This window comes from endosymbiont GvMRE of Glomus versiforme (genome assembly GCF_003546845.1).
Window position 1 is genome coordinate 519,042 of sequence record NZ_NWVA01000002.1, and the last position, 57,671, is coordinate 576,712.

At 31.7% G+C, this 57,671-nt stretch carries 71 protein-coding genes and 2 tRNA genes (2 of these 73 cut by a window edge); 27 read left to right on the plus strand and 46 right to left on the minus strand.

Annotated features, from left to right (window positions below; genetic code table 4):
* From GvMRE_RS06315 to GvMRE_RS06430, 31 genes are all read right to left on the minus strand, one after another.
* Positions 1–54, minus strand: the 5' end (the start) of a protein-coding gene (locus GvMRE_RS06315) for a hypothetical protein (protein WP_147410397.1). Its footprint begins 606 nt before the window's first position; the window shows 54 of its 660 coding nt (coding positions 1–54); it begins with the start codon at positions 52–54; the stop codon falls past the left edge of the window.
* Entirely contained in the window at positions 47–190 is a 144-nt protein-coding gene (locus GvMRE_RS13620) for a hypothetical protein (protein ID WP_172575242.1), read from the minus strand. Before GvMRE_RS13620 ends, GvMRE_RS06315 begins: the two co-directional genes overlap by 8 nt.
* 89 nt (positions 191–279) lie before the next feature.
* Positions 280–498 carry a hypothetical protein gene (locus GvMRE_RS06320; RefSeq protein ID WP_147410398.1) on the minus strand — a complete coding sequence of 73 codons (219 nt, stop codon included), beginning with the start codon at positions 496–498 and terminating at the stop codon, positions 280–282.
* A gap of 1 nt (position 499) precedes the next feature.
* Entirely contained in the window at positions 500–664 is a 165-nt protein-coding gene (locus GvMRE_RS13625) for a hypothetical protein (protein ID WP_172575294.1), read from the minus strand.
* Between the two features lies 1 nt (position 665).
* Positions 666–989, minus strand: coding sequence for a hypothetical protein (locus tag GvMRE_RS06325; protein WP_147410399.1), 324 nt, complete (start codon positions 987–989; stop codon positions 666–668).
* 1 nt (position 990) lies between these two features.
* Positions 991–1,413: a hypothetical protein gene (locus GvMRE_RS06330; RefSeq protein WP_147410400.1), complete on the minus strand. Its 423-nt coding sequence runs from the start codon at positions 1,411–1,413 to the stop codon at positions 991–993.
* Between the two features lie 132 nt (positions 1,414–1,545).
* A complete protein-coding gene (locus tag GvMRE_RS06335) occupies positions 1,546–2,094 on the minus strand; it encodes a tyrosine-type recombinase/integrase (RefSeq protein ID WP_147410274.1) in 549 nt (182 codons plus the stop codon).
* Positions 2,095–2,483: 389 nt separating this feature from the next.
* The gene (locus GvMRE_RS14355) at positions 2,484–2,606 is read right to left on the minus strand and encodes a hypothetical protein (RefSeq protein WP_281267944.1); all 123 of its coding nucleotides are present in this window, start codon (positions 2,604–2,606) and stop codon (positions 2,484–2,486) included.
* Positions 2,606–2,749: a hypothetical protein gene (locus tag GvMRE_RS13630; protein ID WP_172575238.1), complete on the minus strand. Its 144-nt coding sequence runs from the start codon at positions 2,747–2,749 to the stop codon at positions 2,606–2,608. The genes GvMRE_RS14355 and GvMRE_RS13630 overlap by 1 nt, the downstream gene beginning before the upstream one ends.
* 7 nt (positions 2,750–2,756) lie before the next feature.
* A complete protein-coding gene (locus GvMRE_RS06340; RefSeq protein ID WP_147409904.1) occupies positions 2,757–2,996 on the minus strand; it encodes a hypothetical protein in 240 nt (79 codons plus the stop codon).
* A 7-nt stretch (positions 2,997–3,003) separates the two neighbouring features.
* Complete coding sequence (locus GvMRE_RS06345; RefSeq protein ID WP_147409903.1) at positions 3,004–3,222, minus strand: hypothetical protein; 219 nt, start codon at positions 3,220–3,222, stop codon at positions 3,004–3,006.
* A 1-nt stretch (position 3,223) separates the two neighbouring features.
* Entirely contained in the window at positions 3,224–3,544 is a 321-nt protein-coding gene (locus tag GvMRE_RS06350) for a hypothetical protein (RefSeq protein ID WP_147409902.1), read from the minus strand.
* Entirely contained in the window at positions 3,544–3,741 is a 198-nt protein-coding gene (locus GvMRE_RS06355) for a hypothetical protein (RefSeq protein ID WP_147409901.1), read from the minus strand. The genes GvMRE_RS06350 and GvMRE_RS06355 overlap by 1 nt, the downstream gene beginning before the upstream one ends.
* The gene (locus tag GvMRE_RS06360; protein ID WP_147409900.1) at positions 3,689–4,255 is read right to left on the minus strand and encodes a hypothetical protein; all 567 of its coding nucleotides are present in this window, start codon (positions 4,253–4,255) and stop codon (positions 3,689–3,691) included. Before GvMRE_RS06360 ends, GvMRE_RS06355 begins: the two co-directional genes overlap by 53 nt.
* A 47-nt stretch (positions 4,256–4,302) precedes the next feature.
* Positions 4,303–4,449 (minus strand): hypothetical protein, encoded by a 147-nt coding sequence (locus tag GvMRE_RS13635; protein ID WP_172575237.1) that lies wholly within the window; start codon positions 4,447–4,449, stop codon positions 4,303–4,305.
* Between the two features lie 6 nt (positions 4,450–4,455).
* The gene (locus GvMRE_RS13640) at positions 4,456–4,632 is read right to left on the minus strand and encodes a hypothetical protein (RefSeq protein WP_172575236.1); all 177 of its coding nucleotides are present in this window, start codon (positions 4,630–4,632) and stop codon (positions 4,456–4,458) included.
* A 6-nt stretch (positions 4,633–4,638) separates the two neighbouring features.
* Positions 4,639–4,776, minus strand: a complete 138-nt coding sequence (locus tag GvMRE_RS13645) for a hypothetical protein (RefSeq protein WP_172575235.1) — start codon at positions 4,774–4,776, stop codon at positions 4,639–4,641.
* A gap of 1 nt (position 4,777) precedes the next feature.
* Positions 4,778–5,287, minus strand: a complete 510-nt coding sequence (locus tag GvMRE_RS06365) for a hypothetical protein (RefSeq protein WP_147409899.1) — start codon at positions 5,285–5,287, stop codon at positions 4,778–4,780.
* Position 5,288: 1 nt separating this feature from the next.
* Positions 5,289–5,519 carry a hypothetical protein gene (locus tag GvMRE_RS06370; RefSeq protein ID WP_147409898.1) on the minus strand — a complete coding sequence of 77 codons (231 nt, stop codon included), beginning with the start codon at positions 5,517–5,519 and terminating at the stop codon, positions 5,289–5,291.
* Positions 5,520–5,521: 2 nt separating this feature from the next.
* Entirely contained in the window at positions 5,522–5,803 is a 282-nt protein-coding gene (locus tag GvMRE_RS06375) for a hypothetical protein (protein WP_147409897.1), read from the minus strand.
* A gap of 843 nt (positions 5,804–6,646) precedes the next feature.
* Entirely contained in the window at positions 6,647–6,859 is a 213-nt protein-coding gene (locus GvMRE_RS06380; RefSeq protein WP_147409896.1) for a hypothetical protein, read from the minus strand.
* The gene (locus tag GvMRE_RS06385; RefSeq protein WP_147409895.1) at positions 6,859–7,083 is read right to left on the minus strand and encodes a hypothetical protein; all 225 of its coding nucleotides are present in this window, start codon (positions 7,081–7,083) and stop codon (positions 6,859–6,861) included. Before GvMRE_RS06385 ends, GvMRE_RS06380 begins: the two co-directional genes overlap by 1 nt.
* A complete protein-coding gene (locus tag GvMRE_RS06390) occupies positions 7,076–7,432 on the minus strand; it encodes a hypothetical protein (RefSeq protein WP_147409894.1) in 357 nt (118 codons plus the stop codon). The genes GvMRE_RS06385 and GvMRE_RS06390 overlap by 8 nt, the downstream gene beginning before the upstream one ends.
* A complete protein-coding gene (locus GvMRE_RS06395) occupies positions 7,425–7,733 on the minus strand; it encodes a hypothetical protein (protein WP_147409893.1) in 309 nt (102 codons plus the stop codon). Before GvMRE_RS06395 ends, GvMRE_RS06390 begins: the two co-directional genes overlap by 8 nt.
* A complete protein-coding gene (locus GvMRE_RS06400; protein WP_147409892.1) occupies positions 7,726–8,016 on the minus strand; it encodes a hypothetical protein in 291 nt (96 codons plus the stop codon). The genes GvMRE_RS06395 and GvMRE_RS06400 overlap by 8 nt, the downstream gene beginning before the upstream one ends.
* A gap of 99 nt (positions 8,017–8,115) precedes the next feature.
* Complete coding sequence (locus tag GvMRE_RS06405) at positions 8,116–8,325, minus strand: hypothetical protein (protein ID WP_147409891.1); 210 nt, start codon at positions 8,323–8,325, stop codon at positions 8,116–8,118.
* Positions 8,325–8,591, minus strand: a complete 267-nt coding sequence (locus tag GvMRE_RS06410; protein ID WP_147409890.1) for a hypothetical protein — start codon at positions 8,589–8,591, stop codon at positions 8,325–8,327. Before GvMRE_RS06410 ends, GvMRE_RS06405 begins: the two co-directional genes overlap by 1 nt.
* Complete coding sequence (locus GvMRE_RS06415) at positions 8,584–8,865, minus strand: hypothetical protein (RefSeq protein WP_147409889.1); 282 nt, start codon at positions 8,863–8,865, stop codon at positions 8,584–8,586. The genes GvMRE_RS06410 and GvMRE_RS06415 overlap by 8 nt, the downstream gene beginning before the upstream one ends.
* The gene (locus GvMRE_RS06420) at positions 8,858–9,139 is read right to left on the minus strand and encodes a hypothetical protein (RefSeq protein WP_147410401.1); all 282 of its coding nucleotides are present in this window, start codon (positions 9,137–9,139) and stop codon (positions 8,858–8,860) included. Before GvMRE_RS06420 ends, GvMRE_RS06415 begins: the two co-directional genes overlap by 8 nt.
* Position 9,140: 1 nt before the next feature.
* Positions 9,141–9,455 carry a hypothetical protein gene (locus tag GvMRE_RS06425; RefSeq protein ID WP_172575295.1) on the minus strand — a complete coding sequence of 105 codons (315 nt, stop codon included), beginning with the start codon at positions 9,453–9,455 and terminating at the stop codon, positions 9,141–9,143.
* Between the two features lie 244 nt (positions 9,456–9,699).
* Positions 9,700–11,292 carry a rolling circle replication-associated protein gene (locus GvMRE_RS06430; RefSeq protein ID WP_147410403.1) on the minus strand — a complete coding sequence of 531 codons (1,593 nt, stop codon included), beginning with the start codon at positions 11,290–11,292 and terminating at the stop codon, positions 9,700–9,702.
* Positions 11,293–11,361: 69 nt separating this feature from the next.
* Here GvMRE_RS06430 and GvMRE_RS06435 point away from each other — a divergent pair, with 69 nt between their 5' ends.
* From GvMRE_RS06435 to GvMRE_RS06445, 3 genes are all read left to right on the plus strand, one after another.
* On the plus strand, positions 11,362–12,444 hold the full coding sequence (locus GvMRE_RS06435; RefSeq protein ID WP_147410404.1) for a hypothetical protein: 1,083 nt from the start codon (positions 11,362–11,364) through the stop codon (positions 12,442–12,444).
* Positions 12,445–12,633: 189 nt separating this feature from the next.
* Positions 12,634–13,797 (plus strand): S16 family serine protease, encoded by a 1,164-nt coding sequence (locus GvMRE_RS06440; protein ID WP_147410405.1) that lies wholly within the window; start codon positions 12,634–12,636, stop codon positions 13,795–13,797.
* Positions 13,798–13,816: 19 nt separating this feature from the next.
* Positions 13,817–14,761, plus strand: coding sequence for a DHH family phosphoesterase (locus GvMRE_RS06445; RefSeq protein ID WP_147410406.1), 945 nt, complete (start codon positions 13,817–13,819; stop codon positions 14,759–14,761).
* Positions 14,762–14,959: 198 nt separating this feature from the next.
* On the opposite strand, the gene ybeY is transcribed toward GvMRE_RS06445, so the two are convergent.
* Genes ybeY through GvMRE_RS13650 form a run of 3 tightly spaced genes read right to left on the minus strand, consistent with a single transcriptional unit; the run spans position 14,960 to position 16,356 of the window.
* Positions 14,960–15,370, minus strand: a complete 411-nt coding sequence (gene ybeY, locus GvMRE_RS06450; protein WP_172575296.1) for an rRNA maturation RNase YbeY — start codon at positions 15,368–15,370, stop codon at positions 14,960–14,962.
* A gap of 53 nt (positions 15,371–15,423) precedes the next feature.
* Positions 15,424–16,191 carry a hypothetical protein gene (locus tag GvMRE_RS06455; RefSeq protein ID WP_147410408.1) on the minus strand — a complete coding sequence of 256 codons (768 nt, stop codon included), beginning with the start codon at positions 16,189–16,191 and terminating at the stop codon, positions 15,424–15,426.
* 9 nt (positions 16,192–16,200) lie between these two features.
* On the minus strand, positions 16,201–16,356 hold the full coding sequence (locus tag GvMRE_RS13650) for a hypothetical protein (RefSeq protein WP_172575297.1): 156 nt from the start codon (positions 16,354–16,356) through the stop codon (positions 16,201–16,203).
* Between the two features lie 102 nt (positions 16,357–16,458).
* Here GvMRE_RS13650 and GvMRE_RS06460 point away from each other — a divergent pair.
* Positions 16,459–16,533, plus strand: a tRNA-Lys gene (locus tag GvMRE_RS06460).
* Here GvMRE_RS06460 and GvMRE_RS06465 read toward each other — a convergent pair.
* The 3 genes from GvMRE_RS06465 to GvMRE_RS13655 all read right to left on the minus strand — a co-directional run bounded on the left by GvMRE_RS06465 (position 16,534) and on the right by GvMRE_RS13655 (position 18,845).
* On the minus strand, positions 16,534–17,043 hold the full coding sequence (locus GvMRE_RS06465; protein ID WP_147410409.1) for a hypothetical protein: 510 nt from the start codon (positions 17,041–17,043) through the stop codon (positions 16,534–16,536).
* Between the two features lie 1,106 nt (positions 17,044–18,149).
* Positions 18,150–18,638, minus strand: a complete 489-nt coding sequence (locus GvMRE_RS06470; protein ID WP_147410410.1) for a dihydrofolate reductase — start codon at positions 18,636–18,638, stop codon at positions 18,150–18,152.
* Positions 18,639–18,671: 33 nt separating this feature from the next.
* On the minus strand, positions 18,672–18,845 hold the full coding sequence (locus GvMRE_RS13655) for a hypothetical protein (RefSeq protein ID WP_172575298.1): 174 nt from the start codon (positions 18,843–18,845) through the stop codon (positions 18,672–18,674).
* On the opposite strand from GvMRE_RS13655, the gene GvMRE_RS06475 reads away from it, so the two are divergent.
* The 9 genes from GvMRE_RS06475 (at position 18,820) to GvMRE_RS06515 (ending at position 27,612) form a co-directional block, all read left to right on the plus strand.
* On the plus strand, positions 18,820–19,179 hold the full coding sequence (locus GvMRE_RS06475) for a hypothetical protein (protein WP_147410411.1): 360 nt from the start codon (positions 18,820–18,822) through the stop codon (positions 19,177–19,179). The genes GvMRE_RS13655 and GvMRE_RS06475 overlap by 26 nt on opposite strands.
* 24 nt (positions 19,180–19,203) lie before the next feature.
* Entirely contained in the window at positions 19,204–20,988 is a 1,785-nt protein-coding gene (locus tag GvMRE_RS06480) for a DUF262 domain-containing protein (protein ID WP_147410412.1), read from the plus strand.
* A gap of 70 nt (positions 20,989–21,058) precedes the next feature.
* The gene (locus tag GvMRE_RS06485; protein ID WP_147410413.1) at positions 21,059–21,934 is read left to right on the plus strand and encodes a hypothetical protein; all 876 of its coding nucleotides are present in this window, start codon (positions 21,059–21,061) and stop codon (positions 21,932–21,934) included.
* A 435-nt stretch (positions 21,935–22,369) separates the two neighbouring features.
* Positions 22,370–23,464: a hypothetical protein gene (locus GvMRE_RS06490; RefSeq protein WP_147410414.1), complete on the plus strand. Its 1,095-nt coding sequence runs from the start codon at positions 22,370–22,372 to the stop codon at positions 23,462–23,464.
* Between the two features lie 158 nt (positions 23,465–23,622).
* Positions 23,623–24,018, plus strand: a complete 396-nt coding sequence (locus GvMRE_RS06495; RefSeq protein ID WP_147410415.1) for a hypothetical protein — start codon at positions 23,623–23,625, stop codon at positions 24,016–24,018.
* A 16-nt stretch (positions 24,019–24,034) separates the two neighbouring features.
* Positions 24,035–24,847: a coiled-coil domain-containing protein gene (locus GvMRE_RS06500; protein ID WP_147410416.1), complete on the plus strand. Its 813-nt coding sequence runs from the start codon at positions 24,035–24,037 to the stop codon at positions 24,845–24,847.
* Positions 24,848–24,872: 25 nt separating this feature from the next.
* Positions 24,873–25,169: a hypothetical protein gene (locus GvMRE_RS06505; protein WP_147410417.1), complete on the plus strand. Its 297-nt coding sequence runs from the start codon at positions 24,873–24,875 to the stop codon at positions 25,167–25,169.
* Between the two features lie 87 nt (positions 25,170–25,256).
* On the plus strand, positions 25,257–26,369 hold the full coding sequence (locus tag GvMRE_RS06510) for a coiled-coil domain-containing protein (RefSeq protein ID WP_147410418.1): 1,113 nt from the start codon (positions 25,257–25,259) through the stop codon (positions 26,367–26,369).
* A 19-nt stretch (positions 26,370–26,388) separates the two neighbouring features.
* A complete protein-coding gene (locus GvMRE_RS06515; RefSeq protein ID WP_147410419.1) occupies positions 26,389–27,612 on the plus strand; it encodes a hypothetical protein in 1,224 nt (407 codons plus the stop codon).
* A 496-nt stretch (positions 27,613–28,108) separates the two neighbouring features.
* Here the strand turns inward: GvMRE_RS06515 and argS are convergent, their stop codons facing one another.
* Positions 28,109–29,776, minus strand: a complete 1,668-nt coding sequence (argS, locus tag GvMRE_RS06520; RefSeq protein WP_147410420.1) for an arginine--tRNA ligase — start codon at positions 29,774–29,776, stop codon at positions 28,109–28,111.
* 211 nt (positions 29,777–29,987) lie between these two features.
* Entirely contained in the window at positions 29,988–32,816 is a 2,829-nt protein-coding gene (locus GvMRE_RS06525) for an HsdM family class I SAM-dependent methyltransferase (protein WP_147410421.1), read from the minus strand.
* Between the two features lie 123 nt (positions 32,817–32,939).
* Here GvMRE_RS06525 and GvMRE_RS06530 point away from each other — a divergent pair, with 123 nt between their 5' ends.
* Positions 32,940–33,221, plus strand: a complete 282-nt coding sequence (locus GvMRE_RS06530) for a hypothetical protein (RefSeq protein WP_147410422.1) — start codon at positions 32,940–32,942, stop codon at positions 33,219–33,221.
* A gap of 168 nt (positions 33,222–33,389) precedes the next feature.
* Here the strand turns inward: GvMRE_RS06530 and GvMRE_RS06535 are convergent, their stop codons facing one another.
* From GvMRE_RS06535 to GvMRE_RS06545, 3 genes are all read right to left on the minus strand, one after another.
* Positions 33,390–34,475, minus strand: coding sequence for a nucleic acid/nucleotide deaminase domain-containing protein (locus tag GvMRE_RS06535; RefSeq protein ID WP_147410423.1), 1,086 nt, complete (start codon positions 34,473–34,475; stop codon positions 33,390–33,392).
* A gap of 106 nt (positions 34,476–34,581) precedes the next feature.
* The gene (locus tag GvMRE_RS06540) at positions 34,582–34,908 is read right to left on the minus strand and encodes a HigA family addiction module antitoxin (protein ID WP_147410424.1); all 327 of its coding nucleotides are present in this window, start codon (positions 34,906–34,908) and stop codon (positions 34,582–34,584) included.
* Between the two features lie 11 nt (positions 34,909–34,919).
* On the minus strand, positions 34,920–35,270 hold the full coding sequence (locus GvMRE_RS06545) for a type II toxin-antitoxin system RelE/ParE family toxin (RefSeq protein ID WP_147410425.1): 351 nt from the start codon (positions 35,268–35,270) through the stop codon (positions 34,920–34,922).
* A gap of 435 nt (positions 35,271–35,705) precedes the next feature.
* Here GvMRE_RS06545 and GvMRE_RS06550 point away from each other — a divergent pair, with 435 nt between their 5' ends.
* The 9 genes from GvMRE_RS06550 (at position 35,706) to GvMRE_RS06590 (ending at position 52,744) form a co-directional block, all read left to right on the plus strand.
* Positions 35,706–37,700, plus strand: coding sequence for a Ulp1 family isopeptidase (locus GvMRE_RS06550; RefSeq protein ID WP_147410426.1), 1,995 nt, complete (start codon positions 35,706–35,708; stop codon positions 37,698–37,700).
* 10 nt (positions 37,701–37,710) lie between these two features.
* Entirely contained in the window at positions 37,711–38,781 is a 1,071-nt protein-coding gene (locus GvMRE_RS06555; RefSeq protein WP_147410427.1) for a hypothetical protein, read from the plus strand.
* A 54-nt stretch (positions 38,782–38,835) separates the two neighbouring features.
* Complete coding sequence (locus GvMRE_RS06560) at positions 38,836–46,683, plus strand: DnaJ domain-containing protein (protein ID WP_147410428.1); 7,848 nt, start codon at positions 38,836–38,838, stop codon at positions 46,681–46,683.
* 42 nt (positions 46,684–46,725) lie between these two features.
* Positions 46,726–48,585 carry a coiled-coil domain-containing protein gene (locus tag GvMRE_RS06565; RefSeq protein WP_147410429.1) on the plus strand — a complete coding sequence of 620 codons (1,860 nt, stop codon included), beginning with the start codon at positions 46,726–46,728 and terminating at the stop codon, positions 48,583–48,585.
* Between the two features lie 68 nt (positions 48,586–48,653).
* Positions 48,654–50,363, plus strand: a complete 1,710-nt coding sequence (locus GvMRE_RS06570) for a hypothetical protein (RefSeq protein ID WP_147410430.1) — start codon at positions 48,654–48,656, stop codon at positions 50,361–50,363.
* 31 nt (positions 50,364–50,394) lie between these two features.
* Positions 50,395–51,156, plus strand: coding sequence for a coiled-coil domain-containing protein (locus tag GvMRE_RS06575; protein WP_147410431.1), 762 nt, complete (start codon positions 50,395–50,397; stop codon positions 51,154–51,156).
* A gap of 451 nt (positions 51,157–51,607) precedes the next feature.
* Positions 51,608–52,240 carry a hypothetical protein gene (locus GvMRE_RS06580; protein ID WP_147410432.1) on the plus strand — a complete coding sequence of 211 codons (633 nt, stop codon included), beginning with the start codon at positions 51,608–51,610 and terminating at the stop codon, positions 52,238–52,240.
* 4 nt (positions 52,241–52,244) lie between these two features.
* Positions 52,245–52,550 (plus strand): type VII secretion EssA family protein, encoded by a 306-nt coding sequence (locus GvMRE_RS06585; RefSeq protein WP_172575299.1) that lies wholly within the window; start codon positions 52,245–52,247, stop codon positions 52,548–52,550.
* Between the two features lie 5 nt (positions 52,551–52,555).
* Positions 52,556–52,744, plus strand: a complete 189-nt coding sequence (locus tag GvMRE_RS06590) for a hypothetical protein (protein WP_147410434.1) — start codon at positions 52,556–52,558, stop codon at positions 52,742–52,744.
* A 133-nt stretch (positions 52,745–52,877) separates the two neighbouring features.
* On the opposite strand, the gene hisS is transcribed toward GvMRE_RS06590, so the two are convergent.
* Positions 52,878–54,134 (minus strand): histidine--tRNA ligase, encoded by a 1,257-nt coding sequence (hisS, locus tag GvMRE_RS06595; RefSeq protein ID WP_147410435.1) that lies wholly within the window; start codon positions 54,132–54,134, stop codon positions 52,878–52,880.
* 59 nt (positions 54,135–54,193) lie between these two features.
* On the opposite strand from hisS, the gene truA reads away from it, so the two are divergent.
* Positions 54,194–55,015, plus strand: coding sequence for a tRNA pseudouridine(38-40) synthase TruA (gene truA, locus GvMRE_RS06600; RefSeq protein WP_147410436.1), 822 nt, complete (start codon positions 54,194–54,196; stop codon positions 55,013–55,015).
* A complete protein-coding gene (locus GvMRE_RS06605; RefSeq protein WP_147410437.1) occupies positions 55,008–55,316 on the plus strand; it encodes a hypothetical protein in 309 nt (102 codons plus the stop codon). The genes truA and GvMRE_RS06605 overlap by 8 nt, the downstream gene beginning before the upstream one ends.
* A 25-nt stretch (positions 55,317–55,341) precedes the next feature.
* Here GvMRE_RS06605 and GvMRE_RS06610 read toward each other — a convergent pair whose 3' ends face one another.
* On the minus strand, positions 55,342–55,677 hold the full coding sequence (locus GvMRE_RS06610) for a hypothetical protein (RefSeq protein WP_147410438.1): 336 nt from the start codon (positions 55,675–55,677) through the stop codon (positions 55,342–55,344).
* Positions 55,678–55,743: 66 nt separating this feature from the next.
* On the opposite strand from GvMRE_RS06610, the gene GvMRE_RS06615 reads away from it, so the two are divergent.
* Positions 55,744–56,664 (plus strand): hypothetical protein, encoded by a 921-nt coding sequence (locus tag GvMRE_RS06615; RefSeq protein WP_147410439.1) that lies wholly within the window; start codon positions 55,744–55,746, stop codon positions 56,662–56,664.
* Between the two features lie 93 nt (positions 56,665–56,757).
* Here GvMRE_RS06615 and GvMRE_RS06620 read toward each other — a convergent pair.
* Positions 56,758–56,833: transfer RNA gene (locus GvMRE_RS06620), tRNA-Met, on the minus strand.
* 250 nt (positions 56,834–57,083) lie between these two features.
* Positions 57,084–57,410, minus strand: coding sequence for a 50S ribosomal protein L27 (locus GvMRE_RS06625; RefSeq protein WP_147410440.1), 327 nt, complete (start codon positions 57,408–57,410; stop codon positions 57,084–57,086).
* Between the two features lie 172 nt (positions 57,411–57,582).
* Here GvMRE_RS06625 and GvMRE_RS06630 point away from each other — a divergent pair, with 172 nt between their 5' ends.
* Positions 57,583–57,671: the 5' end (the start) of a serine hydroxymethyltransferase gene (locus tag GvMRE_RS06630; protein ID WP_147410441.1), read on the plus strand. It continues 1,159 nt past the right edge of the window; only the first 89 of its 1,248 coding nucleotides appear in the window; it begins with the start codon at positions 57,583–57,585; its stop codon lies off the right edge, out of view.

The following is a 57,671-nucleotide window of genomic DNA, read 5'->3' on the forward strand; positions in this document are numbered from 1 at the left end:
TCCTTGGGCAAATTCTTGCTCTATTTCTTGGTTAAGTTCTTGGTTTTTAGTCATGGTTTTTTAATTCATTTATTTGTTCTTGTAAATGGTAAAGGTCTTTTTTTCAGGGCTTAGTTTCAGGAGCATTAGTGTTTCGGTAATAAAGGTAAATTACTAGCAAAGCAAGCAAGATTATCAGGATAATAGTCATATTATTTTCGGGTTTGTTTTAAATAGCAAGTTCAACAAATATCAATTAGAGGGCTAGGAAAGATGTATTTCTTGTGGCAAAAGAGGCAATTAGGCATTAGGGTTAGCAGGCTTAGTTTTCTTGACTAGTTGTTTCTTTACTTGGCTTAGTTCCGCTTTAAGTTGGTTGATTTGTTTTTGTTCTGAACCGTTCTTTTGTTCTAATTTAAGGGTTCGATCTTTTCAATGAACTGTATACCCGGCAAAAACAGCTAAAGAGAGTAAGTTGGTAAAAGCCAAGGCAATGGCTATTTCGCAACAAGTAATCATATTAAGTATCAATTGAAGCTACTATTCCTAAGCCTAAAGAACCAGTTATAAAAGCAATTCCTCTAAACGGACAAAGTCAACAGTCCTGGTTAGCACGGTGACCATGAAAAACCACATAACCAATAGCAGCAATGGCTGAAAAGAGCATTAAAGGTTGGTAATCCATACTATTTAGACTTAATGAATTCGCTTAGTCCTTCACCTAAGGTCTTATAGCCAACTTTGATTTTCTGAGCCGCTTTTTTTTGGTTGGCGGACATTTTAGCATTAAGGGCTAGGGCATTAGTTTTACATTCATGAGCTACTTGAGTGATTTTTTTAGGCTTAATGCCTTGTTTAGTTTGGTGACGCATACATTCATAGTATTCACAGGTGGTTTGGGCAGATTTGTTTTTAATGAGGGCGGTGTTTTTCTTAGGCTTAGACTTAGCAGGAGTGCGGGAAACAGGTTTTTTAGTTTTCTTAGGTTTGGTTTTTTTTATTTGGGGCATATTATTCTTGGGTTAGGTCTTCAAAATAGCTGGGGTCATAAGAAGCAAAGTTAGATAAATCAGCAATTAAGGCTTTGATTACTAGGCGAATATATTCAACGGATATTTCTTGGGCTAAGTGCTCTTTACCATAGTCTTCTTCTTCAGTGTATCGGTTTTCAATATCGGTTAATAGGGTGCGGTAATCCACATCTTTATGTAAGAATAAACCAGTGAGTTTTTGCTGTTTATCTTCATAGCGGTAGGGCTCAGTGATAAGTTCAATGTTAGGAAGGGGAATGTTGCCGGTTAAAAGCTGATAAATCTTTTCTTGGCTTAATTGGTCCACTTCATCTCAAAATTGTTCTTGGATTTCTTCTTCAGTAAGGCGTTTAGGCTGGGAGCGAGTGTTTTTAATTGCTTTGCTTTGGTTTACTTTTGGCATTAATCTTTCTTAATTCATTTAGTGTAAGCGTAAGCAAGAGCAAGACCGGCAATTATTCCGATAGCGAGGTAAGTTATTTTTGATTCTTTAATGTTTTTTATCATAGTGTTTTAGTTTAGTGCTGTTTTGGGATTAGCACAAAAATCCTTTGCGTTGGAGACTGTTGAGCAGAAAACGAGTGTCTTTTTTTAAATAGCGTTCAGTGGTTTGAAACTGGGAGTGACCAAGGAGTTGTTGGATAGCAGGAGGCTCTAAGTGAAAATCATAATGGAGAATAGAAGCAAAAGAACGACGGAGAGTGTGGGGAGTAATCTTTCAGGACAGGTTTAATTTTTGGGACTGCTTTTGGAGATATTTTCAAATAGCTATGCGGGAGATTTTAGTTCACTGGTCAGGTTCTTTTTTTTGGCTTTTTAGGGCAATGTAAGGGTTATTCAGCAGGTTAAAAACTAAACGTTCTTTTTGGCCTTTGCCGTAGACTACAAAAGCAGGCTTATCTTCTACGAGTTTAGTTTTTCAGGTGAAGTTGATGGCTTCACTGACTCGGAGACCAAGATAGCCCATTAAAAGGATTACTTCTTTAACTTTATCGGTTCTTTTGGGGAGAGAGAGGTGAGAAGGAGTTTGGCAGAGAGTGGATAATTGGGAAAGGGTTAAAACTTGTTCGGTTTGTTTTTTCATAGTGAATTTGTTAACTAGGAAATGTTAACTTAGTGGGAAGGAGGAAAAAGGGCTTTTGTTAACTTAGAGACTGTTTTTGGTTAATTTCAGGCTAAAAAGTTAACAATATTGGCTATTGTGTTAATTTTTTTTTTGCTGGGGAGAGGGAGAATTAGGAAACCAGTATAATGAAAATAATTTTTTAGTAATCCCAAATTAGGCCTGGATTAAAACGTCGCATAAAGAAATGCTAAACTAATTTTTTACTCCCCAGCAATTCTAGCGCACAGTCTGAATCTTAAAAGGCAACAGAGTTAGAGAAGTATTGAGTAAAGTTTCTACTGTTTGTTGGATTAGGAAACCACAAGCTACGGCTAGAAGTGAGCAAAAGATTAAACTTCCGGTGGACATTATCAACCCCCTCCTAAATAATGGTTTAATTGTCTAAACTGTCCTGCTCCAGTGTGAACTCAATGGCGAAAGTAAAAACCTGCTATTAGACAGAGAGTGAATCAGATAAAGTATTTACTCATTAATACTCATTTTCCTCCTCGTTATCATCATAAGTATGGCGGAAAGTAATTGGGTTTTCTTTTTTGCTTTTATAAAAGGCTATAGCATAAGGGATTAGTAATCCTGCTACTATGCCTATGGCTAAGTATTTAAGGTTTTTCATATTTCTTTTAGGCTGAATTGATTAAAATAAAGTCTTGTTCTGGTTGGCAAGTGTGATAAGGAAGCTTTTGCTGACTTAACTCATAATTCCAGTAAGCATTACCGGCTTGAATTAAGACTTGTTTGGTAGGTTCAGCATACTTAGGAATAATGGTTAATTCCGGTTTAATGAAGCTAGCAAGAGAGGCAGTGCGAGAGGTTATAGTTAAGCCAATTATGGCATATTTAAGTATTTGATATTTATTCATGATTTAGTTATTTTGGATTGCAGGTAATGTCTTTCAGGTAGCTAAAGCCACATTTAGGATAAGGGTTAGTTTTCACTAGCGGACAGGCTTGATGTTGGATAATGAAACTAGGAAGAATGATTAGGAAATTGGATTGAACTAGGTCTTGATGAGTGATAGTTTGTTGGCATTGCGAGCAAAGGAGAATTATTGGAAGGGTTAAGGTGGGTTTTATGATTACTGGCATGTTATTTCGCTAAAAGTTTCTCACCAAATTCTTGGGGTTTGAGGGCAACTACATAAGGCACTAAATAACCCACTAATCCTCCTAATACTAAGTATTTTCACTGAATACCAGGCTCTTTATCTTTTCAAAAGAAGACTAAGGCTAAAAGCAAGAATACAGCTAGCAAAATAGCAATAATGGCTTGCTGAGTGTTGGCTCCCCGGGCAAAGTTTTCTTTTAAGAGTTCTTTATATTCAGTGCTTTTGGTTTCTATGGTGGGTTTGATTTTTTCATCATAAAAGTTGCTTAAAGCTCCTTTGAAATCAGGTAATCCTCAAGTCATTAGTTATTAGCCTCCTGTTTTCTGATATAGTGATAAACAAATATTCCCACTAGGGCAGTGGCTATTAGAGCATAAGTGATTAACTGGGCAGTAGGGCTTTTAGGCTGAATAGCTTGTAAACTAGTAGCTAACTGATTAAGATTACTAGGCACTGTTAATTGTTGCGGTTGCTTCACTATTGGTTGAATTATTGGCATAACTTTCTTTTATTTCAGGTGAGACTGGTTCAGAGGCTTTTTGGTTCTGGAAAGCTTGGGCTTTGGCTTGTCGCTCTTGAAACTTAGTAACTTTGTCTATTGTGCTTTTGGGATAATCACTTAAAGGTTTGTTTTCTTGGGCATAAGGAGTTCAGTAAGGTTCTGGTTTATAGTTAGGCTTAGGAGTGGGCTTAGTTTCCGGGGCAGGCTTTGTTTGATTAGCAGGCTCCTTGGGACTTTCACTCTCATACATCTCCCTAAACTTTCAGTAAACTGCTCCTCTTTTATCTAAGCGTTCAGTGCCGACAAATTTTTGTTCAGCAACTTTAAGAATGTAAATGGTTTGGCCCTCTTTAGTGTCTTTTCAGAGCAGGATACGCATTTTATTAGGGTCAATTAGGTGACATTGGCAAGTGACACTAGCGAGCAGTTGAGGCTTTTCTTGGAGGAGTTGTTGTAATACTTTAGTGATTAGTTCTTCGTTGGCTTGATGGATTAGTTCAGGATTATTCATAGTAGTTTAGAGGAGTTTAAGGACAGGTGGCAAGTTTTTAAGTTTTTCTAATCTTCTTTCTTGGCAAATAATTTACCAGTTACTTTTTGGATTAAGCCGGAGTTATAGATAAAGTATCCGACGGCTAATCCAATCGCAAACATGGCTAGTTTACCAGTGGCTCAAGATTTTAATGTTGATTCTTCGTTGTTCATGGTTTTTTATTTTTTCAATTGGACAATAGCTAAATAACCAACGCTGGCTAAAACGGCAATGACCGAAACGCCGACTATGGCATAGGCAAAGGAGGTTTTAATGTCTTCCCGATAGAGGATTTCTCCCCGACGGACATTAAGGGAGGGATTTTTAAGGTTTTCTTGATTTTCTATTTGGGGCATAATTTTTTAGGGTTTTTCTTTTAAGTGTTTTTCAATTTGGTTCAGGGTGGCTTGGATAGCTTGTAAACAGGCTAAAGTTTGTTGTTGAGTTTGAGTGAACTCATCAATTTTAGTGATTAAAGGTTGAGTGTTAAGGTTGAACATATTAATAGGTTTCAGTTTCTTGGTAATGGCGTTCTGGTTCAGGCTGAGGGCGAGGATTGAATTCTAAGCTTTTTTTAGTTTCAGTGGCTAAGAGGCGAAAGGAGTTATTAGTGCTGGTGATTTGTTGGCTTAAATTGGTGAGTTGGGAATTAGCATTATTTTCTAAGCTTTCAATACGAGCAAAAATTTGTTGTTGGCTGTTAAGCAATTGGGTGAAACTGAATTGAATTTGCTGTAAAGAACTCTGGATTTCACCAATAGTGCCAGTCATTTGGGGGATTTTTTGTCCCGTCATGGCTTCTAAAGCAAAGGGTATTCACGGAACTATTTGCATTAGGGAAGGAGGCAAGGAGAATAAGCCTTTTTGGGCAGGTTGCTGGGCTTGATGGCTTTGTTCACTAAACTGACTTTGGCTTTGCGTGCTTTGGAATTGAGCTTGATTATCAGTAAACTGACTATTTTGATTAAAGCTATTTTGCTGAGTGAAAGCTTGCTGATTAAGTTTTGGCATATTATTGGGCTAATTTTGTGATGGTTTCTAAAGCAAAAGCTAAGCTTCCAATGAATGGTAAGTAATTAGTAGCATTCTGTAATCAAGTAGCATCTTTGATTTGGGAACTAAATCATCATAAAGCTAAGCAACCTAAAGCAATCACTAATAATCAATGTCTTTTTTCTCATTTTCATTTAGCAGAGTATGGGCTGGTTTGAGAAGAAGTTGCTTTTTTTTGTTGGTTTAACATATTTAGCGATTATATTTCTTTTCTAAGGCTTGATTGAGGGCTTGTTTAAGTTTGCTACTAGGAGTGAATTTAAAGCGATAAAAGACATAAGCTTGACCACGAGGCTTTTTTAAATAACTAGTAGTTTGCCCTTCAGTCTTTTTTAGAGAACCAAAGGAACCTAGTGTTCCGATTTGAACAGTTTCATTAGTTTTGGCTTTTATTAGGCGGGTAAATAAGTCTTGGGTGACAAGGGAATAGGCTTCTTTTATTTCAGATTGAGTGTAATTCGTTTTTGTTGGCATATGGGTAAATATAGCAATTGTCGACTAATTTCTATAGTTTTCTTTTTAGAGATTGGGTGAATGCCTGAAGGGCTTTTTTTGTTGTATACAACACGGGGACAATAATGCATACAGAGATTTTAGTTGATTTTTGGTGATGAGAATTTGGAGAATTTTTTGTTTGTCATTTTTTGACGTTTGAAATCAGGATAGTTAAAGAATGTCTGTTATCTATTATTCTTTAACTAATTAGGTGGTTGACATTTAGGGGTTTTGTTATCTCATGAGAAACGTCAACGTTTGACTATAACCAACTCCAATTCTTAAATAACGCTTCGTAAGTAAACTTACTATGCTATTATACTAAGCCAAAATAATATACTAATGTATATTTAAAAGGTAAAAAGGGCTGAAACTAGGCTAAAATAGGGCGAATTTGAAGGCTGTTCTTTCCCTGTAGAGTTGGTAAAAAGATTAATAAGAAAAAGACTGTTCTTTCTCTAGGTAAACTTAATTAAGACAATAAAACTTTTCTTTTCCTTGCTTGGCTGAACGTTCTCAGCTTATTCATACTATTACCTAATCACAGAGCTATGGCTGAACCAAGTTGTTTTCAGTTCCGTTCAGGATGGTTCAATTGGGACATCCTTTGCCAATTAGGTTAAAGTTGGGTTCTACGGTTAATTAAGTGGTTTCAAAGACTTTGTTATTCTGAGAATAACTGTTCTGAGGGTAATTATTCCCTCAAAGGAACCAGCAATAGATTAATAGACAATAAAAACTTCTACTCATGTTTTTATTTGTTTTGCTGGCTCCAATCAGGGAGTAATTAAAAGGAGGGTTTACATATTTCCTCGAAAGGCATTATTTACCTTCTCCTTTCACTTGTTCTCATTTCTGTGTTTGCTTGTTTCACTCTCAGAGATTAGTTATTAAAGGAGGAGTTTTTTTGCCCGCACAAAGATAACAAATAGCTCCTAGAGGATTGATTAATAAGCGTCCTTTTAGGTGGTCTTTGGTACCAATTATTTGCCAAAAATCACGACAGATTTGGCATTCAATTCTGAGATTAGACATTACTTCTCTCCTCCTTTACTTACTGCTTTTCAAATCAAGCATAAACATTCTAAACAAAGTAAAATCTTTTTTCCTAATTCTATTTTCTCTCCTTGGATAATGGCTTCAATTGGCTTGCGATAAACTAAAATTTTCTTTTTATTTCAGCATTGAGAACATTCTCCTTGATTAATTTCAAGTTCAATAAGAGGACGTTTGATTTCAAGAGTGTAGTATTTAGTCATTATTTCCTCCTTTCAAGCGGTAATAATGAGCTTCTTGTTTATGCTTTTCATCTTTACACTGCTCATTAAGCACTACTAAATATTCCCCGCAAGTTGAACAGAAACCTTTAGCAAAATCTTGTTCTTCTTCTTGTTCTAGTTGTTGGTTAAAACAGTCTCAAGAGCAATAGTAAACACTACCAGCATATTGACGACCATACTTTTGGGCATTATTAGGTGGGTTGTTTATTCCGACAAAAATTTCTTTCACTATATTGTGGGAACCTTGGTAATGTTTTTCCTCAATTCATTCATTTACTGGAGGCTTGACTTTTAGGTTTTGACAGACTAAGCATTGTTTTTTATTCATGCTTGTTCCTCCACTTTCCATTAATCTTTTCCACTTCATCTTTTGCTGTGAAAGTGAAGATTAGAGGGTATTCTCGGGGTAAATCTTTGCGGTAATAAGTAAATCAAGGGGACTCTTGGTCTTTATAGAATGCCCGTATTTTTGTTTCATAGATGGTAAAAGATATTCAACCCTGCTCTAACTTAAAGCCTTGACTTCCAAAGCTGCCTGTGAAGGTTCTGGTTTCATCTATTTCATTTCAATATTCTCCCTTTTGGTAAGCTAAGATGTTTTCGAGATAATTAAACTTGAATTTAAGCATTTTCCTCCTTTAACTCTTGCCAGTTGTGTAAAATAAAACCATTTTTCTTCTTTTCAGCTCGGAATAAATAACGCTTATCAGCATAGTGGCTATTAGTGATAGCTCTCCAAAGAGTTTGGTTCACTAAATTAGAGTAAACAAAAAAAATGTGAGTTTCTTCATTTTCCGCTAAGACTTTCAGCCGATAGTAAAGATTGCCGTAAAAAGGAATGCGTTTATCACGAACTTCTTTAGGTTGTTTAGAGATGATTTTGCCGATTAGTTCGGAGAGGTTTTTAGTCATTATAGTTGTTCCTCCTCACAATTAGAGCAGGGTTTATTTGATTTTCAAGGTTGAAAGAAGTTCTTTCAGCCTAATCATTGGTGGCATTTGGGACAGTGGTTATACATATTTACCTCCTCAGTTTAAAGGCATCTTGCCTTTCTTTACTTGCTTTTGCTGGCAAGAATGGCAAGTGTAAATGAAATAATTGTTGCCATTGAGGTGAAACTGATTATCTATTCATGCTCGGCCACAACCTTCGGAAACAGGCTTTTTAGTTCTTATGGTTTTGATAGCTAAAAAACTAAAAGGGCTTTGGTTGGTTTCCATTACAATTGTTTCCTTTCAATGGTTCTGTTTCTCTGGATAATTAAGGCTTGCTTAGTGAGCTTTTTGATAAGTTTTTTATAGCGTTTGTGGTTAAGAGCTAAATTACGAGAATTTTGCTGTTTAACGGGAATATTATCAAGCTGTGTTTCTAGAGCTTTTAACTGGTTTTGGTGTTTTCTTTCTAGGTTAAATGGTGCTGATTGAAGAGGCTTTTTCTTTGGTTTTGGTTTAAATAAGCCTTTAATTAAGGTTAAAAAGTTAGTCATAATCCTCCTCTTCTTGGCTTTCTCAGTCATCCATTAGCGAACACAAGCCCGGTTCTAGGACAATTGGGTCGCCAAATTCGTCAAGTTGCTTTCCGGTTTTGTCTTCTAAGAGCTGGAGAGTTTCTTTTAATTCTTCAGCGAGACTATAAAGGGTGTCACTGTTTCAGTTTTCCGGCTCATCAGAATTGAGGATTCGGGCTTCATCAATTTTATCTAGCAGTTGGCTTAGTTTATTGAGTTTCTTCTCGATTTGTCTTTGGAGTTTTTTAGACATGGGAGACCTCCTTTTTTACTTCACCATCATAGAGGTAAAGGGTCATGGTTCTCTTGTTTCATTTTCCTAAATAAAGGCTAGTGCAACCTTCGCTATCTCCATAAGTGCTTTCTCAATCAGTTTGAATCTTTCCGTTGGCTATTCTTTGACCCAATTCTTTAAGTAATTGTTCGTCTGAAAATACTTCAAGTGGATAACTATTTGCTCTATAACAACTAGTGCACCATCCACGTCGGAGAGTAGGAGTTGATTTACTGCATTGTTTACATTTCATGCTAATTATTGACCTCCTGAGGTTTTAAAGAATGTTTTTGCTGATAATGTTTTTCGATGTTTTGGCTATTGGCAGTAAAAGTACAGCCATAAAAACAAGGTATTTGTGGTTTAGTTAAAGCACAGATTTTACATTTGCGGGGTGGTTTACCAGGAAATTTAATTCAGCCGCTGCCATCACCACATTCAGAACACTGATTTTGTGCGTATCTGTTGCCATTTATGGCACAATTACGGCAATAATCATAATTATCTTGTTGGTAGCAAGTGAAATATTCACTACAGCCTGAACAGGATTTTTTTATTCTTTTAGGCATTTTTTGCTTCCTTTCGTATTTAGCCGTTGAGGTTCGTGGTCGGCCAACACCCCGTTTTGGTTTATTTCTTGTTCTGTTTTCATACTTTTTGCTTGGCACCATTTTACAGTTGGTGCCAGAACTGTTGGTTGCCTTCATCAGAAATAAAGAGTGATTGGGCAAGCAGGCAACCAGGAGGGGCAGATTACTCTTGCTGTCAGAAACAAGTAGCTTCATCCTTAAACTCACCCAGGGTCATGTGTCTTTACATCCTAGCTCCTCCTTCTTTTTGCCATGGGGCATGGTAAATTAGATTTCAGTGATTTAGGTAAGCATTTCTTGAGTTTACTGGGTCAGAAAAACGAGCATCGGAGAAGTGTTGTTTTTCTTCAACATCAAGAAACTCTTGGGCTTGGTTATCGAGATTAAGGATAAATTCTTTGATTAAAGGAGCGGTTTCTTTGGCAAAAGAGAGGTGGAGAACGGGTTTTTTTTGGAAATGGTTGTAATCTAATTGGTCACATTTGGAGCCATTTTGAGGAACTTTTGGTTGTTCTAAGGGTAAATTAGCGAAAGTGGCTTTTTTACTCAGTAAGAGGAGACTGGTTATTAGGTATTCTTGGAAATCTTGAGCCTTATCAATTACTACTAGCTGGCTAGAAGTATTTTTAGATATAGCTAGCTGTTTTCTAAGCTCAGTTTGGCGGGAGAGATTTAAGATTGGTTGCGTGTTTAAGGAGTGATAATATAAACGATAACTTCGCTTGATTATGAGGGGTTTAAGAGAGTGTCCAATTAGGGTTTCATTAGTGCGATAGTAATAAGTGTTATTTTGGCGACGGAAAATGTGTTGATTATGGGCTAAGTATTTGCCTGTTTCTTGGTCATATTTAGAGTCGTTGATTAGAATGGCTTCTCGGGTTTCATACTCATAGAGGTTTTTGAAGAAACGATAGGTTTTATTCTTGTTTTGGAGACCGTGTTGCTGGTAAAGATTACGGAGATGGAAAGATTTAGAGAGATATTTGGCTAAATATTGGCTGATAGTTTTGCGTCCAGTAGAGCGACTTTCTACTCTGCCTCAGGGTCAGAGTTTAGAGATATAAGCCCGACAGTTCCAGCAAGATTTAAAGTTTTTGCTTAGAGTGCAGTTGTGGCTGTATGGCACAATTGGAGTGCTTAAAAAGTGAAAGTGTCAGTGGCCATTTTTTTGTAATTCCGCAATTACTACTCATTTTCAGTGTTGAGGTTTGAAGGTGTGACGAACTTTACGGAGGAATTGGCTTAAAACTTTGCTAGCAGAGTGCCAATTACTGGCTATTTCTGGGGAGGTTTTGAGGATTTTTACTTTTAAGGGTTCGGCTTTAGGGTCCAAGGTTCTGGCTCATTTGGTTAATCAAGGGAGCTTGTTTTGAAGTGGCTCTCAGCAAGGGTCTTTTTGGCTTCAGTTAGTAGTGAAAGAATACAAGTTCTCTTGGGTAGTGTTGAAAGTGAGAGTTAAGAATAAAAGTGGTCTGTTTTCTGTGGTGCCTTCAAAGTTGGCTTCTATTTTATCTTTAAAAATGGTGTGGAGACGCTTTTCTTTGCTGGAGAATAGGGCAAAGTAGTGGCAGTTTTGGGTGTCTTTTCGGCAATCTGTTAGTGGAGTTGGCTTGGTTTGCTGGGGTTTATCTGGCTTAGATTTATCTTTTAAATAGAAAGATTTGGCTGAATTCTTGGAGAGAGTGATAAAGGTTCTTTGGGTGCTTTCTATTTGCTTAAAAGAGAGGGTAAGGACATTGAAATCTCTGTGGTCGCTTTGGAGGAAGCGGTGGAGGTCTTCTTTAGATACTTGCTTGATTTTAGTTAATGCGTCCATGAGGATTTTTGGATCTTTTCAATTTGATTTTTTTAAACTTGTAGTTGTGTTTGCATTAAAATATATATTATGACAAAAGATGATAATGAAAACAACAATCTCTGTGCAGCAGCAGAAGCAAGTGAAGAGGATAACCAAAACACTGCTACTGCCAAAAAAGAAGAAAACAATACTGCCACAGCCAGTGACAATTCTGCTAGCAGTAGTGAAACAAATAATGCAGGCACAGCAAAAGAGGAAAAAGGCAGTGCCGAAGTTAAAAATGATAGCAAAACAACACAAGCAGCAGACAATAATAATTTAGCCGCTCAAAAAGAGGAAAATTCGCTTGAAAAAGTTGTAGATAATGCCATCAAAGAAGTAGAAAAAGTTTGAAAAGAGGCTAAACTCACTTCCTCCGAAACTGATATATTAGGTAAAGATTGAAAAAAAGAGTTTGAAAACAAAGACCAAAAGGCTATTGACGAGCATAAAAAAGAATTAATTAAAAAGATTACCGAGACAAAACAAAAACAAGGAATGTCTTCTTCATCCCAAGAAAATACGTCTTCGGGAAATAATGAAAAAGAAAATACTTCTTCTCCTTCATCCACCACTGAAACATCAAACGAAAATTCAGCATCAACAAGCCCAAGCCAACCAAATCAACAAACCGAGAATAATGAAAACTCACCAACCGATAAGCAAAATTCTCAACCTAGCAATTGGTCAAATAGAAATAGTGATGGCCAAGAATGAACTCCTGAATTTAAAAAAGAAGTTGAAAAAATTGATTCATCACAAGTAAACTCAGTAGAAGAAGCCAAGAAAGTTCAAAACGCTTTAAGCATAGCAGAAAAAACTCTAAATAGTCAAACCTTTCAACCAAATTTAGTTACTAAATTACAAGAAATTAAGGATGCTGAGCCAGATACTTATCGAGTAACTAAAAACCAAGTAGACCAGGCTATTCAACACTCAAAAAAATTACAACAAAACCAAGGAACTGTTGATAAACAAAACGTAAATACTAACCAAGAAAATAAAAATAATAAAGAAAGTGGTTTCACGACTGGGCAAAAATTAGCTATTGCTTTCGGAATTGTTGGCGGAGTTGTTGTTTTAGGATTAATTATTAGCCGACTAATAGAATCCAAGAAAAAAAGCGAATAGGAAGATTTTAATAACGTAAAAGAAATCTTAATAAGGAAATTTTTACACGTATTCAAAAGCCTTCGCAATAAACAAAAAGGAGACTTTAATACTCTTTATATCTGTTCTAATATTATCATAATTTAGTAATTTTGGTCTTGCTTAAAAATTATAATATAGACAAAAACTGAAAAAAGTAACGAGTTGAATATGACAGCAACTAATAAAAGAAAAAAAATTCTTCTTATTTTTCTCTTTCTAGCCGGAATGAGCATATTTTTTTTGCTTATCTTTTACCAAATTGGCTTAAAATATGGTTTAGAAAAAAATAGGCGATGGTCTTCAGCAACGGAAAGGAAACACCAAGTAAACGATTTTTCGGCTAATTTAAGAAAAAAAGGTTATTCGGAATCTGATATTGAACTTATTCGCCTTAATTTCCAAGATTGAGGATGAGAATTGACAGATGAAGACTTGCCTGATTTAAATGCTGAAGAGAGAATTGGAGTAATCAAACAACTAGCCTTTTGTCCGCAAAAAATTAATCTTCCTAAAGAACAAAGGGGTCTTTGTAGCGATTTAGTAGTTATTTTGCGAAAGCAGCCCAAGAAAAATTTTTTTGGTCCGGTAATTAATTTTGACCGACGCATTAGTTCGGAAATTCGCGATTACGAAAGAAACATTATTGATTTTTCTTTTCGTCATGAACCAGACTATTCACAATGAGAAATAGCCATTTTGTGTTTAGTAGGAAATCAAGGTATAACTGGAACTTCTGCCGGAGCCGCCACTTACTTGGCTTTATTAAGTGTTCTGCATCAAAAGCCCCTTTCTCGCAATTTAGCCGCCATGGGAGAATTTAAAGGAGGGAAAATATACCCAGTTGGCTCTTTACAGGCTAAAATTACTGCTGCTTTTCGGCAAGGAGTAAATTGCCTGGTTCTTCCCCAAAAACATTTGGTTTTGCCGGCAAAAAGTCAAAATCGAGATGAGTTATTTTGAATATTTTTCAATGAAGGAGCCGAAAATTATCAACGAGAGGTCCCCGACCACATTAAACAAAAAATCGAAACTCATTTTGTAGAAGACAGCCAAGATTTAGAAGGATTTTTCTTTCAAACTGCCGAATATAAAGACAAACAAGAAAAACAAAAGCAAGAAATTGAAAAGTTAAAAAAAGCCCAAGAACAGAAAAATCACTCTTTTCTTGAAGAAGAACAACCCAAAAGCAAAGAAAGAATTTATACTTGTGACAAGTGCGGCAGAAAATTTAATTTTGATAGAGAAGGAGGAAAATTTTATAGTTCGACTATTTGTAAGCCAAATGGAGAAAAAGAAAGTAAGCAATGTTTTCGCTGCCCTGATTGTATGTAATTAGTTAAAAATTAAATTAGTGAAAACCGAAATTTACCAAAAAATAATCAATAAAATAAAAAAACATGACACTGTTATTTGCTTGCGTCATATTGATGCTGACGGAGATGCTTATGGTTCAGCCATGGGTCTAGCCCAGATAATTAAAGATAATTTTCCCCAAAAGAAAGTTTTCACGGACGGAAAAAATAATGAAAGTTTAAACTTTTTAGGAAAAAACGACCAGTTAACAGAAAAAGATTATCAAAACTCGCTAGTAATAATTTGTGATACCGCTAGTCAAGAAAGGATTGATAGCCAACATTGAAAATTAGCCCAAGAAAAAATAAAAATCGACCATCATATTAAAGGAGAGAACTATGCTGATTATGAATGAGTAGGTTCTACCTATTCAGCAACATGCGAAATGATAGGAGAATTAGTAATAAATGCAAATTTAAAAGTTTCTAAAGAAACTGCTAATTTTCTTTTGCTTGGAATAATAACTGACTCAGGAAGGTTCTTATATAGCAACACCACTTCACGAACTTTCCAAATTGCTGCTTTTTTACTAGAAAATGGTGCTGAATTAAATTATCTTTGCACCAAACTTTATCAACAAAATCTCAATATTCTAAAATTTAAAGGTTATGTTTTAAATAATTTTACTTTAACTAAGCAAGGAGTGGCTTTTACTAAAATTACTCTTAACACTTTAAGACAATATAATGTTGACCGACTAGAAACTAAATCAGCAGTTAATATTTTTGCTAATGTTGAAGAAATTAAAATCTGGTTGTTTGCAATTGAGCAAGAAGAAGAACTAATTAAAGTAAGCATTCGTAGTTCTCAGTATATTATTAATGAAATAGCCGAAAAATATAACGGTGGTGGACATAAATTTGCTGCCGGAGCGAAAATAAAAGACTGAAAGGAATTAGATAATTTAGTTGCTGATTTGAATGAACTGATAAACAAGCAATAAAATAAACACAAAATATTCTGATAATGAGCGAGCGTGTTGTAGAAAATAATTATTAAAATATGAAAAATGTCTTATCTATAACAATTTAGCCATAATACATTGGTGGCTATTAATTAAAGACTAATTTATTTTTTCCAATATTGCGTTCCTTGGAAAGCAAAAACCAAGATTAAGAGGATATTGGGCATTATTAATTAACTAACATTCTCAATTAATTTCAGCGAGAATTTTATCTTGTAAGTCAAACATGATTTTTTTTTCATCTTTCCTTTGATGTTCATAACCCAACAAATGAAGCATTCCGTGCGTAAAAATAAGACAAATTTCTTCATTGAAGGAACTTTGAAACTCTTGGGATTGATTTTTTACTAATGGATAACAAAGAAAAATATCTCCTAAATTTTCACAGTCACCTATATTTTCATGATAAAGATAAGCAAAAGGAAAAGTCAAAACATCAGCAGGATAATTTTTTTGACGGTATTGCTTGTTTAACTGTCGGCTTTCTTCCTCATTGATAAAAATTAAATTAAGAAATCAATTTTTCTTTTGGTCTAGGTGAGTGTTTTTTTCTACTAATTGTGTGATTTCTTTTAATTTATTTTTCAATTTAGCAACTAAAGGGTACTTTTTTTTATTAATAATGTTCAGAAAACAGACCACTAAAAGACTTCTAATTGGGCTTCTTTAGAACCTTTATTTTTTCTTTTTCTTCATCAATCTTTAATTTGTCGGCGAAAGATAAAAAAGATGAGTGCTAGGAGAGCAATTGTTGAGGCACTAACAATTAAAGCTATTTGCCATCCTTTTAGTTTGTTGTTGGGTGGGACGGATGGAATAATAGTTAACCCATCGGTTTCTAAATCTATTTGATTTCTTTTGTTTCAAAAAAACTTTATTTTTACTCTTTCACCCGCAATGCCTTTACGACCGCCATCTCCACTGGAAGGATAAACGTCTATTCGGACTCCCGGACCTTTATCGTGTTCATCAATCTCTATGCGATATTTCATGTCTGTTTTCATTTCTGTTCCCTTTAAATCTTTATCTTTTCCAAGTTCAGTTTTTGAATGTTGCTTAATAAATTTGCCACACATTATATTAAACCGATGTAAAAATTCTTCTTCTTTTTCTTTTGGTACCTCTAAACTACTATCTGCTGCTTTTCTTAGCCCCTCCAGAGGAGCAAAACGATAAGTAATTCAGTTATTATCATCAGGAAATCCTTTGCCGTCAGTCCTTGTTACTGTAATGGAAAGTTCTGCCAATGTACTATTATCTACAGCACTATAATTGGTTATTACTTTGCCTTCATTATCTTTTAATTCTAATCAGTAATCAATTTGTTTGCTTTCTTCGCCAATATCAATCTCCTCTTGCTTCGCATTAATTGTTATTTCAGGGAGCAATTTTTTTTTTCCATCACTCATAATTTAATTTTACTTATTATTAGTTTTTTTTTGTTTCTTCTTTGTAAAATAAACTTTATCACGACATTTTTTTCGTAAATAGTTAGCAATTCTTTGGAAATGCAAAAAAGCTTCTTCAGACTTGTCTTTATTTTTAATTGCTACTTGAATTTTTGCTTGGGGCATTAAAATATTTTTATGCATATCTTGACCAAAACTTCAAAAATTTAATGGCTTTATCTATGCTCTGCATTCATTATTTGCCTTTGAAAATTACGTAATCAAAATGCCTTGTTAGCTTAGTGGTAGAGCGTTTGACTCTTAATCAAAAGGTCGGAGGTTCGAATCCTCTACAAGGCACCATTAAAGAGTTATTTTTTTTGCTTTTTTTTCTTTTGGCGGTGATAAGTATAAATTTAATCCTAGTAAGGCATCTAGTTCATGGACATTAATTTTTTGTCCTTGAAAAAACCATCCTCCTTTACGGCCAATTTTTCTTTCTAATCCAGGAAAAGCAAAAATTCCTTGAACTACTTTTTTGTAAAAATCCTTTACTTGTTTGACAAGAATATTGTCAACTTGTTTTACTGTAGAGCAAACGTGCTTTAAGCATTCAATCCCTCCAATTAATTTAAGTAAACTTACACTGCCTGCAAATTGTCTGCCATAAATAAAATTAGTATTTTCGTAAATCAAAACATTAATTTTTTTTTCTTGACAAAGTTGAGAAAGAAAATTAAAATGCTCTTGTCAATTTTTATTAGTAAAATTAAAAAATTGATATACTTTTTCATCATAAAAGACACAGCCAGTAGTTCCAGAGCCCGAGGGGTCAATACTTAAATATTTGTTTGTGTTGCTTTTCTTTGGCATTATTAAATAATTTTTGATTAAATAGTTGGTAGTAATCAGATTTAGTTTCAATAATAGTGCTTCAAACTAGGTTTTTAGATTTTTCTTAATTTGTGTTTTTTTTCCATTTTTGCTGATTTTCTTGCTAGGCTGATGGATTTATTGAAAATTGTTTGGTAAAAACAAATCCAAAAAGAAAGAAAAAGGCGAGAATTTAAACGAAAATTGTTAACTCATGCTCGGCATTTTTCTCCTAGTAGACTGAAAAATAGGAGTTGGGAAAGGTGTAAAAAGAGGAAAAAAATCGGTTAAAACTAAACAAAAAAACTAATTTTTATTTTTTTTACCTTTCGATTTTTTTAAAATGGCTCTTATTAAAACAAAAATAACTCACAAAAAAAGTATCACACCAACAACCACAAATGCACCTTTTAATCTTTCTCTCCCGAATCAATCAAGGGGAATAATATCAAAGTAAATCATTAAGGCAGTGATTACTAAGGGCAAAAATACGAAATAGGAACTTAAAAAAAGCGCTTTACGAGGCTTCATTTTTTTTTGTTTTCTATAAAAAGAACGACCACCAAAAATAGGACGAGAACAATAAACTAAATTTATGAAACAAAGCAGTGATAAAACAGTAGCAAGTATTAATTTTCACAATAATATTTTTTGCTTTAACGACATACTGGGCAATTTGGGTGATAGTCTTGTCCTTTATCTACATGCTTTTGGTGTGCTGTTGACATAAATTTTATATTTTCATTAATTCCTGCCATAATAATTAACTCATTCAATACATAAATAACTAATTCAACTTCTTAGGGTTCATACACTTCCTAGCAACCACATATTTAAGATAGTTTTTCATATCGGCTCACTGTTTTATGGCATCTTTGACCAACTAGTTTCTCTTTTCCTATTCATCACCAAGGCTTAGTTTGACCTTTTTTTTGTTTTTTGTTCTCTATTTCTTTTTGCCTGTTAAGGCGTTATTGGATGGTCATGGATAAATAATTCTTGTTTGTGGTTGTTCATAAATTATCTTTATATTATATATACTATTTTTTAATTAGCAAATTTATAATTGCGCATGATCATCAAAAAGAAATAGCAAAATCAGAGTTTTATTTTTTTGCAAAAATTTTAACTATAAATTGCGAAAATTTTTTGTTCTCCTTTAATTGAAAATTTTTAACCATTTCGGGAAAGAAATCTAATTTAATGTTGCCTGGGTATTTTTTTTTGACTACTGAAACGCATAGTTGGTCAGCAAAAGGATAAGTTTGGTAAAATATTTCTTTGCCACCAATGATAAATAACTGTTCAGACTTATTACTAAATTGTTGAATGGTTGAGGCAAGATTATTTTCTATTGTTAATTGTGGATATTTTAATTTAATTTCTTTCGCTCATTCTTGATTTTTAGTGAGAACAATATTATGTCTTCCAGGCAAAGGTTTACCAATGCTCTCAAAAGTTTTTCGACCCATTAATATTATGTGCCCTCGGGTAGTTTTAGCAAAATGTTGCATTTCTTCCTTGATTTTCCAAGGCAAAGAATTGTCTTGACCGATTATATATTCTTCAGTCATGGCTCAAATTAAGTTAATCATTATTCAGTAAAGTTTTTAGACTTTTTCTTTCAATTATTTTTCTCTTTCTTTAATTTCTTTACTTAATTTTTCCTTTGCCTTAACGAAACAATTTTGTAACTCTGATTCATATTTAGCAAACTCTTTGCTTTCTATCTTTTTTTTAATTTCTTCTAATAACTCTTCTTCTTTTTCCTCTTTTTTGTGTTCATTCCATTTTTTTAGCAATTCTCTTTATGAACCTTTTCTAATCATTCAAAATGTTTTTGATTATACTTGGAATTTTCAAGGAAAATACACTAATGAAGGTTCAGAAGAATGAAGCCAAGATAAATTAGACCAAAAAATTAAAAATGGCGAAGAATGATACATCATATTTGACAAAAGCCAAATTAATAGTGACGTTTGTAATTATTTTTCTAAAGTAGGAGGAATAGGGGACATAACTTTTCCCACCAGCATTGTCCTTGCGATGGAAGCCGAGCCAGAAGTCCAAATTAAAAAAACAAAAAAAGAAACCTTAGAGTTTTTGAAGAGTAACGACCCAGTTTTTATTATTTAAGCATTTTTGCCTAAAATTTAGAATATGAAAAAATTTCGGCCTGAATTGGTGTCTCTTCAAGAACTGCTTTTAAAGGATGAAAGGCAATTATCTATTCCTCCCTATCAGCGAAGTTATAGTTGGAGTACAGATAACTGAGAAGATTTCCTGCGTACTATCAGAGATTTTACAGATAATCATTACAAAAAAAAAGACGAAATTTGCTTCTTAGGAGAAATTATCTTAGGATTAAATGATGAGCAATCAACATACGATATTATTGACGGGCAACAGCGCTTGTTGACCATTTTTATTTTCTTAATGGCGATTTGAGAAGAAAGAAAAAAATTATTTGAGAAAATTGAAATTGATGAGTTGAGAAAAGTTGAAAATGAGATCTTGCAGACTATCTTTGACATTGACAAATTTGAGGTCATTAAAGAAAAAATGAAGATCTTAGAAACTTATAAGCCAAGATTAAAAATATTAAAGAGAAGAGATGATAATGATTTCGAGATAATGCTCAAAGAGGTTTTTAGAAATGAGAAAGTCAGTAGCAAAGAGAAAACCTCTACTCTTTATAAATGCAGGGATTGGTTCAAGAAAGAGTTTAAATTTATTGAAGAAGAAGAGAGTGGCATTTTACTTCGTTATTTAAAAGTTGTTCTTAGCAAATTAAGTTTTGTAGAAATAAAACTCCAAGAGAAAAGTGATCTTATTGACATTTTCATGCTATTAAACACCACTGGAATTAACCTTAGTTCTTCTGACATTTTGAAGAGTTTACTTGTTAAGCAATGTAAAAACTTAAAACCATGAGAAGTGGAAACAAAATGGGACAAACAAATAATATCTGTTATATGTAAAAGCAGGGAGAATAGTAAAATCTCGAAAGAAATGAACTATTTTCTTCGGCTTTATCTAAAAGGAAAATATAATAGTGAACCAAAGGGCAATATAGTAAGAAGTTTTTTAAATATTTTGGAGAAAGATAAGGAAGACGCTGACAAGTTATTTTCCGAATTAGCAGTTTATGCTGAAGCATACAGAAATTTTAAAAATCCTGAGCAAGAATATTGAGAAAAAAGTTGATCAACAAAAATGTATTTTCTAATCAATGATATTAATCTTCTTGGTCTAAAACAGTTAGATAGCATAGTAATTTGTTTAATAGTTAACTCACGAAATTTTACTCAGAAGCAAAAAGACTTTACAATATCTGCTCTAGAAAAACTTATTTTGTATTCATTTAGAGCAAATTTAGTAAAAGAAAACTCAGCAATACATTTGTTTAATGCAGTTCCTGCTTGACTAAATTCTATAAAAAGAGGAGATTTTGTTGAAGAAGTAAACAAATCCAAGTTTTTGACAAAAGAATTTCAAAAAAATGAAACGGATGATTTTTATAAACACCTTTTAACTTATCAGAGAAGAAAAAATAACGTTTGAAAATATGTATTTTCTAAATATTATCTCGCTAAAGATGGAGAAATGGAGGAAATAAATAAGAAATTTTATGATGATATTCAAGTAGAACATCTTTTGAGCCAGAATCCTCGAGATAAAAAACAATTAGGTGAAGAAATAGTCTACACACTAGGAAATTTAACACTTTTGCGAGAAAAACGCAATAAAAAACAGTCAAACAAACCATGAATAGAAAAAAAACTAGAATTAAAAAAATTGGGTAAAAAATGCTTACTCAGTTTAGAAGGGACAAGATCACCACTTGTTTTGTGAGAAAATCAACCTACTTTACAGGATGTTATGAATAGAGCCCATTGATTAATAGAAGATTTTACAAGACTTAATATTTTTGAAGAAAAATAACATGAGGTTGATTTGGTAAACATGGCTACAAGAGTCCTCCTCCTCTTGAAGATGATTAAAATTTACTTAAATGCTCCCTAAAAAATTCAAGTATTATTCTCTTTTAGTTTCTATCTTTTTTTTGCATTTATTTTCCGTAATTGTTTGTGGATTTAATGATGTAGCCAGAGAACTGGCAAAACCGGATGCTAATAAACACTTTGCTAATTTAAAAAATGTTAGTTATTGAGCTTGGTTTTTTACTTGATGGTCTGCTTGGACTTCCTTAATTACTTTCTTTTGAGTTGTTTATCGATTAATTAAAAAAAACAATACTTCTTATTGAACTCAACTTTTTGACTTAAATGTAGTAATTCTTAATCTATCCAGCGGAATTATTTTTACAGCAGGTTGAATTTTAGATATGATTACTTATGGCAAAGTAAATCTTTTAACTAATATTCCTCGCAAAGGAGGATTAGAAAGTTTGCGGAAGATACCAATTGGGCTATTGGGATTAAATGCTAAACAAGGCTGGATAATTTATAATTTAACTTGGCATATTTTTGCTCCTTGCTTAGTAATTTATTTTTTTTGAAAATTTAGTGCTACCAATTTATTAAAAGAAAAAATAAAGAATGCTCTTTTTACTTCTTTTCTCAACCCTACTATTTATTTTACTTACATTTTTTTACGCCCGGTAATTGATTATCAAAATAGTTATCGTTTTAAAACAAACTCCTATGATTATCCTCATGATTATCCTTTTTCCTTTTTTAATCGTTGTGTCGGAAAGCCTACTTGAAAAGGAGATACTTACCAAAACACTTGACTAAAACAAATTTTTTGAATAATTTTAGTGCTTGGTGCTGCTTATCTTGCTTATTCTTTAATGACTTACTATTTAATTAAATGAAAAAGTTCAGCAAAAATAGAAAAGTTAACTTTTAAGGAAAAGAGAGTTTAAAGCCAGCATTTTTAATTAAAAATTGTTTTGTTATGGCTGTTCTCTTTTTGATTGTTTTGCTTTCCTTTATATGTTTTAGTGTTGTTTTGTTTCTTTTTCTCAACCAGAAAAATATCTCTAAATTTTTGTTGTTGTGTGCTGGTATTTTTATATTATCTTTGATTTTTGTTCTTTATAGTTGGTTAAATTATAGGCCAGATCCAAAAGGGATAGGATTAGCGATTTTAATTTTTCTTACTGTTTTATTATCTTTTTCAGGGTTATGTTTATTAGGATTATTTTGGAGACAAAAAGTAAATAAAAAAGTTAATTGGATTGACAGATTACTATTGGGTGCTTTTATTTTTCCTTATGTTTTTGTTCTCACCATTTTTATTCGTTCTTTTTTCAGAAGGTGGTAAGCAAGTATAACAAATTTCACAAAAAATATTATAAATGAATTCAAAGGAAATAGCAAAGAAAGATTTTGCTTTTTCTTACCAAACACGAAACTTTTTCTCATTGGGACGCTGACTTTTTCAAAAAGTTAAATTTCCCTATTTAGTTTATTTATTGCTAGTTTTTCTAAATTGTTATTTTTGGGCTTTAATTCCTTTTAATATTCACACTAATTTTAACCAAAAAAATCCTAACTATGGCTGTTTCAATTGAATTTTTTGGCAACAAAATCTCAATCTAGGGCATAATTCCCAATGGTATTTGCAATTAATACTTATTTTACTTTTAAGTTTTTTCTTAGGAGTTTTTTTATTCGATATTGTTGGCTCACTTTTAAAGGATTATTGCATAGAGTTAAATAAAAGCTGACTAAGAAAGTTAATAATTCATCACTGCTCACAGTTATCTCCTGAGACAGTTAAAGTTCACCAGGCAAAAATTAACCAGGTTATTTTTTATGATGTTTCTCGCTTTTCTTTCCATTTCGTTAATTTGCCCAGCGAAATATTTCGAAATTTAACAGTTATTAGTTTCAGTATTTATTTTTTACTCTTTTTTCTTAATAGTTTAAACATAGGAAGAGAGTTAAAGGCTTTGACTTTGTGGTTTAATTTAATCGTCATTTTGGCTTTTCTCTTTTATATGTTTCTTGCTGCTGGTTTGCAAAAACAAAAAGATTGAGAGAAAAAACAACGAACTTACGCTGAAAAACAACAAATTCAACTTACTTTAACTAGTCTCACCTGACAGAACAATCAGGAAGAAAAACAGCAAAAACAAGCCAGAATAACCAAAACTTTCCGACTTTTGGATCACAATTTAAACAAAAATAGGTTCTATTTTCTTCAAACGATAATTTTTAACTTACCAATTTTAATTATTCCCGGATTAAGTGTAATTTTTTATTTTCTTTACTATCGCTTTGCGGCAAATGATTTTTCTGACGCTTTTTTAGTTTATCTTTTGTCTTTGAGCATCCAAAGTATCTTTTGAAAATTTCGGAAAATTTTCCAATTAACTCATGATTATCATAAGGCTAGTCTTAATTATAATGAATTAAAACAGTTGTTAGCAAACTTAGTAAATAAATAGCGTTAATATTGAGAGAGCAAAACGTCCACAAAAATCACCTTAAAAATCCTCTCTTTTCGCGCGTGCATTTCTATTATATATAAAAAAAAACAAAAAGTTATAAATTTGGATTTAATTCTTTAACCAAATTTAGTAAAAAAATGTAAAATATATATATTATGACAATAATACAAGAGATATCATTTAGTGGTGGAAAAGCAAGAATTACGGGAACAAGTATGATACAAGGTGGAGGATGTACGGGTGTAAAATATGAGGAAGCAGTAGCAAGAATGGTAAGTAGCGGAAATTATCATTTGATACGTACATATGAATTTGATAAATTAATGAATAAAGTCGAAGAACTATACAGAGAAATTGAAAGTTTAGAGGGTCAAAATTCCCAAGTGGTTGTTCGTGCAAATTCTCAAAGTTCTAGTCTCCAAAGACAATTACAAATGCGTGAAGAACAAATTGAATTAGGCAGAAGTGTTTTGGAAAATAGCCGAAGTTTAATAATGAGAATGCAAAGTCAGTTGGAAAACAAAGATTCTCAGTTGGAAATTATAAAGTAGCCAATTTGCTACACAATTGGCAAATGCTCACAATCAAATTGAACAACGTTTACAAGAGTTGAGAAACTTTACTGATAGATTTAATAACTTGCAAACCGAACATGCCAATTTACGAGTAGAAAAAGCTCAAAGTGATACCAAAGCAGATTTTTTTGGTGGTCAATTGGTAAAAACTGAAAATGAATTGCAAATCACAAAAACAAATTTAGAAGAAGTGAGAGAAAGATTTACTAACTTAGTAATTGCTGAAAAAGATAAAGAAAATGATTTAAAAATTATTCTTGTGACTCAAGAAATGGAAAGAAGGAACAGAGAACGTGATTTACAAAAATTGCGTCAAGAGTTGAACGAAACTAAACGAGAATTAGAAGAAAGATTGAGTCCAACTGATTTGCAGAATCTCCTCTTTGCCCATGAAACGGAAATTCGAGATAAAGAACAAGAAATTCAACAAAAAAACAGAGAAATTGCTAATTTAAGGGAACAATTAGGTCAATCGCAAGAGCAAAGTTTAAACTTAGAACTTCGTGTTGTTGAAGAAGAAGTAGAAGAATTGGCTAACCGCTTGCGGATTAATTGAGAAAGAATACAAGCTTTGCGAGATAGTTATGCATTGTTAATTCGTTCGCGAAGAAATAACGAACGGGCTAATCTTCAAACAAGTCAAAACAATATTGAAACAATTAGACAAAATCTTTTGCAAGCCGAAATAAACATTAGTGATGTACGACGAATTTGTCGTCTTTGTGAACAAATTGCTGAAATGCGTTCAAATCAGCAACAACAATTTGAGGCACATACCCAAGTTCCTCCTCATCGATACTACTAAATTTATGTAAAGAAAGGACAAATATATGAATTGAAAAGACTTTAAAACTTGATTAGACAAAAATATTATCCAAACTGATGGTTTGCAAGTTAAAATTAAACCAGAATTCAGAAACAAATATAGTAAATTATCCACTATTGCTTTAACTGACTTTTGTGATAGTTTAGAAGCTACTTTGGATAAGAACAAAAGTTATCATTTGTTACCAATTTTTCAAGTAAATAAAAGTTTTCAGAAATTATTTCCTTGTGAGACTACCTATTTCGGCAAAAAAACTAATCAGCAAAAATTGAGCGAAATTGATTACAATTTATTAAAATAATTATTTAATGAGTATAAAGCACAAGTAGCCAAAATAAACAGAAAAAAAAATCGTCAAGAACAAAAACAAAATTTTATTAATAATCACTTGAAAACTAGACCCAAAGAAAGCCAAGCTGAACTTGATTATGAAAAAAAAGCAATAGTGGTAGAAGGAAGAGAAAACAAGTCTGTTTGAGATGCTTACGGATTTGAAGACGATTTTTTTCGTTGGATAGCAATTGAACACGAGAAATGATCCGCTAAGCCAGTAAAAAATGTTGCTTCATTAATAGATTTCCTCGAATGACTTTCTTCTGATGAGCCAGAAACAGAAGCAAATGAAAAAGAAACAGAAAACAGAGAAGACGAAATAGAGCCTATTCCATTAATCTATGACAAAGAAAACTTAGAATCCCAACTAGATAACTTGTATCATGATTTACAAGAAAATCAAAGTGAATTAAGTTGACTTAGTTGAAGATGGGAGCAAATCGAACAAGAAAAAGTATTTGTAAAGGACGTTAAGGCAATGAAAAAAGAAATAAGTGAAAAGAAAGTTCAACGAAAAAAGCGAATTACTGAGTTGCAAGAGAAAATAAAAGTTCGAGAAGACAAGATTAGACAATTAGGATTTGAAGTTTGTCAGCGAGCACCAGTTAACGGCGAAGCAAATAATGAAAATCTCTATATTGCTCTCAGTAAACTTAGAGCAGAAAAAAAGGAACTCCAAAAAGATCTCTTTTCTTTCCAAGAAAAAATTCGTTTGGACAGCAAGGAAATCGAAAGACTTAATGCTAAAATCACAAAGATTGAGTTAGAAAACGAACTGCTTCATGAGCAACTTGAATTAGCTCAAAATCAGGCAATCAGTTTAGAAGACAAAATTAAATTCAAAGCAGAAAAATTAGAGAGATTAAAATCAACTATTGAAAGTAAACTAGAAAGTAGTTATCATAAAGCTTTTTTGGAAACTCTATTGATTTCTCAAAAACAAGTTATTCGTTTAGGCAACAATTCACAATTAGTTGATCTTAACGAAAGACAGATGGAAAGAGCAAAGTCAAAACTTAAAGAGAAACTATCTGAAGAGGAAATTCAAAAAATTCTTCAGGTTCAAGTAGAATTAACCAGTTTAAATATAGAATTAGAAAAAAGGCAAGAAGAAATATTTGAAGCCCGAACAGAAGTTTCGCCAGAAGGGAATAGTATAAAAATATAAATAAAGAAGAGGTAAAAATATGGTTGATTTAATAACAGCACAATCTAGTGCATTTAAAGAAATACTGCAAAAGCAAAAAGAAGCAAAAATAGGAGAAGGAGAATTATTTTGACTAGTTGGTCAAGACCAAGACTTTACTAACTATGATGAATTTGAAAGTTCATTTCCCCAAAGCACTGAGCAGTGTCGTTGTGAATTGCCGTGACGGGATTATTTACAGCATATTTATTGTCCTTGCCATGATATAATAGAAAAAGTGGAGAGGTATAAAAACACTGTGTTGACTGTTGTTGAAAGAGGTAAGGTAATTTTCGATAATTACAAAAATGAAATAATTATTCAAATTGAAAGAGAATTACAAGAAAAATTACCTCCTAATGCTGCTGAAATAGAAAATGCTGAATGATGGAGTAATTGACGAGAAGAAATACGTTCCAAGAACAAAAAAGAAGAAATTGAGTATTTTAAGAATTCCTTGCTTGATTTAGCTGAAAGAATAAAAATAATAAGAGATGAACATGAAAGATGAAAGACGGAATTTACTAGAGAGGTTAGTGAAGATCAGCAAAGACAAGAAGAATGAGAAAGAGTTGCACGAGAAATGCAAGAAAAATTAGAAGAAGAAGTCAAAACTGCCGAGGAAAAGGCTCAAGAAGAAGCTAATAAGTGACTTCAAGAACAACAAAAGATAATTAGAGAAATAGAAGAATCTATGCAAAAATTGGTTCAAGGAGCTAAAGAAAGACAAAAAGCCCAGCAGGAGAAATTCCGCAAAGAAGCGGAAGACAAAAAAGAGGAAACAGACAAACTATCTGAAGATACCAAAGACCATTTAAAAAAAACTGATGAATATTTAAATTCTTTGGATTCAACTGCGTCTAATTCTTCTCAAACACGAAATGAAAGCTCCAGAGAAGAAAATTTTAATAAAAGAGGTAATGGTGGAGAACAGACTAAGAATTTTGGTTCCGAAAGGGAGAAACTAAAATATGAGTCAGGTATTAATAAAGAAAAAGAAAATGATAATAGTAGTAAAGGCGGCATCGTTCCTTTTGAAAAAAAGAAGCACCCTTCTTTTAAACCACAAACAATTAACAGTGGGAACTTAGTTGAAGGCCAGACAAAAACAAGAAATAGCAAGCCAACACTGTTAATCGTTGGTCTTGTACTTTTAGTTGGGTCAGTTTTAGGATTGGCTTGCTGGTTAGTGAAAAATTTTACTAGCAATAAAAATAAGCATTAAGTTAGTTTGCTTTTGTTGCTTAGTTTTGTTATCAAGACTTTTTAATAACTTCCCAAATTTCCAAAAAAACCCTTTATTTTTTTTACCAAATATTTCCTCCTAACAAAATTTTAATTTATAGTTAAGGGCAAAAAACGAGCCTTTTTAGTAAGCAAATTTTAGTTGTTTTTAGAAGATTAGTAAAATAATATATATTGAAAAAACGCTAAAATTAGCAATGTTTTATAGAAAAAAAAATGCTTATAACTTACTATTAATTTTTCTTGATGCCACGCATAAAATTCAATGTGCATTGATATTACTTTTTCTTAGGATGAAAGTTTTATCTTTCTAATTCTTGCATTGAAACTTTTAGAATTTTTTTATCCATGCGTCACAGTTTTTATTTTTCCTGCTAATAAATCTTGTCTTTTCCACGCAATTTCTTAATACAATTTTAAAGTAAGCACGGTGGAAACATGGCGCGTCATAATAGAATAAAAATCAAATTTCATGTTTACATCCTTTCAGGAGCAGTAATTCCGACTAAGTTTAAGCCAATTTTTAAAACTTCTTTTACTCCTTGAACAAGAAAAAGTTTTTGTTGTGTTTTTAGGGGATTATTTACTTCAATAATTATTTCTTTTTGGTAATAAATTTGAAATACTTGAGCTAAATCGGCGAGATAATAGATTAAATGATGAGGTTTATTTTCCTCAATAATTAATTGAAGGATAAAGGAAAAACGCAATAAAGTTTTGAGAATTTTTCTTTCTTCCTGGTCTCAAGTTAGGTTAAGATTTTCGTAATTGAGACTTATTTTTTTGTCTTTGGCTTTCATTAACAATTGATGACAACGAGCATGGGCGTACTGGATATAATAAAGACGAGTTTTTTCTTTATTTTCTTTTAGTAGTTCAACATTAATGGCAAGTGGTTGATTAGTTTCTTTTTCGAGCAAGAAAAATTTCAATTGGTCCATTTCCATATATGCCAAAGTTTCTTCTAATTCAATCGTGTTTCCAGCCCGTTTGGAAAATCTTTCTGTTTGGCCTTCCTTAGTAAGCAAACTAACCATTTGTACTAAGATTATTTGAATGTTTTCAGGTTTATAGCCTAATAACTGACAAGAATTTTTTAAGCGAGAAATATAACCATGATGGTCAGCACCCATAACATTAATTAACTTATCACTTCTTTTTAATTTGTCTAAATGATAAAGAATGTCAGAAAAAAAATAAGTATAGTCGCCATCTTGCTTAATAATTACCCGGTCTTTGTCGTCGTCGCCTAAATTGCTACGAAAGAATGTTGCCCCTTCTTGGACATAAATTAAATTTTTTTTTTCTAACTCGGCTAATAGTTCTTGGTGTTGATTTTTTTCATATAAACTAGTTTCAGAAAATCAGTTATCAAATTTAATTCCGCATTTTTCTAAATCTTGGCGGATTTTGGTTAAAATTAATTCTAAAATTTCTTTTTTTCAAACATTAAACTCTTCATTACTCAGTTTTTTATTAATATATTTGTTGCCTCATTTTTTTATTAATTTTTGGGCTGTTTCTTGACTGGATTTGCCTGAATACTCTATTTTTTCTAGTTCAGCGGGAGATGAAACTCCTTGTAAAAGATGATAAAAGTAATAAACAGAATTAATTAAAGAAGTAATTTGCCCGCCACGGTCGTTGATATAATATTCCTTAGTAACTTGATAGCCACAAAATTGGTAAACATTAGCCAAAGTATTGCCAATAATAGCGTGACGAAAATGGGCTAAATGAAGGTAACCAGTAGGATTAGCCGAAACATATTCCAGCAAAACGGAACTTTCGGAACGAGCAGAAAGACCAAATTTTTCTCCGGAGAATGAATCATCAATAACGATTTTTTTGAGAAACTGGTAATAATATTCATCAGTTAAACGAAAATTAATGTATCCTTGAGGAGTAATTTCACCCTGTAAATATTTATTATCTTTAGTCAAGTAAAGTATTTTCTCAGCAATAGTTTTTGCCGGCTGGTTAGTTTTATGAGCCAAAGGAAGAGCCAAATTTAGAGCAAAATCAGCTTTAATTGTCGAGGGAAGATTCCATTGCAAAAAAGAATGATTTCATTTTAGACCATTTTGGGAAGCATAAATTTTTCATTGAGAAATCAAAGAACTGATAATATTATCTTTGTCCATGTAGGTTGTTATATTTTATTTTTTGTTGACTTTCTGAATACCATTAAAAAACCAAAAAAGTATTTGATTTAGCAGAAAGAAAAAAAACAACGCCTCACTTGTAAAAAAAAAAAAAATTTTGAAAGCATTCTCTTTGAATAGAAATTTTCACTTTTTGTAGAAATTTTATGAGAATAAACTCGTTTAATTAAGCCTTGGCTAAGCACGAAAATTAACTACTTAGAGCAGAATTTTTGTTTGCTAAGTCTTCATCAAGTGAGCCATCATCCTGAATTCAAACGTAGTTCATTAAATTAAATTCATTGATTTTTGAATAAGTTATTTTAAAGCCATCTAGTAGGGAATTACAAATTTCAAAAACATTGTTTCTGTTTTCTAACAAATATTTGTAAACATAATCTCTATAAACATAATTGCTACCAAACCTTAAAACGTGTATTGCCTTACTAACCCTGTAATCTTTATCAGTCAAAAGTACAACTTTTCGACTTGATGGGGTCAAGGAAGAAATTAAAATGTCTCCTTTTCTTGCAATCCTGTAGTTTTTCTTTCCTTTTTTAAAAGAACCAGTGATTTCGTTGTTTTGAATGTTTGAGATTTCAATATAGTTCAAACTTTTTGCGTGGTTTTCATCAAAATCATTATTATTAATGCTGCAAAAATCTTTTAAATAAAATCCTTTTTTGTCTTGCTCGGGTTTTTTGTATCGGGGGTAAATGACTAAGTTTTTTTTTTCATCTTTTAGAATTACGTTACTAATCGAAGTTGTTCTTGAGTTATCATCATTATAATCTGCTTCTTGATTTAAAAAAAATTCATTGACCTGATTAGAGTACTTTTTTACAAGGTTATCATTTAGTATTTTAATTCCACTTTTATTTCTTGACTGGCTGAATTCATAGCCCAGAAATTCTCTTTCTTTGCTTAATACTTCTTTTGTGTTTTTGGAGACCAAAAACATTTTTGGCGAGTTAATCAAAAAAACTTTGTAATTCAAATCTTCATCCAAATGTTTACTAATTTGTGATTTTTTTCTTAGGAAAAGAATACAAGGTGAAGTAGTAGTATAGCCAAAAGTGTTATCCGCACTGCAAAACATTGACAAGATATTAAATCTTTCTAGAAGTCATTTTCTGGTTTTTGCATATTTTTCCTGCGATAGAAATGATTGTGGTAATATTATGGCAGCAAATCTGTCCTTTTTTAGTAATTGGTAAGTGCGCTCAACAAACATTATCTCTATTCTTGCATCTTTTTCATTAATTTCTTCAAGTAATTCAAAGTACCCATCTTTTTCAGAAATATTGTTTCTTGCGAAATTTTTCATGTAACCTTGCACGGAATAGGGAGGATTAGAAACAACGAAATCAAATTTTTCGTTTTTTTTTTCATTAGAAAACAGTATAGTTTTTGAATAATCTTCACAAGAGAATTTGTTAATACCATCAGCGTGCAATATTTGTGCTTCGCCATCGCCATTTAAAAATAAAGAGATTTTAGCGGTTTTGGCTAGACGATAATCTTTTTCAATCCCAAAAACATAATCTTTAACTCAGAAAAACTTTGCAGTTTTATATGAATTTAACTTGTTTTTTACACTATTATTAGTAATCTCTTTTGTTTCCCAATTATCGAGTTCTTGTTGAATCCTGTTCATATAACTTATTAAAAAGTGACCAGAGCCACAAGCATAATCAATGAAAAAGGGGAGTATTTCGTTTTTGTTTTGTTGGATATTTTTTTTTATAATATTCGAAATTGGTAGAGAGTTTATCATAAAGTCTACAATAGGGTAAGGGGTAAAAAACTGCCCAGCTTCTTGTTTTAAAGATGTGTTTAATAAGTCCTCAAAAAATTCTCCCAGAGATTTTGACTTGGTATTATACCTAAATTTGAAGTTAGCAAACAAACCTACAACTTCTTTGACAATCAAGCAATTTTCTTCAAATGTCTTGTCATCAAAAACCTCAATAAAAGCAAAAGTATTATCTTTTTTTAGCCTTAGATTGTCGATCATTTTTAAAATTTTTTGGCTTTTCTTTGAATTTAGAGTAATTTCTATTTCAGGATCGGAGTAATCTATTATTTCTTTTTTTAAATATTCTTGCATCCCTTCCTTGTAAAGATCATAAAGTCTTTTCATAAAACTCTCATCAGTGTCAACACCTTCTAGATGTTGAAACTTTAAGCCTTCGAATTTGACTATGATATCGTTTTTTGATTTTATGCTGAATTCCTTGTCTTCGCCTAATTCATCGAAAACTTTAGCAATGAAAAGATTTATGATTTTATCAAAAGCGTTGGACTTGTCTGAAATTGCATTGATTCTTAAAATAGTCAAAAACTGATTAAATAAAATTTTAGAGTCTTTGACAGTAATTTCCTTTAGGTCTTTATATTTCTTTTCATCAATTCTAATATCAAAGGGCTTGTAATACAAAAGATTTTTTTCGTTAAATATTTTATTCCATTTGTCAAATAAATCTTCAGGATTGAGAGCATTTTTCAAATTATCATCAACTTCCACATTATAAAAACAGTCGCTTTTAGAAGTTAGGTCAAAACTGTAATAAGAAGCAATTTTGATATTTTTTTCTTGGAAGATATAAGTAAATAGTTGTCTGATTTGCTTCCCATTTACATTCAAATAATTATTTATTTCTTTTGAAGTTTTGACCTCAATGCATATAATTTGCTTTTTATCTTTATGTAGCCAAATATCAACATAGCCACTTTTTTTTTGGTGACCTAATGCAAAAGATTTTTCTAGAATTATGTTTTCCTTTGAGTAACCTGCTTGTAGTAATTTTAGGACCAAAATCATCGTTATGATATTTTCTTCTAGGTTTAAATTTCAAACTGTGTTTCTGTCAGACTTAGCGCCCAAAAATGATCACTTTTTTGCTTTTAAATCTATTTTTATTTCATTACTCTTTTCAACATAAAAATATTCGTCCTCACCATTGCTAGTTAGTTTAAAATTAGAGCAAATCCAAGAAAAATAATTTACAAAAGTTGCCTTTTTGGTGTCACTTGACATGTTAGTATAAGTTTTTAGTTTTTCAGTTGGTTTTGCCAAAGGTTTAGGGAATTGTTTTTGTCATTAATTAATTTTTATTCGCTTGATTTTTTTAAAAAAAACTCTAAAATTTATTTATAGATTTTGACGAAAACCAACGAATTATTACCAAATCATCACCCAGTAGAAGAAATATTTTATCACGAAAATTATCCACAATCAAAAATAAAAAACAAATGAGGATGCTGAATTGAAAAGCCTACTGACCAAGAGAAATATATTTGTAATAGTTGTTTAAAGAAAAATTTGCTGGGCAGATTTGATGAGCAAAGATTGAAAAAGCATCAGATAAAGCAATTTTGTGAATGATTGGCTTTTTTTGCTGGCAGTCTTGAATTTGGACCTCTATTTTGGGTTAGTGCTTAGAGAAGTATTTTTTTTGGCTGATTAACTTAAAGACTTGTGTGGCTAAGAAATAAACATACCCTTTCTCATGAATAATTTTCTAGGGTTTGGTTTTCGTTATTTAGGTTTAAAAGGCAACGGAATTGAGATTGTAAAATTTGAGCCTGATTTTTGGTTTCTTTTATACTCTTATCCTTTATTTGGGGATGGTAGTTCGGTTTGACGAATTAGGGCTTCTCATTGTCCAAAGTCCGCAGTTGACAATTCTCAATCAGCAAGTCTTTTATGGCGGCATCCTTCAATTTTTTCAAGTATTTCCTGTTGCTCGACCAAGGAAAAATTAGTTGGTATTATTCAGTTCGGGTAAGTACTTCCGTGAGTACCTGCCACTAGCAACTTTTCATTAAATCTAGTTTTATTAATCACCCCAAGGGCAAAATGGCAAGGCATACAAACTAATTTACTTGAACCAAGATAAGAGAATTCTGCTGGTTGGAACCCAATTTGGCAAAGTTTATTTATTATTTTCATTTCGGGATGCATCCCTTCCTTACCCGCAATGAAATCTGCTAACTCATTAGGATTTTTGATAGCAGTAACTATTTCTTCACCTAATTCTTTTGTTTGAATAGCATTAGCGATAATGTTGGCATCATCAAATGGTATTAAGTAGTCTCACATAAAATCCCTGGTTTCACTCTCGCTGCTTTCTAAACTCTTTATTTCTTGAAAAAGTTCTTTGGCACAAGTTTTCATTTTTTCTAATCTTTCTGGCGTTAATTCTTCTTGGTTTTTTATTATCTTTTCGTAGTAATCTTGGATTAATGATTTAAATGATTTAAAAACGTTTAATTGTGCTTCTTTTAAAGAAACTTCTAATAGGGTTGATTTTTTTGCGTCTTTTTCTAACCAAAGATAAATATTTCTAATTGCTAACTTTACTAATTCTTTATAGTTTTCTAAGGAAGGAACACCAGCAAATTTGCTTAATACTTCCAAAGTTTCTTTTGCTGCTTTTGGCTTGGCTTGACTGCTAGCAATCATTATTTTTTTTCCGTTATAGTAAACAGCCACGTGGTCTTCCTGCGGAGTAGTGAATAATCTAGCCAAAGTGTCAAGATGCTTAAACTGGGGATTGTTGATTTCGTTTTTTTTTGGTTCGATACTAGCACGCAAATGTTTTCCATTCTCGTCTCTTTCTATTTCGGCAAATGAATTGACAACTGCTTTTATTTTGTTTTGGATATTTTCTATTTCTATTTGATCTTTTGTCATATGTTATTTTTTTTACACTCGCATTACTCTATGCGTGGATTATATGTGCGAGTTTCATATTTAGGTTTATGCTGTTGAAAATCTTTAGTCATATAGGAAGTTTTTACTAATTTGCCCTTAATTGTTCTTTGCGGGGATGAGGGTGGATTTGCTTTTGAATTCTGTCTAGTTCCTGCTGCTCTTTTCAGTTTTCCAACTCATAATGCTTTTGTAAATCTAGTCAATAATCCTCTCTTAATCCTCAATAGCAGCCAAGACGATAAGAAAGTTCAGGAGTAATATTTCTTTGCTCGTTAATTAGTTCTTCAATAATATTCTTTTCTACTTGAATGCTTTGAGCTAATTGGTGAGGAGTAATTTGATAAGTTTTTAACAATTCCTCCCGTAAGATTTCGCCAGGGTGAATGGGATGTAAATCTTTATCTTTTGCCATAATAAGTATTTTTACTTACCATAGCGTTTATTGTGAGGATTAATTTCGATATCGTAAGCAAACTGCTTTTTTTTATCTCATTTAAATAGTAAACGATACTGCTTGCTTAATCTAATGCTGAACTGATTTTTGCTTAATTTCTCTAATCTGCTGCCACTGGCACCAAAAGGAAAATACAAAATAATTTCTTTTCAGTTTTTAGCTTGCCGCACCAAGACTACTTTTCGGTGAGCGTCTTGCTTATCACTTTTGCTAAGTTCTTGGAATTTGAGAACCTTTTCTCCTAAATAAAAGTTTTCAGTGTCTTTATTTTTAAATCTTTGTTTTTTATTTATATTAGAATTTGTTTTTAGGGTTGACATATATTTGGATGATTGTCGCCCTTGGTTTTAACCCTCTATATAATTTTTACATGATTTTTCAAATGGTATTATCATTAGTGTTTTTTCAGTCTTGGATGCCTTTGAGTTTGATTCAGTTTTTATTTTTGCCAAGGAGTTCAAGGGGATTTGCCATTTAAGGAAATTTTAACAATTCTTAAAATCACCCCTGGCTAAATAAGACCTAAAATTAGCGGCTTTCTTAGCAGGATTCAATCAAAAGCATCAAATCTTTTACCATTTAAAGTATTTATTGGTTAATTAGTTTTAATGTTAAATTGTCGTCAAAGCCTTGGATAAATTTTAATTACAGGCTGAAAACATATTTGTATACTTTGAAGACATTTTTGAGCATTTTTTTAATCAATATAAAAAAAATTACAAGATAGGTTATAAATTAATTATACTTTATAAATTATGTTTTTGACTCTATCAGGCTTATTTTCCTCTAATGGTGAAAAAGTAAGTACTAACTCTCGAAAAATTAGCATAGCTATTAATGAAATTCAGCAATCCTGGTTCCAAGCTCATCTTCGAACCTATCAACAAAAGGCGGTGTTAGGAGAAAATTGAAAAACTAAATTTTTTAACTTAGATGGTGAAACATTGGTTGCCGAAAAAAATCGCTTGCTAGCAGCCATCAAAGAAGCCAAAATTGTTACAGAAAAAAACTGGGAAGAACTAGTCCAGCAAACTTTACAGGAAGTTGAGAATCTTTCTTTTCAAAGAGAGCAAAAAGAGTTAAGTCCTATACTTGATGACAGCTTTTTCTTGGTAGACTATATCAGAGATATCGCCCAAAAAATAAACACTGAGACTGATTGAGAAGCCAAGTCTGTTTGACTTTGGGAATTGAAAAAAGTCCGAGAAAAAAATCTTCCTTTTCTCAATAATAAAATTTCCTTGATAGGAAGTAAAGTAAAAACAGAAATTTATCGTGAACTAGACAGGATTATCAAACAGTTAACCGAAGAGCAGCAAAAGGTTTTATTAATTAAGAAAAAAGAAAGAGAATTAATTTACAGATGATGAATACAAACAGAAGAAAGCTATGCTGATTGATACCTTGAAAGTCGTTTTGGTTTTTTAAAAGAAGAAATTAGCCGTGAAGAGAAAATAAATATAGCGGAAAGACTTTTTCAAAGTAATTATTTTCCAGGTGATGCAATTTTTTCTTTTAATTTAAGACCAAGTTTTCGAGAATTGATTAATGAACTAAGAAAACTAGAAAATCTAACTCACAGAGTTCAAGTGGATGTAAAATATATTCTATCTATGACAACCAATAGTGATGAATTTGCAACTCAATTCAAATCGTTTCGTCTTCCAGGAAACCGATTAGATCGCCACTGAAATGAAGTTGATACGATTATTAATAATTATCTCGACAGAGGAATTGAAGGTATTAGTGGAACAAATATGAATTTGCTGTATAACTTAGGAGTAAATTATAATGATATAAGCAATAATCCAATTGATGGTGATAAATTCGTGGGAACTTTTAAGTGTAAAATAACTGGAGATACTTATAACTTGCGTAATGGAAGAGAATTTGACAAGTTTGTAGAAGATAGATGTTTATTTTGCAATCCGCTTGTAGGTGATGGTGACACTCTTTGAGAAGTTCCTTTGAGCGAAGCTGAGCAAACAATTATTATTGATATTGGGCGAACACATGCTACTAATGAAGAATTAGATACCGGTTGACTAACCGACGACAATATTGAATACATTCTAAAACATGAAAATATTCAACAATCCTTAAACAGACAAAACCAAAATAATAGAAATTGACAAATTAGAACAGATATTGCCAATATCTATAATGCTTTTCACTGAACTAGAAATAGCCAAACATTAGATATAACTAATCTTTTACGGGAATTAGCAATTAATCCCTATCGCTATACTATTTTCCCGTTAAGAGTATCCGGAAATCATTGAGGCATGTTTATTTTAGAAAACAACGAAGGAAATAAACGAGTTTATTATACTTCTTCTGGTCCAGGAGTAGAAAATGAAGTAGAACAAATTAAACCTTTAATTACCAAATTAATAAACCAAAATGCTTCTAATAATATCCAAATAATCCATGGTGCTAAGCAAAACAATAATTATGATTGTGGGGTTTATCTCATTAAATACATTCAGGAAATATTGGAAACTGGTAATTTAGCCTTAAATAGAAACATTACTGAGCAAGAATGTCAAGAATTTAGAGAAGAATGAAAGCAAAAAATTGGAGAAAATGAATGATGTAGGTTAGACAAAATTGGTGGTACCAGTCAAAAAAATGTGTCTACTTTCCGCGCGCGCGATAAAAATACTAACATTATGACAATAAATAAAAATATTATAGAAAATGGAAAAAATATATATATATATATTAGAATGGGAAGGTGCAGACCTTAAGAATGGGACAATGCGTTACGAGAAATTTAAAGTAATTGCTGGTAGTGAAAAAGAGGAATTAAATTTCTACTCTACTTTCTTTACTGGTAGCAATAAATTTAAAAAAGGAGAAATTTATGAACTTTCCACCCCCGGAGATTTTGTGCAGGATTCTTCAGAAATCATCCAAGGAATTAATAATGGCGGACATGAATTTGAAAGAGTTTATTCATCATTAATGATTAAAGAACTTTGAGAAGAAAAAGCGGAAAATATTGAAAGATTAAGCATATTAGAAGAAGATCTTAAAAAGAAGAAAGAAGATGTTAATAAAATAAATCAGGAGTTATCTGGTAAAAAAGGAGAACTCACTAGTTTACAAAGCAGGTTTGATAGCCTTCAACTTGAAAAAAGAAAAGGTGATGAAAAAATAAGTTTACTTGAGAAAAATATACAAACTAAAGAGCAAGAAATTAACAGAGTAAATCAAGAATTGCGCAATTCTGAAACAAAAACAAATCAATTACAAAGTCAACTTACTAGTCTTCAAACTGAAAAAACCAAAGTTGAAAATGAATGAATTAATCCTGAAAAAGCACAAAAATTGTTCAAAGAACAGGAAAATCTTAAAAAACAATTAAAAACTGAAAGGAAGGACAAACAGTTTTTAATTGAATCGCTAGAAGAACTTCGTAGTCAAGAATTAAAAGGAACTATGGAAGCAAAATTAGTCGAGAGGAAAAAAGAATTAGATCAATTAAAAGTTAAGATTGTTGAGAAGTTAGCAAACAGTCAATCTCTTTTAGAAAATTTTTTGGAAAAACAAGAAGATTTTGATATTGCCCTTTTTGATGATGTTAGCCAAGCGGGCAGAGCTTTCCTTCGTGTCAAAGATAGATTACAGGATGCTAAAGACAAGTTAATTGCCAAAATTGGTTCTGAGAAAGTTGAAGAACTTTGCAAGATACAAACTGAAATAGGCAAATTAGAGACTAGCCAAAGACAGTGAGAGAAAATGGAAGAACAACAAAAAAAAGAGGAACAGGAACGATTTGAATCGTTTGTTGGAACTCCGCCTGCGACACCGAGAAATGGTTATTAAAAAAACTCTGCTTAACAGCAGAGAGAAATTTATTTGAAAGGAATTTATATTTATATGACAGTAACAAAAAACGAAGCCTATGAAATACTTGGTTTAAATCAAGACAATACTGAACTTGAAATCAAAAAAGTTTATCGAGAACTATCTTTACAACATCATCCCGAAAAAAATGGTAATTCCGAAGAAAGTAAAAGCAAATTTAAGAGAATCCAAGAGGCTTATGAAATGTTATCTGATGAATGACCCACAAAGAAATATTTTGGTTTTTCTGAAGAAGAATTCGGAGACCTTATAAAAGAGGAAGTAGCAGAAAGTTTAGAATTTGCTATTTCCTATGACATAAAAAGCATAAAAAAAAATATTGATAAAACTGGATTAGATGCCAAAGAAATGTTATACTATTCTTCACCAGAGCAAAGGAAAATATATAATAATTGACTTAATCATTTATATCTAATGCGTAATTTAGGTTCAAACGACGAGGTTGTTATGAATTGAATAGAAATTAACTTCGATTATGGCTCGCCTATTTCATCGGCTGCAACTAAAAAAAGAGTTTGAGAAGAGGAAAGACAAAATTACGGAGAATTTTTTTCTGATTCCGAATGGGAAAAACATTTAGAAAATCTACGAGAGGGAACAGATTCATCAAAAATATCTATTCTTTGAAAAACGGATTTATTAAAAGCAAAAGAAATAAAAATATTAAGTGAGGAAATAGAAAAAAACCCCGAGCCTTTATTATTGAAAAATATTATTAATGTTGAAATGAGTATGTTTTCAGATAATCCTTCTTATCAGGGAGAAGAAAATTATTGAGCCAATTGCATGAGTAATGGAACTGAAGCGGACTTAGGAAGATGAAAACTTATTATTACTGGACTTTTAGAAGAATACAATAACAAAGAAGCAGTAGTTAGAGAAAAATCTAATCGGTATTACGAAAACCTTGGGCTTTCCGAAGCAGCCACACAGGCAGAAATTAAGAGAAAACATAAAAAACTTTCTTTAGAATTGCATCCTGACAGACCAGGAGGAAATAAAGAAGGATTTGAGTTAATGGATAAAGCTTATAAAGTTTTAGCAGACAAAGTTAAGAGAACAAAGTATGACCTTTGTCTTTTGAGAGATAGTGAAGGTTTTTTAAATCGCAAAAAATTAAGTAAAATCAAAAAATCTGGCGGGTTGGTTGATGAAGAGTTTAAAAAAAGTATTGAACTTATTTTGCAAGATGAATTAAAACTTAACGATTTAACCTGAGAAGACTTAAATGATTATGGTAGGAAAAGTTGAGGTCGTGATGAACATTCTCAATTTCATAAGCGTAAAGGAGCAAAAGTTGAATTAATAAGAATAGGAGATTTTTGCCAAGAGGTTCTTGATGAAATTTCTCAATATGAGGCTATTGAACTTACCAAATTTTATTTATCAATTATTGATGATGTTGGGACACTCATTAGTGAAGCTAAAAAACTAAGTGAAAAACGTGGTGGCTCAAAAACTATTCAAAGAATTGAAGAAAAAGAATTATCTAAAAATCCTAGTTTAACTAGGGAAGAATTAGACGAACCAGGAAAAATTAATTGCATTAAAAAACTCGAAAAACTGGAAATCAAAGGACTAATGATGAAAGGGAATAGCGAAGTAAATAAGCAAGAGTTAATCCTTTACAAAGAAATTTTATGAAGAATTGGTGAAGTAAGAGAAGTCAAGATTAGTTTGTTAAAGAGGATAGAGGAAACAATAGAAGAAGGTAATAATTTGCTTGTTTCATCTAAAAATGAGCAGGAAATTAGGGATTTCTTGGCTAAACTTGACAGTTTACTTGATTTAGAAAAAGAAGAAAATTATAAAGCGGAAGTAGTAGTATTACAAAATGGAATAAGGGGACCTAAACAGGTAATTGTTGGTGAGAAAGTAATTCAATCCGTATTTGCCCAAAAAGGAGGCGAATTGAATTATTTAAAAGAACAATTAGAAACTTTGGTGAAAGAATTAGAAAAAAAAGAACAGGAGTTAGCAGAAGAGGAAATAGAAGGGTCTTCCGGCTCTTCTTTTAATGATGAGTTAACATCTACTCCAATTAGCGAAATCGAAAAAAAAGCCATTATTAAATATTTAGATGATTTAATTTTTGCTGAATTTGCTAAACCAAGTGTTATAAAAACCCCCTCTAATTTAAAAAAAATTAAAAATGGTTTAGATTTAGGCTCAGATTATGAAGCACAATTAAAATTTGACGCTAATAATTGAGGACAAGCCGAAGATATTCGAGCCAAAGCAGTCAGAAACATTTGTGAAAAGATTTCTACTTCTAGCGGTAGTGATGAAGTGCTAGTAGCAAGAATCAAAAAAGTTCTAGAAGGCTTGGTCGAAATATTAAAAAAAGAGATTGAAGAGGAAACTAAAAAGGCTTTTACCAGTTTACCACAAGAACAGCAAGATTTATTAAAAGTGGAAGGGGAAATTACTGCTCGCTTGCTTACGGAAAATAAAAGGAGAATAAAGGCATTATTGTTGATTAATCAGGATCAAGAAAGCGAAGTTGCTAGATTAGAAGCAGAAAGATTAGAACAAGAGCGTTTGGTCGCCGAAGTCGCTGCTCGCCTTGTTGAAGAGAAGGCTGCTAAAAAGGCAGAACAGGAAACTCGTGAAAAACAAGAGCAAGAAGAAAAAGCCAGAAAAGAAAAAGAATTAGCCCAGCAAGAACAAGCCTATGACGACTTATTAAAAGAAATTGAAGCAAGTGCTAATCCTGAAGAAATTTCCTTAGACCAATTAAATTGCCAAGGTTTACGCGGTGGTCGCACACAGGAAAAAATAGAAACTGCCAAAAGAAATCGACGGGTTGTTTTAGAAAGATTAGCCAAGGAGAAAAAAGAGGCTCAAGAGAGAGAGAAAAGAGCAGAACATCGAAAAATAACTTATGATAAATTATTAAATGATGATATAAATAATGCTGTCGATTTGGTTGTATTACAAGGACTCAATAACCAAATCAATAGTTTTAATTATCAAGATTTACCTGGTGACAGAAGTAAAAAAAAATTAGAAAATGCTTGAAAAGTGCAAGAAACTAAAATAATTGCTAAAAAACAGCAAGCAATTGAAGAATATGAAAAACTTTTAGAAAAAATTGGTAAAGAAAAGGATGCTAATGCTGATTACAAAACCGAGATTGACAATTTAGATTGAACTAACTTAGATGGAGAGAAAACTCGTGATAAACTAGAAAAAGCTTGGGATGATCAGCGTAATAAGATTATCTTGGAAAATACTAGTCGTGAAGCAATAGAGTATGTGAATAACTATTGAAATAGCGAGACTACTGATGGTAAAATTAATGGTAAAGACAAAACTGGCATTCTTCCTTTGGATTGAGAAGAAATTCTTAAAAACAAGCCAACTGTGGAGGAAATTAACACTGAAAAGAATTGCTTAAAAGAATTAATTGATACAGAAAAAACCAGAGAAATAGTGGGGTGGCAAAAAGTTGCAATTGAAAAGATTGAAGAGCATTGAAATGAAAACGTTACTGCTGAAAACAAAATCAATGATCAGACTATCACAGAAGTTTTGGATGGAAGTTGACAAAGTGATTTTGACAGTTTAAAAAAAAACGATGATATCAAAACTAAAAAAAATGCTTTTATCAAAAAAATCACAGATGCTAAAAAAACCGACACAGATTTACAAAATAATGCAATTAATAGAATTAATGAATATTGAAATGAGAAGCAGACTAACGATAAAATCGATGGAAAAAGCAAGGAAGAAGTACTTAATGATAGCTTACTACCAGATACGTGGGAAAAAGATATTAAAAAGCGGACTGGAAAAAGAAGTATTATCGATAGGTGAAATTATTATTTAAATTTAATCAGGCAAGTTAAAGCAAAAGAAAATCATAAAAATGCTTTGCACAATTCTTCTATTAAAGCAGTAAGAGATTTCTGAGAAAGCCAAGTTGATAGCAATAACAAGGTAAATGGTAAAACTTTAGTTGATATCTTATCGATTGGTTGAGAAGAAGAAATTCTTGCCAAAACGGAAAAAGTTGACATTGATACCAAGCGTGAACACTTAATTAAATTAATCGTTAAAGAGAAAACAATTCAAACAACTCGTGAAAGTTGACATACGGTGGCTATTACAACCATAAATACTTGTTGAAGTGACAATCAAGATGTCAGTGGAGAAATTGATGGCAAAACTAAAGAGCAAGTTCTTATTAATTGGCAAAGTATTATTAAATCCAAACTTACTAAGGAAGAAATTAATAGCGAGCAAGAACGTTTGGTGAACTTAATTAACGAAGCCAAGTTTGAAGAAAACCAAAGAAGCACTGGAAATTTTTATCCCGGAGAATATGATTTAAACAAAGACGCAAAAACACTTTGGAATAAAAAGAGAACCAAAAAGTCAGGGTTAGTGTTAGGAAATTATAAAAAAGATGTTGAAACGTGATTTGATGAATTAAAAGAATTTCTTCAAAATAATCGTCATAATCCCCAATTTTTAAAAGATATTTACGGAAGAGAAATTTCTGTCGACCAAAGAAGAAAAATTTCTTCCCAACTAGACAAAGAAAAATCATCAATTTTTATAAGTTGAAATGAAAGCACAACAGTAAGACAATATCTTCAAAAAATACTTAAAACTATCAATAAGGAAGAAGCACAAAGAGTAGTTAGAAGAGCTAAATTATTTTTAGATGAATCATTAGAAATTTTTAGGGTTGGTACCCAAGAATTAACTTATCCTGAGTTTCTTACAGAACTAAGTCAAAAAGAAACTCCCGAGAAAGTAATTAGTTTTCGTGATTCAGTATTTAAAGATATTGTAGAAAAAGGGATAAATAATGCACTTATTTGCGAAAATCCATCAGTTCTCTATAATGATTTAACTAACGTAATAAATAACATTCTCTATAAAAGTAGCGAACAAGAAAAATTAAATGCTTTGGAAATAACTCTAAAAGAAATTAAGGAAAAACGCCAAGTAATCATGGCTGAAAATTCTCTCCAAGAACTTATTAGTAAGGCGACTGCTGACAGACGTGAAGATTTAAAAACTGATTTAGAAAATTTAAAAAAATTAATACCTGAGTATAATAATTCTCTTAGCGATGTAGAATCAAATGCTTATGAGAGTAAGAAAAATGATGTTGATAATAAGGAATTGAAACTAATTCGTGCTTTGGCTCTATTGGAAGATGATATGGGTAAACCGTGAAATAATTTTAACATTCCTTTTGGTTTAACTAGCCAGGAAGAAAACTTCCTAGAAAGTATGTCTAAAGCTAATATTAAAGAAAAGCAAAAAGAAATTCGAGAGTCTCGTCAAAAAAAATGAGATGATGTTAAACGAAAGATTAAAGATAGTTTTAAAACTCTTTGGGCTAGAATGAACGATACCGAACCTGAACATGTAAGAATCACTAATGCTGTCAAAGAACTAGAAAGAATTAGTAACTCAGGAGCAATTGAAGAAAAAATTGCTTTGAATCAAATTGAAATCCAAATCGAAAATGTTGGTTGAAAAGACAAAGTTCAAACTCGAATTAACGAACTAAAAGCGGAAGAAAAAAAATGAGAAGAGATAAATACTGCTATTGCAAAAGGAACAGACTTTCTTCTTTTGGCAGAAGGAGCAGATTTAGACATTAAAATACAGGGTTTACGCGAGGATTTGTTGCCCACGAATAAGCGATTATTCTTTTTAAAAAATAGACGGGAAGAACGGTACAAGAAATTAAAAAAATATGAAGATTTAATTGAAGAAATTAACGATGCCAATACCTGGGAGAAATTAAAAAAAACTTACGAAGAGATTTCTTATAATCCAACTCGTCCTCTTATCCTAACACTTGCTGAGCCAGAAGTAATTAGACAAAAAATCATCAATTCTTTCTGCAATCAAACTCCGCAAACTTTAGTCGAAAAAGAGGCAGATAGGTTCAGCCAATTCATTGAAAAATGAGAGGATATTAGGAATACTGAAACTGAGTTGACTAGCCAAATTAGTGATTTAGAGAATGATTTAAATTTTTATAGATTAGAATTGCCAACTGGCAAGAAAATCAGCGATCTTAAAAATTCCTTAAGTGACAAAAAAACAAAATTAGTTTTCCGAAAAGAGTTTAAAATCCGTGTGGAAAACAATGATATTGATAATAATACAATTGACGCTTATCTTACCAATAGTGGATTAGATTCTGCAGAAATTGCTGCTAAGGCTTACAGCCATAAAATTCTTGCGAGAGAGATTAATGGAGGAATAGCGAATTTTGCTGGAAGAAGTTATAATTTAACAAATGAAGGAGAGTTAGAAAATGCTCTAAAGAACAAACTTTTCATTCATGATTTTCGCGACCAAGAACCTATTGATGAACTTACTGATGCTAATATTTTAGATTATCGTAAATCTAGTCCTGATGGTAGCCATTTAATTGATGCTAAACAAGCTTTTAAGGCTTTCCAACAAGGGTGAACTAGTCCAGACCAAATCCAAATTACTAATGATGGTGGTAAGAAAATTGATTTAGGAGCAGGCTGAAAAGACTATGATTGAGAAAATGAATCCTTTGCTAAGGCTAGTTATTGTCATGTTTTCTCCCAAACTGATAGTGATAATAATACATTAACATTTAATGAGATTTATGGTTGGTATGAAAAATTTGCTGATGCTCGGGATGCATGGTCTGCTTATAATAAACATTGGAGTCCTATTTGTTTAGGAAATGCTAACACTGCAAATCAAGGAAAAATTACCTGAGACGGTACTACTTATGAGGATGGCATAGATCCTTTGGTCAATAATAAATATGATGCTTACCATGTCAGTTTTGTTCAAGCACCAGGAAGTAACTTAACTGGTGCTGATTGTACTCGAATTTTTAATGTTAGAAATGAAGAAACTCTTGACTGAGTTAAAAAGCATTTCACCCCGAAAAATGCTCGCATTGCTTATGATAATGGTTGAAATGGGAATAGTGAAGAGATTCACGATACCCAAACAGTGACTGATAATAAGTATGCAAACCTAAGCGGTTATAAGTTTAATCCTTTGGAGATAACTAGGCATCAGGCTCTTCAAATAGTTGAACAAAATTTAAGAAGAGAATATTCTTATTCTTCAGACTCTCAGTCTCATCAAAATAATGAAAGCATTGATAATCAACCAGTTTCTCGGTCAACTTCAAATAATTATGAACCGAGCAGATCAATTGAAGACAATAGTAATTATTCGTCTAGCAATGGAGGAGATGGTGGTGGCTCTGGTCATTCTTCAACTATCGCTTTATTCAATTATGATGTCGGAGAAGGAAATAGTTCTTCGGTCGGGAAAGATAATTTAAGTTTCTCTAAACCTCCGAAAAAACCTTCTTTGGCTAGCATTGAAGAAGACGATATTTTAGTGGAAAAAATTAAAGATGTTGTTCGGTTATTTGATAAAAAAGTGGCTGAGTCGAACACAAAAGAGGAAAAAGAGCAGGCTGTTAAAGAATCAACAGATTTATTTATAAAATTGTTGGTTGAGAGAGTTGAGAGAGTTGAAGAAATTAAGCAAAGTTCTAAGAAAATCATCAGTAAAAATTGAGAACAACAAAATTTTCTTATAGGAGAATTAAAAGATGAAGAAGAGTGAATTGCAATTGAGGAAGCAGATAATAGTAAAGAAATTCTTCAACAAACAAATAAATTACTTGGTAAAATTCAGCAGCGAGTAATTAAAAATAAACAATTAGCAGCAATAGTCACGGACGCTCAATCCTCAGAGAAAAATAAGGAAAATTCAACACCAGTCTGAATAGTTGTAATTTCTCTTGGAATAAGTGTTATTAGTGCTTTTGTTTATTTAATTGTCAAAGGAGCATGAAACAGAATAAGTAAAAAATAAAGACCAAGAATAAAAAACTACAAAAATATTGAAGTATTAAATATGAATTGAAAAGAATTTAAAAATTGATTGGAAGAGAACATAATTGAATGTGAGGAGTTGATTGTCAAAATTAAACCCGAAAAACAAGATAAGTATGGTGAATTATCTATCAGTGCCTTAACAAACTTTTTTGATAGTCTAGAAGCAACATTAGATAGCGACAATACTTGTCACTTGTTTCCGAAATTTAAAGAAGATAGAAGCTTTCGGGAGACGTTTTCTCTTTGCTGTTTTGGTAAAAAATTTAACCGAGAAGAGACGAGTGAAAGCGATTACAACTTATTAGAAAGATTGTTTATTGATTGAAAAATTTTTGTAAGGACAAATTTGATTGAGCAGGAAAATAATCAAGAGTTACTAAAAGAAGAAGAAAAATGCCTAGTAGAAAGTTGTTCAGAGGAGATGCTCTTGCCTTCAATTTACTGCTTTGAACATACTTGCCAAGCAGAGAACTGTTTAAGATTAAGGATGAATAGAGAGAACGAGGAATTTGATATTTATTGTCAAGATCATTTCCGACAAAGTATTAAGGAAAATTCCGAAACAATGAATAAATCTAGAACAGAATCTGGACTTGATGAAGAATTACTGCTCGGGATTTCTAATAAATTTGAATCGATTGGAAAAGAAAATCAGAAACTAAGACAAAATAATAAAAATCTTCAAACACAACTTAATCAATTGACCAGAGAGAAAATAGGATTGGAAAAAAAAGTAAAAGAACTTGAAATTAAAGTTTTCAACGCAAAAGCCGAAAAAAAAGAATTAGAAGAAGCAGAAAAGTCTAAAACTGAAGCTTGAGAATTAGTCGGAAAAATTGATAGAGAAGCAAAAGAATGCCGAGATAAAGTGGAACAAGAAAAAAAAGAAACTGAAAAAGTAATTAAGAAATGAAAAGATGAGTACTTTAATTTACAAGAAAGAATTGCTAAAGAAATAAATTGCTTAAAAATAAGTAAGGAAACATTTGAAAACATCAGTTTGTCGCAGGAAGCGATAATAAAATCTAATCAATTGATAATAGATAAATTTAAGTTTCGCTTAGAGGATCAAAAAAAAGAAATCGAGGACTTGACTAGCAAACTGGAAGAATCTCAAAAGCGAGAAGAATCTTTCCAGGGACAAATTCAGCAACTAGAAGTTCAATTATTATTTCATAAAAGAGAAGAAATAAAGCAGTTTGTCTCCAAAGCCAAAAGCTGACTTGACGAAGATTTGCAGGATTGCTTAGATACGCTTATAGAAGCACAAATTGAGACTCTAGAAGGTAATAATCCTTTTGCTCAAAAGCAATTTGAAAGAAGTCAAAAATGTCTCGCCAAAAAACTAACTAATGAAAAAGTTCAAACTTTATTAATTAAGCAAAAAGAATTGTTTGAATTAGAAAAAAGAGTAGCAGATATCAAGCAAATCTATAAGCAAAGTTCTAACTTACTTGAGAAAAATCTTGCTAACTTTAGTAAGCTTGATTGAAAACAACAAGAATCAGAACAAACTAAGCAGAAATCTTTCAATCAATCGACCCTCCAATTAGAAGAAAAAAGTTGTAATAGAGAAACTAAAATTGAACATTTGGAGCAGCAGACAGAGGAACAAACAGAAATTGTCAAGTGAGATAGTATAAAGGTTGATATGGAAAGAGAGAAAAGTATCAGTCACTTAGCAAATGGAGGCTATTGAGACAAACAAATCCAAACTTTACGTGATGATAGATTATCTTCGGACAAAAAACAAGTCGTTTTACAAACTAGGCGGAGAAATCATTATGCTCAGTTAGAAGTTAAGTTGGAAAATAAGCAAGAGTTGTCGCAAGTTAAATCCCAGATCATTCAATCTTCTTTCAATCCTAACAAGCCTTAATAATTCCTAATTTTTCTTAAAAAAAATTAAAAGAGTATTAAAATATATAATTATAAGGAGATATAGATATGATAGACGCCCAAAAATGATTAAATGAAAAATATCCAAATAGAAACGAAATAAAACAAATTAAATTAGAAGAAGAAACATTAATAACTGGTCAATTATTAATTGATGATTTTCCTTGTTTGGAAAAAATAAATGTGGAAGGAAATTGGGATAATTGAGGTAAGTTGACTGGATTAGTAATAAAAAAATGCCCAAAATTGAAAGAGTTGAATTTCAGTTATAATGAAATAGAGGAGTTTGCTATTGCTAATTGTCCGCAACTTCATAATAACTTTGATTATTCGTTTAACAAGCAGTTAGAAGAATTAACTAAGTTTGATGGTTCCAAATTAGATTATAATGTTGTTTCTTATATTGGTTCACTAGATAATGATTTATATCAACAATTAAAAGCTGGCTTGCCTGGCACTAAACATGAAGACTTGCAGAGGCTTTGTTTAGGCTGCTTAACTGAGGGAGGGCATAAAAATAGCACTTCTTATAATTATTATGCTGAAATAAAATTAACCAAAGGCGGAACTGTTGAATATGGGGTCACTGCTACCGGAAATCGACGAGAGACCTTTGAGGTTCCTGAGGAAGGGGGATTATTAATAGTTAATATTAATGCTGCTGATGGAGGAACTATTAAAATAAAAAGGAACCAAATTAAAAATGCTAACAAAAGTTCCAAAGAAAGTGAGGAAAGAGAAAAAGAAAAATTAGTAGAAATGATTCAAAAGTTGGAAAATAAGTTAAAAGAAGTCAGTGATGAGCAATGAAAAAAACAGTTAGAAGAAGGAAAGAAAGAACTAGAAGAAAAGTTAATTGCAACCCAAAAGAAATTAGAAGATAGTGAAGAGCAAAAGCAGAAATTACAATTTGAGTATGACGAATTAAAGCAAGGACTAGAAGAAAGAAAAGAACAAATTGAAGAACTAAAACAAGTAAAAATTGCTGACCAACAAAACTTTAAAGAACAAGTTGAAGAGTTAGAAAAGCAAAAGCAGTTAACTGAAAACGAGACAAAAATTTTGCAAAAACTCAAAGAATTGTTTAGTATTTTTAATGAGCAACTTGATAGTAAAAATGTTGAGAAGCTTGAAAAATTATTAAAAGATTATAAGGAAGCTGATTTCACTAATACTCCTCACTTGCCTGACATTTTTAAGTTGGAGAACGAAGGTATATCCGGTTACATTGGCTCTTCAATTAATCATTATTATGAGTGACAAGAAGCAAGAAAAGAAGTAGAAAAACTAAGATCTAATATTAAACAAGAAGAAGGCAAAAACGCTGAAAAGATAGAAAAGTTGAAGCAGAAAATTAATGACTTGAGTTTTCGTACTCAAGAGCAACAAATAGCCTCTCTCCAAGAAGAATTAAAAATTGCTCAAGACTACGCTAAAGAATTAAAAAATACTTTAAAAAGCACTGTCCAAACTTTGGAAAAAGAAACTCAAACTGATTTAACTAGTGAAGACATAAATCAAAAAGACCTTCAAATAGAATACCATAAGCAGCAATTAACTAAGCAAAAAAGATTATCTATTAAAATTCAGCCAATAAATCCTAGTTTAGGAGACACAAGTTGAACAAAATTGTCGACAGAAACCGGAGAAAAACCCTTAAGTCCTTCACAAATCAGAGCTAGGGAAAAACAAAAAAAACAGCAACAGGAACAATCAGCCCAAATTCAACAAGTCGATTATCCTCCTAATCCTCGATAAGTTTCTTGAATAAGCATTAAAACATAATATCATGAAGGCCCAAATTATTAAAGCAATTACTTTTCTTGCAACCGCTCCTTATATTGCTTGGGAAGCCCGTCAAGATGATGAAATTGAATATTATCGCAATTTAGTTGAAGCTCGTGAAGTTAGGGAGCAGATGGAAAAATGACTTTATGAAGATTTACAAAAAGAGTTAAGAAAAGAACCAACTGAGAAGCGAGAAGCAGTGATTACTTTTAATCATTTCCTAAAAAACATTTTTGGCCAAGGACTAGAAGGAGTTACTGAGGCTCTTCATTTTGCTCGTTGACTAAGAACAAAAATTAACTCTTCAGAAAAACAAGTAGTTCAATTAGACCAATTAATTGAAAAGACTAGGCGGACAGTTCAGAATTTAGAAAATCAAGAGTTTGACAAGATAAATATCAGTGAAAGTGATTATGAAGTTATTAATCAACGACAAATCGCTCACGAAAAAGAAAAGACGGAATGGCAAAAATTGTTGGTTAAATTAGAAAGCGAAATGGATGCTCTTTTAGCCCAAAATTGAGTTAACTATGATTTAGTGGAAGAAGAAGTTGAACATAATGGTTCTGAATATACTCTTATTAGCACAATTAAAGGATTAAAAGAAGAAAAAGACCAACAAATTTCTGAATTACAGGGCAAGATTGCTGAATTTGAACGAGAAAACCAACGACTTAAAGGTGAATTAGAGAGCCAACAAAATCAATCACAAGCCCAAGTTATTCAACTCACTTCTTCTCTCCCTTTTAATACTTCCAATTAACCTTTTTATTTACTTTTTGTCTCCAAAATAAACCACCTAATAAACATGATGCTGAAAAAGATAAAAAGAAAATAAGAACAAATGAAACCGCGCTGGTTATAATCATTCCTATTTGTGTCCCATGATTTCATAAGACTTAACCAAAGAATAGATAAATAAATCAAAGAAAGAAAAAAGACAATGGTAAGCAAAGGTAATCAAAATTTAGAGATTATTTTTCGGTTGAGTGGCGAAAGAAAGACAACACTAAAACATATAAAGGAAAGCAAAACAATCAAAAAGAGAACAGCCATAACAAAACAATTTTTAATTAAAAATGCTGGCTTTAAACTCTCTTTTCCTTAAAAGTTAACTTTTCTATTTTTGCTGAACTTTTTCATTTAAAAGATTTTTTAGCAAAAATTTTCTCTCTTAATTATTACCCTTTATTTTTAATGCTAAATTTTTTTCTTTGAAAAATCTTAAAAATTATTATATAGGAGAAATTATTATGAAAAAACTTTATAGTTGTAAACATCAAAAAGAGGCTATTAATCCTTGTTCTATTTGTAGTGAAGAAAGAATAAATTATTTGTGTGGTTCATGCCAATGACATGGAAAAAAGAAAGAATTATCTTCCAAAGGAAATTGCCCGAAATGTGATAATATGGTAGGGGAAATAAATTCTGCCAGCGAGCAACGTTCCTCATGCAATAAATGTGGAAAGAAAATTAAAAGTGGAGAATTACAAAGTCCGTATGATGATAATGAGCATAATGAAAAGTGAGTAGAAGCACACGATTGTCAACCTAATTCTGAAAAAGTAAAGCAAAAAGATAAACAGGAAACCGAAAAAGATATTCCGACAATAGAAGAAGATAAGTCTAACAAAAGGTTCCACATTAGTTGTAAAGATTGTAATTTTTCGATGAGTTGAAATTATGAAGGCAGCGAATCAGAAACATACGAAGAGGCTAAAAAAAAAGCCAAAGAACTTTTAACCAAGTTCTGACAAAATCATCAACAATCCTTTCATTCTAGCACAAACCAGAGAGAGAGAGAGAGAGAGAGTTGACCCCGGCGAGAATTCTCATGACGAAGATAAATGCTTGTTTTGTGGCAAAAATTTAAAGCGTCCAATTGGTGAAAATAAATATTATTCGGAGGGGATAAAAATAAAGACCGACGGAGAAGAAAAAGTTTTTTGTTCTTTTGAATGCCTGAATAAATATAACAATCAACAAAAACAAACAAAAAGTAATCAGCAAGACCAAGCAAAGGATAAAACAAAAAACTCAAATCAACAAGACAATTCTAATGATAAAACATGAATTATTTTCTCTATTTTAGGGGTTGTTGTTATAGTTTTTGGAGGCTTAATTTATTTTTTGTTGAAAAGAAAGAAAAAACAATAGTGTAAATGAAAAATAAAGTAAAAAAAAATGCTAGATTTTTTGAATTAGAAAGAATTGGTTATATTTGGTCTAATAAAAACCCTAAGGTAGAAAGGATAAAAATGGCCAAAAACACACAAGTCACGCCCATCAAAATTCTTCGTCAATCAGTAGTTCAATTGATTTTTTTTCCGTTTTGCCACCTTCCCCGATAAGGTAGAAAATTGTTACTGCTTAAAAATATCATAAGTATTAAATAACTAATGGCTGCAAAAATTCATACTACAAACGCTAAAGATTTTCAAAATTCTAACATAATTTCATTAAAAAATTTTTTTAATCGCCTCGTTATTTAAATTGTTTTATTATCAAATAATTATGAATTCAACTAACTAATTTTTCTTGGTCAACTATAAATTCTTTTTTTTTTTGACAGTCTTTTACTAACACTTTTTTTTCTTTTAATTCTTTTTTGCCGATAATAATAGCCAAACGAGGAGAATAATAGTTAATGTTTTTGAGAAGATTTTTAACTTTTTTAACTTCCAAATTAGAGACAACTTGGCAATTTTTGCTTAACTCTTCTTGCCAAGAAGCAACCAATGAACAAACTGATTCTTCTAAAATCAAAAAAAGAACATCAGGTTTAAAATCAGTTTTTCATTTCTCCGAAAGAGACAAATAATTAACTAAACGGTCCACACCTAAGGCAAATCCAGTTGCTGGAAATTCTTTTTCCCCTAACTGCTGAAAGAGTTTATCATATCTACCACCGCCTAAAATTACTTGTTTGTCATCATTTAGGGAAAGTTCAAAAACAATGCCGGTATAATAATCAAGACCTCTTACTAATCATTTATTGTAGTAGTGATTAATTTTTAATTCGTCTAATTTTTTAGTGATTTTTTTTAAATAGGCTAGTTCGGTTTTTTCTAACACTTTTTGGTAAGAAGGCAATTTTTCTAGTTTACAAACTTTACAGTCTAAAATTCGTAGAGGATTAAGTTGATAACGTCTTTGACAATCCAGACAAAGTTCCTTATCTAGTAAATATTCTTTCAATATTGATTTGTATTTTTCTCTGGTTTCTGAACCACCAAGATAATTTCAATGAAGCACGGTGTTTTCTTTTAAATCAAAAGTTATAATGATTTGCTTAATTAACCAAAGTAGTTCTCCATCAGCCATTATTCCATTAGCATTAATTAATTCTACTCCTAATTGCCAAAATTCTCGATAACGACCATCCTGTGGTCGCTCATAACGGAACATGTTCCCTCAATAATATAAACGCAAAGGGTATCCAGGATTAACTAATTTATTTTGGTAAACTAAGCGCACAACACTTGCAGTTCCTTCGGGACGCAGAACCAGTTGTCTTCCTTTACGGTCGGAAAAAGCAAACATTTCCTTTTGAATGATATCTGTGGCTTCACCTACGGAGATAGTAAATAATTCTTGGTATTCATAAGTAGGTAAAATAACTGGTTGATAGCCAGCACGATTAAGAATATTTTGGGTAATTTGTTGAATTTGCTGGTAAATAATTGCTTTGGTTGGCAAAATATCCTGGGTACCTCGGGGTTTAGGCAACAATTTACTCATTTTCTCGTTATTAATTAAAATTTTTGTCTTGCTTTTTATTTTTTCTTTAAATTCTTTTCATGGAGAAAAAAGAAAAAGAATCGTATTTTTATTTAATTACAATTGCCTATGATGGAAGCGATTTTGTTGGCTGAGCTAAGCAACCACAGCAATTTACTGTTCAAGGATATATTGAAAAGATTTTAAACAAAATTTTTAAAATAAACCAGTTTACTCAGCAAAAAATTAATATTTTAGCGGCTAGTCGTACTGATAAAGGCGTTCATGCCCTCAATCAAAAATTTACTTTTCGCCTACCTTTTTTTCTTTCTTGTCAAAAGTTAAAGCGAATTCTAGTCAAATCTTTACAGGAATACATTCTAGTCAAAAGTGTTCGCCAAGTAAAAAAAAAGTTTCACCCAATTAAAAGTGTAAGTAAAAAAGAATATCGTTATTATATGAATACTGGAAAATACAATCTTTTTGCTAAAAAATACTGTTGAGAATATAATTTGCTCCTGGATACCAAAAAACTCAATAATATTTTAACCATTTTTCAAGGAAAACACGATTTTTTTAATTTTTCCTTTTGTCGTCAGAAAGACCAGGATAAAACTGTTACTATCCGTACTATTGAGAAAATAAGGTGCTGAAAGAGGGAAGAATTGTTGATAATTAGTATAAATGCTCGTGGTTTTTTGCGTTACCAAATTCGGGCCATGATTGGCGAAAGCATTAAGTGCTACGAAGGAAAACAAACTATTAAAAAACTACAAGAAAAATTAAATTATCCTCAGAAAAAAAGTTTAAAGTACCAAACATTGGCTCCGGCGAGTGGTCTCTATCTTTATAAAATAACTTACGGTAAAGTTAAAAACTTTTTAATAGAAAAAAATGTTTAACTGATTAAAGAATTTAGCCAAAGGTTTCGGCAAACTACTCAATGAGCCCACTTGGGATAGTTTAAAGAACTTTTTAAGGACTAATTGACCAGCACTTTTGCTCTTTATTATCTTAATTTTCGTTATTGCTTATATTGTTTCTAAAATTTTTGAAATTGTGGTGAAAATTGCTTTGGTGATTTTTCTCATTTGATTTGTTTTCATGTTACTTTTCAAAAGAAAAGAATTAATGGAAGGTTTACGAAATATCGGAAAAGGGAGCGAGAATAGCCAGCAAACCAATAATCAGTCTGATAAATAATTAATTTTGGCAATAGTAAAGAACTTTAATTAAATATTAAGACTAAGCAGTTATTGTTCTTATTTCTCAATATTACTTGGATATTTTTTTGTATTCGTGTCTTTCATTTTTCTTCGCTGAATTTTCCCATTCTGCCCCTTTCTCGGAAAATTTGATAGCGAGAGAAGCGTTCTTTTAATTTCTTGTTTTGCTCAGAAGAAAAATTACTAAAAGCAATTATTTGTCTAGTTTTTTTATTTATGTATTTACCATCCTCTATTTCTCAGTCAACATTTCCTTCAGTGATTTCTTTCATTAATTCATTACTGTATTCTTCAAAATTTTTAATTTCCTCTATAGTGATTGCTTTGTTTTTTGTCATATATTATAATTTATAGTATATATTAGCCAAACTTTTATTTTTTTATTAAAATATTATTAAACAAATATGAAAATTTATTTTAGCCCCAGTTTTATTCAAAAGCCAATTAATTTTGCTACTTATCAAGAGAAAGGTCAAGAATATTTGCTTTTTTGGATGACGGCAGGTGAATTTTTGACTTTTGAAAATCCTAATTGTTTACTTCTAGTTCCTAATAATTCGACTTTGGCTCAACAAATTAAAGAACTTGTCGATAAGGACGAAACTTATTATCATATTTTTGCTACTCCGGCTGAAAATTTAAGGTTTAAATCTAATTTTTATAAAGTAAAAAATACTACTTTTCACGGATTAATAATTAAAGATACTAACCAAGTGGGAAAAATTGTTGGAAATGAATCAAAACGTGCTAGACCAGAACCGAGCCAAATCACTTTTAAAGCAATTAAATGAACCAAAGAAAAGGAAAATAAGTGAGGAAGTTTTATTGGTAAACTAGAAATTGAACCTTTTTCATTAGGAATAGAAAATTTACCGCCAATTACTCGCCTAGAATTTATGTTTGTTACTAAGGAAAACCCCTCACCGGGACCCGGCGACCCGAATGTTAAAAACCTGACTGAAAGTGAATTATATAAGTCAAATATATTACCCGAGAGTGCCGGAAAAACTTTTACTATGAAAGTTAAAAAGTTTTATTTTAATGACTCAAACACCTTGCATTTTTCTAATAGTGATAATTATGTTTTTGGTTCCTTATCCGAAAAGAAAAATCAAAATGGTAATCAAGAAAAAATCCCCGAAACACTACCGAAAAATGATAATTCTGATGAATCTTTTGCTTCTAAACCTAATCAAATTAACCACAAAGAAACATGAGAAAAACCAGTAAACTGAAAAATAATTTTAATAGTCAGTGGGATTATTATCGGATTAAGTTTTCTTGCCTTTATTATTTATGTCATTACAACAAAAAAAAAAAAATAAGTTCTAAACTTAACCAGTGTTTAAATTAAACAAGATTTAATAATAGACAATAGGATTAATTAAAGAGTGGAGAAAAATGAAAGATAAAATTTATGGTAGCAGGAAGAGGATTCGAACCTCCGTTTGACGAATATGAGTCGCCTGTTCTAACCAACTTAACTATCCTGCCTTTTCTTTTTCTCGCAACTAATAAATCTTCATTTCTAGTAAAAACAAATTCCTGCTTCGCCCTAGTTTTCAAATGCTTTTGTTGAGTAATTTATTTTCCTGTTAGTTCTAGGATTATGACTTTTTTGCCAGGTTTTAGTATTCTTAGGGTGATTCATTAACAAAACCATTATGCCATGTCAAATTGTCTAATTTTTTTACTCCTTTAGAAAGCAACATTTTTGTGGTGATTCTTGTTGATACATAATTTTTTAAATTTCAAGGACTTCGGCAAAAGTAATTTTTTTTCGAACCTTTTTCGAACCTTTATATATAATTTTTTTATAATATTTTACTATTCCTTTTTTTAAGGCGTGGAGAGTTCGATCTTTTTTGCTGCAATATACATTTTTTCCAGCATTGACTTCGCTTCCTAACTGCCTGCGAATTATCATTCCGGCTTCTACTTTGTCTCCGTCATGCTTTTTAACACCGCGTCTTTTAGAATTTGAATCATGAGAGCGATTAGTTTTTGCTGAACCACCAGCCTTTTTTTGGGCGAAAAATTGTAGGTCTAACTTGAAAAGTTTTTTTTCCATAATATATTAAGTTTTATAAAGATGACAACGCTTTTTATGGTTGCTTTTTTAGTAATGACTATTCAAATCAGACGCCAAAAAATAAAAGAAAACTCATAAATTTCCATAGAATAAAAAACTTTCTCTAAAAAAACATAACTCAATATTTATGCTGCTAAAATTTATATAACTCATGGAAAAAAAATCTAATTCCGCAGAAAAAATTCTCCTTAACTATTACCAAAAAGAAAGAAAAAGACAAAAAAGCACTCTTAATTTAAT